This is a genomic window from Devosia nitrariae, from assembly GCF_030160115.1.
Lineage (GTDB): Bacteria > Pseudomonadota > Alphaproteobacteria > Rhizobiales > Devosiaceae > Devosia > Devosia nitrariae.
Map to the genome: position 1 here is coordinate 1 of NZ_BSNS01000015.1, position 54,265 is coordinate 54,265.

At 63.8% G+C, this 54,265-nt stretch carries 60 protein-coding genes and 1 tRNA gene (1 of these 61 cut by a window edge); 17 read left to right on the forward strand and 44 right to left on the reverse strand.

The features are described 5' to 3' along the window. Nucleotides 1-206, reverse strand: a 206-nt coding sequence (locus tag QQK18_RS15820; RefSeq protein WP_284341329.1) for an IclR family transcriptional regulator domain-containing protein, incomplete at its 3' end; no start/stop codon positions are given. Nucleotides 207-407: 201 nt separating this feature from the next. Here QQK18_RS15820 and QQK18_RS15825 point away from each other — a divergent pair. Beyond that, nucleotides 408-836 (forward strand): GlcG/HbpS family heme-binding protein, encoded by a 429-nt coding sequence (locus QQK18_RS15825; protein WP_284341330.1) that lies wholly within the window; start codon nucleotides 408-410, stop codon nucleotides 834-836. Between the two features lie 85 nt (nucleotides 837-921). Here QQK18_RS15825 and QQK18_RS15830 read toward each other — a convergent pair whose 3' ends face one another. From QQK18_RS15830 to QQK18_RS15850, 5 genes are all read right to left on the reverse strand, one after another. Beyond that, the gene (locus QQK18_RS15830; protein ID WP_284341331.1) at nucleotides 922-1,137 is read right to left on the reverse strand and encodes a hypothetical protein; all 216 of its coding nucleotides are present in this window, start codon (nucleotides 1,135-1,137) and stop codon (nucleotides 922-924) included. 379 nt (nucleotides 1,138-1,516) lie between these two features. Further along, nucleotides 1,517-1,960, reverse strand: a complete 444-nt coding sequence (locus tag QQK18_RS15835; protein WP_284341332.1) for a hypothetical protein — start codon at nucleotides 1,958-1,960, stop codon at nucleotides 1,517-1,519. Continuing rightward, the gene (locus tag QQK18_RS15840; RefSeq protein WP_284341333.1) at nucleotides 1,957-2,451 is read right to left on the reverse strand and encodes a GyrI-like domain-containing protein; all 495 of its coding nucleotides are present in this window, start codon (nucleotides 2,449-2,451) and stop codon (nucleotides 1,957-1,959) included. The genes QQK18_RS15835 and QQK18_RS15840 overlap by 4 nt, the downstream gene beginning before the upstream one ends. A gap of 628 nt (nucleotides 2,452-3,079) precedes the next feature. After that, nucleotides 3,080-3,538 carry a hypothetical protein gene (locus tag QQK18_RS15845; RefSeq protein WP_284341334.1) on the reverse strand — a complete coding sequence of 153 codons (459 nt, stop codon included), beginning with the start codon at nucleotides 3,536-3,538 and terminating at the stop codon, nucleotides 3,080-3,082. A gap of 94 nt (nucleotides 3,539-3,632) precedes the next feature. Further along, nucleotides 3,633-4,127, reverse strand: a complete 495-nt coding sequence (locus QQK18_RS15850) for a hypothetical protein (protein WP_284341335.1) — start codon at nucleotides 4,125-4,127, stop codon at nucleotides 3,633-3,635. Nucleotides 4,128-4,195: 68 nt separating this feature from the next. Between QQK18_RS15850 and QQK18_RS15855 the strand changes: the two genes are divergently transcribed. Continuing rightward, nucleotides 4,196-4,780, forward strand: a complete 585-nt coding sequence (locus QQK18_RS15855) for an IclR family transcriptional regulator (RefSeq protein ID WP_284341336.1) — start codon at nucleotides 4,196-4,198, stop codon at nucleotides 4,778-4,780. A gap of 3 nt (nucleotides 4,781-4,783) precedes the next feature. On the opposite strand, the gene QQK18_RS15860 is transcribed toward QQK18_RS15855, so the two are convergent. Both QQK18_RS15860 and QQK18_RS15865 read right to left on the reverse strand, forming a co-directional pair. Beyond that, nucleotides 4,784-6,403 carry a DUF6538 domain-containing protein gene (locus tag QQK18_RS15860; RefSeq protein ID WP_284341337.1) on the reverse strand — a complete coding sequence of 540 codons (1,620 nt, stop codon included), beginning with the start codon at nucleotides 6,401-6,403 and terminating at the stop codon, nucleotides 4,784-4,786. A 98-nt stretch (nucleotides 6,404-6,501) separates the two neighbouring features. Then, nucleotides 6,502-6,591 (reverse strand) — tRNA-Ser (locus tag QQK18_RS15865). A 233-nt stretch (nucleotides 6,592-6,824) separates the two neighbouring features. Here QQK18_RS15865 and QQK18_RS15870 point away from each other — a divergent pair. The 3 genes from QQK18_RS15870 to QQK18_RS15880 all read left to right on the forward strand — a co-directional run bounded on the left by QQK18_RS15870 (nucleotide 6,825) and on the right by QQK18_RS15880 (nucleotide 8,316). Next, nucleotides 6,825-7,148, forward strand: coding sequence for a hypothetical protein (locus QQK18_RS15870; RefSeq protein ID WP_284341338.1), 324 nt, complete (start codon nucleotides 6,825-6,827; stop codon nucleotides 7,146-7,148). Between the two features lie 134 nt (nucleotides 7,149-7,282). After that, entirely contained in the window at nucleotides 7,283-7,942 is a 660-nt protein-coding gene (gene msrA, locus QQK18_RS15875) for a peptide-methionine (S)-S-oxide reductase MsrA (protein ID WP_284341339.1), read from the forward strand. Next, nucleotides 7,939-8,316, forward strand: coding sequence for an MmcQ/YjbR family DNA-binding protein (locus QQK18_RS15880; RefSeq protein ID WP_284341340.1), 378 nt, complete (start codon nucleotides 7,939-7,941; stop codon nucleotides 8,314-8,316). The genes msrA and QQK18_RS15880 overlap by 4 nt, the downstream gene beginning before the upstream one ends. Nucleotides 8,317-8,397: 81 nt before the next feature. Here the strand turns inward: QQK18_RS15880 and QQK18_RS15885 are convergent, their stop codons facing one another. The 10 genes from QQK18_RS15885 to QQK18_RS15935 form a co-directional block, all read right to left on the reverse strand. Further along, on the reverse strand, nucleotides 8,398-10,179 hold the full coding sequence (locus tag QQK18_RS15885; protein ID WP_284341341.1) for a hypothetical protein: 1,782 nt from the start codon (nucleotides 10,177-10,179) through the stop codon (nucleotides 8,398-8,400). A gap of 150 nt (nucleotides 10,180-10,329) precedes the next feature. Then, entirely contained in the window at nucleotides 10,330-10,965 is a 636-nt protein-coding gene (locus QQK18_RS15890; RefSeq protein ID WP_284341342.1) for a peroxiredoxin, read from the reverse strand. Nucleotides 10,966-11,123: 158 nt separating this feature from the next. Beyond that, nucleotides 11,124-11,630 carry a CreA family protein gene (locus QQK18_RS15895; RefSeq protein ID WP_284341343.1) on the reverse strand — a complete coding sequence of 169 codons (507 nt, stop codon included), beginning with the start codon at nucleotides 11,628-11,630 and terminating at the stop codon, nucleotides 11,124-11,126. A gap of 61 nt (nucleotides 11,631-11,691) precedes the next feature. Next, nucleotides 11,692-12,504: an amino acid ABC transporter permease gene (locus tag QQK18_RS15900; RefSeq protein ID WP_284341344.1), complete on the reverse strand. Its 813-nt coding sequence runs from the start codon at nucleotides 12,502-12,504 to the stop codon at nucleotides 11,692-11,694. A gap of 38 nt (nucleotides 12,505-12,542) precedes the next feature. Continuing rightward, complete coding sequence (locus QQK18_RS15905) at nucleotides 12,543-13,328, reverse strand: substrate-binding periplasmic protein (RefSeq protein WP_284341345.1); 786 nt, start codon at nucleotides 13,326-13,328, stop codon at nucleotides 12,543-12,545. A 113-nt stretch (nucleotides 13,329-13,441) separates the two neighbouring features. Further along, nucleotides 13,442-13,810 (reverse strand): YegP family protein, encoded by a 369-nt coding sequence (locus tag QQK18_RS27590; RefSeq protein ID WP_379996478.1) that lies wholly within the window; start codon nucleotides 13,808-13,810, stop codon nucleotides 13,442-13,444. A gap of 135 nt (nucleotides 13,811-13,945) precedes the next feature. Then, nucleotides 13,946-14,248, reverse strand: a complete 303-nt coding sequence (locus QQK18_RS15920; RefSeq protein WP_284341346.1) for an Rdx family protein — start codon at nucleotides 14,246-14,248, stop codon at nucleotides 13,946-13,948. Next, complete coding sequence (locus tag QQK18_RS15925) at nucleotides 14,245-14,688, reverse strand: Crp/Fnr family transcriptional regulator (RefSeq protein ID WP_284341347.1); 444 nt, start codon at nucleotides 14,686-14,688, stop codon at nucleotides 14,245-14,247. The genes QQK18_RS15920 and QQK18_RS15925 overlap by 4 nt, the downstream gene beginning before the upstream one ends. 136 nt (nucleotides 14,689-14,824) lie before the next feature. Continuing rightward, nucleotides 14,825-15,433: a DUF1236 domain-containing protein gene (locus QQK18_RS15930; RefSeq protein ID WP_284341348.1), complete on the reverse strand. Its 609-nt coding sequence runs from the start codon at nucleotides 15,431-15,433 to the stop codon at nucleotides 14,825-14,827. A gap of 178 nt (nucleotides 15,434-15,611) precedes the next feature. Further along, a complete protein-coding gene (locus QQK18_RS15935; RefSeq protein WP_284341349.1) occupies nucleotides 15,612-16,688 on the reverse strand; it encodes a LacI family transcriptional regulator in 1,077 nt (358 codons plus the stop codon). 527 nt (nucleotides 16,689-17,215) lie between these two features. Between QQK18_RS15935 and QQK18_RS15940 the strand changes: the two genes are divergently transcribed. Next, on the forward strand, nucleotides 17,216-17,437 hold the full coding sequence (locus tag QQK18_RS15940; RefSeq protein WP_284341350.1) for a hypothetical protein: 222 nt from the start codon (nucleotides 17,216-17,218) through the stop codon (nucleotides 17,435-17,437). Nucleotides 17,438-17,620: 183 nt separating this feature from the next. Here QQK18_RS15940 and QQK18_RS15945 read toward each other — a convergent pair whose 3' ends face one another. From QQK18_RS15945 to QQK18_RS15965, 5 genes are read right to left on the reverse strand one after another with little or no spacing between them, the layout of a single operon-like run. After that, nucleotides 17,621-17,848 carry a hypothetical protein gene (locus tag QQK18_RS15945; RefSeq protein ID WP_284341351.1) on the reverse strand — a complete coding sequence of 76 codons (228 nt, stop codon included), beginning with the start codon at nucleotides 17,846-17,848 and terminating at the stop codon, nucleotides 17,621-17,623. Then, on the reverse strand, nucleotides 17,841-17,987 hold the full coding sequence (locus tag QQK18_RS15950; RefSeq protein ID WP_284341352.1) for a hypothetical protein: 147 nt from the start codon (nucleotides 17,985-17,987) through the stop codon (nucleotides 17,841-17,843). The genes QQK18_RS15945 and QQK18_RS15950 overlap by 8 nt, the downstream gene beginning before the upstream one ends. Nucleotides 17,988-18,043: 56 nt before the next feature. Next, nucleotides 18,044-18,613: a phosphonate metabolism protein/1,5-bisphosphokinase (PRPP-forming) PhnN gene (gene phnN / locus QQK18_RS15955; protein ID WP_284341353.1), complete on the reverse strand. Its 570-nt coding sequence runs from the start codon at nucleotides 18,611-18,613 to the stop codon at nucleotides 18,044-18,046. 2 nt (nucleotides 18,614-18,615) lie between these two features. Next, nucleotides 18,616-19,749, reverse strand: a complete 1,134-nt coding sequence (locus QQK18_RS15960; protein ID WP_284341354.1) for an alpha-D-ribose 1-methylphosphonate 5-triphosphate diphosphatase — start codon at nucleotides 19,747-19,749, stop codon at nucleotides 18,616-18,618. Further along, nucleotides 19,749-20,447 (reverse strand): DUF1045 domain-containing protein, encoded by a 699-nt coding sequence (locus QQK18_RS15965; protein ID WP_284341355.1) that lies wholly within the window; start codon nucleotides 20,445-20,447, stop codon nucleotides 19,749-19,751. The genes QQK18_RS15960 and QQK18_RS15965 overlap by 1 nt, the downstream gene beginning before the upstream one ends. A gap of 165 nt (nucleotides 20,448-20,612) precedes the next feature. Between QQK18_RS15965 and QQK18_RS15970 the strand changes: the two genes are divergently transcribed. Together QQK18_RS15970 and QQK18_RS15975 are read left to right on the forward strand one after the other, a co-directional pair. Continuing rightward, the gene (locus tag QQK18_RS15970) at nucleotides 20,613-21,866 is read left to right on the forward strand and encodes a glycerate kinase type-2 family protein (protein ID WP_284341356.1); all 1,254 of its coding nucleotides are present in this window, start codon (nucleotides 20,613-20,615) and stop codon (nucleotides 21,864-21,866) included. Between the two features lie 88 nt (nucleotides 21,867-21,954). Continuing rightward, nucleotides 21,955-22,893, forward strand: coding sequence for a Gfo/Idh/MocA family protein (locus QQK18_RS15975; RefSeq protein WP_284341357.1), 939 nt, complete (start codon nucleotides 21,955-21,957; stop codon nucleotides 22,891-22,893). Between the two features lie 4 nt (nucleotides 22,894-22,897). Here the strand turns inward: QQK18_RS15975 and QQK18_RS15980 are convergent, their stop codons facing one another. From QQK18_RS15980 to QQK18_RS15995, 4 genes are all read right to left on the reverse strand, one after another. After that, nucleotides 22,898-23,290, reverse strand: a complete 393-nt coding sequence (locus tag QQK18_RS15980) for a YciI family protein (RefSeq protein WP_284341358.1) — start codon at nucleotides 23,288-23,290, stop codon at nucleotides 22,898-22,900. 84 nt (nucleotides 23,291-23,374) lie between these two features. After that, nucleotides 23,375-24,301, reverse strand: a complete 927-nt coding sequence (locus QQK18_RS15985) for an aldo/keto reductase (RefSeq protein WP_284341359.1) — start codon at nucleotides 24,299-24,301, stop codon at nucleotides 23,375-23,377. Nucleotides 24,302-24,371: 70 nt separating this feature from the next. Further along, on the reverse strand, nucleotides 24,372-24,875 hold the full coding sequence (locus tag QQK18_RS15990; protein WP_284341360.1) for a hypothetical protein: 504 nt from the start codon (nucleotides 24,873-24,875) through the stop codon (nucleotides 24,372-24,374). 5 nt (nucleotides 24,876-24,880) lie between these two features. Beyond that, nucleotides 24,881-25,273 (reverse strand): VOC family protein, encoded by a 393-nt coding sequence (locus QQK18_RS15995; RefSeq protein ID WP_284341361.1) that lies wholly within the window; start codon nucleotides 25,271-25,273, stop codon nucleotides 24,881-24,883. 249 nt (nucleotides 25,274-25,522) lie between these two features. Between QQK18_RS15995 and QQK18_RS16000 the strand changes: the two genes are divergently transcribed. Genes QQK18_RS16000 through QQK18_RS16020 form a run of 5 tightly spaced genes read left to right on the forward strand, consistent with a single transcriptional unit; the run spans nucleotide 25,523 to nucleotide 30,784 of the window. Then, nucleotides 25,523-27,118, forward strand: a complete 1,596-nt coding sequence (locus QQK18_RS16000; protein ID WP_284341362.1) for an ABC transporter substrate-binding protein — start codon at nucleotides 25,523-25,525, stop codon at nucleotides 27,116-27,118. A 53-nt stretch (nucleotides 27,119-27,171) separates the two neighbouring features. After that, nucleotides 27,172-28,179, forward strand: coding sequence for an ABC transporter permease (locus tag QQK18_RS16005; RefSeq protein ID WP_284341363.1), 1,008 nt, complete (start codon nucleotides 27,172-27,174; stop codon nucleotides 28,177-28,179). Nucleotides 28,180-28,187: 8 nt separating this feature from the next. Further along, the gene (locus QQK18_RS16010; RefSeq protein WP_284341364.1) at nucleotides 28,188-29,096 is read left to right on the forward strand and encodes an ABC transporter permease subunit; all 909 of its coding nucleotides are present in this window, start codon (nucleotides 28,188-28,190) and stop codon (nucleotides 29,094-29,096) included. A 3-nt stretch (nucleotides 29,097-29,099) separates the two neighbouring features. Then, on the forward strand, nucleotides 29,100-29,948 hold the full coding sequence (locus tag QQK18_RS16015) for an ABC transporter ATP-binding protein (protein WP_284341365.1): 849 nt from the start codon (nucleotides 29,100-29,102) through the stop codon (nucleotides 29,946-29,948). Then, nucleotides 29,945-30,784, forward strand: coding sequence for an ABC transporter ATP-binding protein (locus QQK18_RS16020; RefSeq protein ID WP_284341366.1), 840 nt, complete (start codon nucleotides 29,945-29,947; stop codon nucleotides 30,782-30,784). Before QQK18_RS16015 ends, QQK18_RS16020 begins: the two co-directional genes overlap by 4 nt. A gap of 3 nt (nucleotides 30,785-30,787) precedes the next feature. Here QQK18_RS16020 and QQK18_RS16025 read toward each other — a convergent pair whose 3' ends face one another. The 11 genes from QQK18_RS16025 to QQK18_RS16075 all read right to left on the reverse strand — a co-directional run bounded on the left by QQK18_RS16025 (nucleotide 30,788) and on the right by QQK18_RS16075 (nucleotide 45,977). After that, entirely contained in the window at nucleotides 30,788-31,840 is a 1,053-nt protein-coding gene (locus QQK18_RS16025; protein WP_284341367.1) for a Gfo/Idh/MocA family protein, read from the reverse strand. Nucleotides 31,841-31,957: 117 nt separating this feature from the next. Beyond that, the gene (locus tag QQK18_RS16030; protein ID WP_284341368.1) at nucleotides 31,958-34,621 is read right to left on the reverse strand and encodes a bifunctional diguanylate cyclase/phosphodiesterase; all 2,664 of its coding nucleotides are present in this window, start codon (nucleotides 34,619-34,621) and stop codon (nucleotides 31,958-31,960) included. Between the two features lie 176 nt (nucleotides 34,622-34,797). After that, nucleotides 34,798-35,850, reverse strand: a complete 1,053-nt coding sequence (locus QQK18_RS16035) for a sn-glycerol-3-phosphate import ATP-binding protein UgpC (RefSeq protein WP_284341369.1) — start codon at nucleotides 35,848-35,850, stop codon at nucleotides 34,798-34,800. 2 nt (nucleotides 35,851-35,852) lie between these two features. Further along, entirely contained in the window at nucleotides 35,853-36,701 is an 849-nt protein-coding gene (gene ugpE, locus QQK18_RS16040; protein WP_284341370.1) for a sn-glycerol-3-phosphate ABC transporter permease UgpE, read from the reverse strand. A 2-nt stretch (nucleotides 36,702-36,703) separates the two neighbouring features. Then, nucleotides 36,704-37,588, reverse strand: coding sequence for a sn-glycerol-3-phosphate ABC transporter permease UgpA (gene ugpA / locus QQK18_RS16045; RefSeq protein ID WP_284341371.1), 885 nt, complete (start codon nucleotides 37,586-37,588; stop codon nucleotides 36,704-36,706). 59 nt (nucleotides 37,589-37,647) lie between these two features. Next, nucleotides 37,648-38,967, reverse strand: a complete 1,320-nt coding sequence (gene ugpB, locus QQK18_RS16050) for a sn-glycerol-3-phosphate ABC transporter substrate-binding protein UgpB (RefSeq protein ID WP_379996501.1) — start codon at nucleotides 38,965-38,967, stop codon at nucleotides 37,648-37,650. A gap of 290 nt (nucleotides 38,968-39,257) precedes the next feature. Continuing rightward, nucleotides 39,258-39,671: a methylmalonyl-CoA epimerase gene (gene mce / locus QQK18_RS16055; RefSeq protein WP_284341373.1), complete on the reverse strand. Its 414-nt coding sequence runs from the start codon at nucleotides 39,669-39,671 to the stop codon at nucleotides 39,258-39,260. Continuing rightward, nucleotides 39,668-41,806 (reverse strand): methylmalonyl-CoA mutase, encoded by a 2,139-nt coding sequence (scpA, locus tag QQK18_RS16060; protein ID WP_284341374.1) that lies wholly within the window; start codon nucleotides 41,804-41,806, stop codon nucleotides 39,668-39,670. The genes mce and scpA overlap by 4 nt, the downstream gene beginning before the upstream one ends. Then, on the reverse strand, nucleotides 41,799-42,275 hold the full coding sequence (locus QQK18_RS16065; RefSeq protein WP_284341375.1) for an endonuclease domain-containing protein: 477 nt from the start codon (nucleotides 42,273-42,275) through the stop codon (nucleotides 41,799-41,801). The genes scpA and QQK18_RS16065 overlap by 8 nt, the downstream gene beginning before the upstream one ends. Nucleotides 42,276-42,416: 141 nt before the next feature. After that, nucleotides 42,417-44,432 carry an acetyl-CoA carboxylase biotin carboxylase subunit gene (locus QQK18_RS16070; protein WP_284341376.1) on the reverse strand — a complete coding sequence of 672 codons (2,016 nt, stop codon included), beginning with the start codon at nucleotides 44,430-44,432 and terminating at the stop codon, nucleotides 42,417-42,419. A 12-nt stretch (nucleotides 44,433-44,444) separates the two neighbouring features. After that, on the reverse strand, nucleotides 44,445-45,977 hold the full coding sequence (locus QQK18_RS16075) for an acyl-CoA carboxylase subunit beta (RefSeq protein WP_284341377.1): 1,533 nt from the start codon (nucleotides 45,975-45,977) through the stop codon (nucleotides 44,445-44,447). 108 nt (nucleotides 45,978-46,085) lie between these two features. Here QQK18_RS16075 and QQK18_RS16080 point away from each other — a divergent pair, with 108 nt between their 5' ends. After that, entirely contained in the window at nucleotides 46,086-46,577 is a 492-nt protein-coding gene (locus tag QQK18_RS16080) for a GNAT family N-acetyltransferase (protein WP_284341378.1), read from the forward strand. Here QQK18_RS16080 and QQK18_RS16085 read toward each other — a convergent pair. Further along, nucleotides 46,550-47,104: a gamma carbonic anhydrase family protein gene (locus QQK18_RS16085; RefSeq protein WP_284341379.1), complete on the reverse strand. Its 555-nt coding sequence runs from the start codon at nucleotides 47,102-47,104 to the stop codon at nucleotides 46,550-46,552. The genes QQK18_RS16080 and QQK18_RS16085 overlap by 28 nt on opposite strands. A 116-nt stretch (nucleotides 47,105-47,220) precedes the next feature. Beyond that, nucleotides 47,221-48,669: a protein adenylyltransferase SelO gene (locus QQK18_RS16090; protein WP_284341380.1), complete on the reverse strand. Its 1,449-nt coding sequence runs from the start codon at nucleotides 48,667-48,669 to the stop codon at nucleotides 47,221-47,223. A gap of 75 nt (nucleotides 48,670-48,744) precedes the next feature. On the opposite strand from QQK18_RS16090, the gene QQK18_RS16095 reads away from it, so the two are divergent. From QQK18_RS16095 to QQK18_RS16105, 3 genes are all read left to right on the forward strand, one after another. Then, nucleotides 48,745-49,314: a TetR/AcrR family transcriptional regulator gene (locus QQK18_RS16095; RefSeq protein WP_284341381.1), complete on the forward strand. Its 570-nt coding sequence runs from the start codon at nucleotides 48,745-48,747 to the stop codon at nucleotides 49,312-49,314. A 158-nt stretch (nucleotides 49,315-49,472) separates the two neighbouring features. Next, entirely contained in the window at nucleotides 49,473-50,897 is a 1,425-nt protein-coding gene (locus tag QQK18_RS16100) for a DHA2 family efflux MFS transporter permease subunit (protein WP_284341382.1), read from the forward strand. Nucleotides 50,898-50,958: 61 nt separating this feature from the next. Then, nucleotides 50,959-51,315 carry a hypothetical protein gene (locus tag QQK18_RS16105; RefSeq protein WP_284341383.1) on the forward strand — a complete coding sequence of 119 codons (357 nt, stop codon included), beginning with the start codon at nucleotides 50,959-50,961 and terminating at the stop codon, nucleotides 51,313-51,315. 64 nt (nucleotides 51,316-51,379) lie between these two features. Here QQK18_RS16105 and QQK18_RS16110 read toward each other — a convergent pair whose 3' ends face one another. The 4 genes in view from QQK18_RS16110 to QQK18_RS16125 are tightly spaced (each overlapping or abutting the next) and all read right to left on the reverse strand, a layout consistent with a single transcriptional unit that may run on beyond the window. After that, nucleotides 51,380-52,222: a metal ABC transporter permease gene (locus tag QQK18_RS16110; protein WP_284341384.1), complete on the reverse strand. Its 843-nt coding sequence runs from the start codon at nucleotides 52,220-52,222 to the stop codon at nucleotides 51,380-51,382. Then, nucleotides 52,219-53,073: a metal ABC transporter permease gene (locus QQK18_RS16115; RefSeq protein WP_284341385.1), complete on the reverse strand. Its 855-nt coding sequence runs from the start codon at nucleotides 53,071-53,073 to the stop codon at nucleotides 52,219-52,221. Before QQK18_RS16115 ends, QQK18_RS16110 begins: the two co-directional genes overlap by 4 nt. Then, nucleotides 53,070-53,981 (reverse strand): manganese/iron ABC transporter ATP-binding protein, encoded by a 912-nt coding sequence (locus tag QQK18_RS16120; RefSeq protein ID WP_284341386.1) that lies wholly within the window; start codon nucleotides 53,979-53,981, stop codon nucleotides 53,070-53,072. Before QQK18_RS16120 ends, QQK18_RS16115 begins: the two co-directional genes overlap by 4 nt. Then, nucleotides 53,978-54,265, reverse strand: the end of a protein-coding gene (locus QQK18_RS16125; RefSeq protein WP_284341387.1) for a metal ABC transporter substrate-binding protein. It continues 603 nt past the right edge of the window; 288 of the gene's 891 nt are visible here — the last part of the coding sequence; the start codon falls outside the window, past its right edge; its stop codon occupies nucleotides 53,978-53,980. Before QQK18_RS16125 ends, QQK18_RS16120 begins: the two co-directional genes overlap by 4 nt.

Sequence of the window (54,265 nt, forward strand, 5' to 3'; positions counted from 1 at the left end):
CTATACCGAACCCGTTCTGCATCGCCGGCGCCGGGAGGCGAAGGCGCGCATGCAGATAGCACCTGCGCCAGATCGTCCCTCAGGTCGCCGGCCCGCGTCAGGGAGTTCGCCGTCAGCTTGTGCATCCCGTACTTGGAAATGATCGCGGAGACATCGGCAGGCGAATAGGTGGCCAGAAGCGCCTTACCCATGCCGGAGTTCACCATGGGGGTGCTTCCTCCTCTCCCGCGGGCGAAAGTGCTCTTTCGTAAGCGGCTTTCCAAGCAAATCGGGAAGTGAATTCCGCGATGCGGAAATGCCTGAAGAGGTGATCGCCAATTGACGGGCGGTTGGGTAGCGAAAATGATGAACGCGCCCCCTCGCGCGCACCCGTTTAGCCGACATGTGATCGATTATAGGATTTGGTGATGAAGACTGTTCGTGAACTCGACCTCAATGACGCCATTCGTCTCATCGAAGGCGCTCAAGCGCATGCAATACGCATCGGTGTGCCGATGTGCATTGCCGTCACCGATTCTGCCGGCAACCTCCTGGCTTTCCGGCGCATGGACGGCGGAAAGATCACCAGCATCACCATCGCGATCGACAAGGCGTTCACCGCCGCCGCTGCGCGAAAGGCGACCCACGACTATGGAGAGGCCAGCCAGCCGGGGAGGCCCGCCTATGGTATCAACACAGCGATTGGCGGCAGGTTGATGGTGGTCGCCGGTGGTTTGCCCGTCAGCGTCGATGGCGAGGTCGTCGGGGCAGTGGGGGTGAGTTCGGGAACCCCTGGCGAGGACCGGGAGGTCGCTCAGGCGGCGCTCGATCACTTCGCGGTCGCGGCTGCAGCGTAGCCGCCGCACCCGCAGGCTCATCCTTTCCTGAATTCACCTCGCCTGCCAACTCGCAGGCGAGGTGAATGCTGGCCACTCGGCCTCCTCAGCCGATCACCACGACCTCGTGATCGAGGATGGTGTCGACGGTAAAGACCAGCGCGGAGCCGTCGCGCCGGGTCGGTATGCTGACGCCGGCGACTCGCAGATCGACCTTGTCGGCGCTGCTCTTGACGTTCAGCCGCACTTCGACCGGACCGACCGGCATGAGGTCGTATTGGCGACCGGGGATGAGGGACAGCAACAGGGCGAATGATGTCAATTACAGCTGGGAGCTGGAGCAGGCGCCATAGCCGAGGAGGACTACTGGGTCGAGGAGCCAAACTGGCCGCGATAACCGTAGTGCCATGACGCGCGTCGCAAAGTTCGCCCAGAAGGCGCCGCCGGGGAGAATGCGGTCAGTACCGCCAATCTCCTCGACATGGTCGTGGACCCCGCTTTCGCCTATGTGCGGCCTAGCGTCGCCAAGATCGGCGGTATCAGCGAGGTGCTGCACCTGCTCGACGCCACGCTCTTCTCTATCTCGACCTTTTCGCTGAGGTGGTGTCGTGAAGGCCGTCATGAGCATGACATTGTTTCAAGCCGACGGTGTGGCCACCGGTCGTCATTCACGGTGCTTTAGACATTGGGGCGCTGGTTGATCACGCCAGCATCACAGGCTCCGCTTCCAACCCCACATACAACTCGTGCCGCCCTTCCTGCAATCCCGGCTGATAGCCGATGTCGAGCTTGAAGTCGGTGTGTAACCCAATGCGCCGTGCTTCGTTCTCCAAAGTGAGAAAAGTTTGCGCAATGTTGGCGAGCGGCCCATCGTGGACGGCGTAAAGATAATGGCGCGGCGGAATCACGACGCGCGTAAAGCCAGGCAGTACTGCAGCGTCTGCGGTGGCCAGATATCCGACAAGCTCACTATAGACGCCGGCCGTGAAGGCAAGGGATACTTCGACAAAACTATCAGCTCCGGTGTCGGTATCGAAGAGGCGCTTCCATGCGGCAGGAACCTCGCGTGGCAACGCTTGCCATGTGCCCTCGACCAAGATCCCGATGGCGATCAGCTCGGGAAGAGCAACTGTTTCAACCCTCATGCCGTGGTCACCTTCACCGGGAGATTGATCCCGATCTCTGTGTCCTCCTCTTCCAACCTCCTTGGATCCTTCCAGTATTCGAAGTCGAAGGGACACGGCCCACTCCGCTGATTCTTCGCAAGCCAAGCATGCATCGCATCATAGCTCGCCCCGATATGCTTCATCGGCCCGACGTGCAGGAACCTGAGATAAGCACCCGCAGGGATTGTATGGGTTGTCATACCCACAGGCAATTTGCCAACCTTGGCGACTTCGCTGCCGATTACCTGCGTGAACGGCGTGTCCGGCGTCCAAGGAACGGGGTCGTAGACTTGAACAAGGTACATTCCACCGTCGACCCGGTTCGCTATTTCGAACTCCCTTCGCGTGAGCTCCTCACGAAGCTTGTTGCCAAGGTTGTTCTCGATGATCTCATTGAGACTCGCTCGAATCGACAGGCCAACAATGTGCCTCGCCGGTTGTTGAATGTCCTGTACGTCGTCAGATAGCATCCTTCACGCTCCTTACAAGCGAACACTTTCCCGGCTCTAACTGACCCCGTTACGCCCATGGGCGCTAACAAAAGGGCCGAGCAGAATGGCGACTCCTCCCCCTGTCTCGCATTGCGGTGGGCGCGATAAGGATACGAGGCGGTGCGCCTCCGGCCGTCTAGGTGTCGGGCAAACCTTCGCCATTCTGTTCGCTAGCGCTAACATTTGACGTTGTCAAACGCGGTAAAGCCCTGCAAAATGCAGGCTACAACCGCACCAGAAGCGGCTCGAACACTGCTGAACCTAACTTCAGCTCCCCCGTCACCATCGCGATTGGCAAGGCGTTGACAGCCGCTGCTCGAGCGGCGACGCATAAGTGTGCAGAGGCCAGCCCGGCAGGCCGATCTATGACATCAATGCCGCGATTAGCAGCAGGCTGATGGTCAAGCGGAGTTGACTCGGGCGCCCGCGCGGGAACGCAAGGTCGCTCAGGTGGCGCTGAATCCTCTTGTGGCCGCTGCCTCGGCGGCGTAGCGGTGGCGCACCGAACGCTCATCCCTTACTGAGCGCACCGCTATGCTTGCAGAGCTCTCGTTCACCTCGCCTGCGCGTCTACAGGCAAGGTGATCTCGCGGCCTTCTCGGTCGACTCAGCCAATCACGGCGACTTCGTGATCGAGGACGGTGTCGATGGTAAAGACCAGCGCGGAGCCGTCGCGCCGGGTCGGTATGCTGACGCCGGCGACTCGCAGATCGACCTTGTCGGCGCTGCTCTCGATGTTCAGCCGTACTTCGACTGGGCCGACCGGCACGAGGTCGTATTGGCGCCCGGGGACACGGGACAGCAACAGGCGGTTGTTGAGGTGGAGCACGTGGCGGTCATCCTGGCGGTAAAGGTCGACGGTGATGACGCCATGGCCGCCCGAAAGGCTGACCTTGCCTGTAGTGCCCAGACCATGTCGGACAGCGTTGGCGATCAGCAGGGCATGTTCCGGGTTTTCGTCGCGTGCAAAACAACGGTCGAGATCGGCCGCGAACCAGATCAAGGTGCCACCCGCTGGATGCCTGCGCACTGTAAGCGCAGCAATGTCGCTGCGAGGCTCGCGCATCCACGAGGTCTCGGGCCGCCTTGCTCGACAAATCTCGTCACATCCGCAATCTGTTCGTCGCTGAGGGCCCCGATATTGGGCAGGACGATCACGCTCAGGCGATCGCGTGCCGTGCCGATGCTGTCGGCGTGCAAGGGGACGTGATGGCGTGCCGATCGAGAGCTTTGATGACGCAGCGATAGGGCGCCATGGTCTTCTCGGCTGCGTCCGCGCGGCCGAAGAAGTCATGATTCTGCTGCGACCAGACAACGCCCACATCCGCACGGATCTCGCGATTGACCAGCACGTCCTGGTTGGCATCGTGCCAGCGGAAAATCGGTTCGGCCGTGCGGTACTGGCGCCGATCCTCATGGCTGGAGCCGATATGGTGCCACCATGGCTGGATACCTCCGGCAAAGCCGGCCGTGGCCCAGACGCGCACTTCCGGCACCGGCATGCTGGAGAGCCGGAAGACGGGTGAGCCCAGCTGGTATTGCGGCGTCGATTCCGGAATGAGCTTGTCCCAGCCGGCGATCTCGTGCAGGCGCTTGCCCGCTTCCATATTTTGTTCGAACCCGTCATAGGCATTGCGCCGCTGGTGGTCGAGCATGACGATGGGCGTCTGGGTGAGGATGCCTTTCAGGTCGACGAACCGCCGGGAATTGTAGAGCAGCTCTGTTGACGACGCTCGAGGCGCGTGAGTTCGTGCACTTCTCTCCCGGCGACAATCACTGGCACGTGGGTCTGGGCGCCTTCGCAGTCGGAACCGCCTTCGAGCGCGATCGCCACTTCGTGTCGACCGCCTTGCCTTCCCTGCGTCGACTGCGCGACGTGACTAAGGGTCGTGAGATCTGCCGCTCGGTCGCACGCGTCGGCGGCCGGGTGCCGATCACCACCTCTGGAATGGGTAAAGCTATACTATCGTCCTACTCTCTGGCCGAGATCAGTGACGTACTGCGCCGACGGGGCTTGCGCCGGTTGACGCCGAACACACTTGCGACACGTGAAGCGCTTGTGCAAAACCTTATACAGATCGAGAGTGTGGGCTATTCAGTAGACGACCAGGAGAACAGCCCAGACGTACGCTGCATTGCCGCTCCGGTATATGACGGTCGGTCCGAGATCCTCTGCGCCATCTCCGTCTCGGGGGTGCCCTCGCGCATTACGCCCGATTGTGTACCCGTCATTGGGCGGACGGTAGCCAGAATCGCTGGCGAACTGTCTGACCTGATGCGGGGACAGGGCGCGCCGCTCCAACTGTAACTACTACGCCTTAGATGTCGCAGTCCTAGGCGGGCGTTGCAGCCTTGCCAGTACCAGCTCGTTGCCGCCGACTTCCATCGCCGGAATGCGTGAGATCTGCTCGAACAGAGCCTGCGCCGGTTGATCGCCGTAGTCCTCGGCGTCGTTGTGTGGCGAATGGCCCTGAATGTAATCTCGTGCTCCGGGATCCAGCTGGTATAGGCGCGCGAGCGTCTTAAAGCGATGCCGCCACCCGTGAGACGGTTGAAGTTCTTGGTCCGCCAAACCAAGTCCACGAACCCAACGCCCAATGTTTTCCGCTGTTTTCTTGTGCATTAGGGGAGAGCCAGCTCGGCTGCGGCGGCGACCGGGGTCAGTGAAGATATAGCCTTCCGGTAGCTTGCGGACGACATCTACAAATCCTTGAGCGATCAGGTGAGGATGCAGTGGCACTCGCCGCGCCTTGTTGTCCTTGAGCCTGCCGGCAGAAGGCTTGACGAGTAGGATCCATACACCCTCCTCCTGCACGAGGTCTTGTTTGCGCAATTGGGCCATCTCTCCGATCCGGGCACCCGAGTAGTAACACAGCCAAGGTAGCCAGCGACGGGCTCGGTGTTGGTCTGGCGGCAGCAACGGGCCAAAATCGCCCAACGTGGCACGCAGAATGATTAGCGCCTCTTCATTGGTGTGTCCGCGTTCAACTCGATCGCGCGTCCGGCGCTTTACCCTGACCGAGATGCCCTGTAGCGGATTGCGTTCGATTTTCTTGTTCTCGATTGCATAGTTGGCCAGATTGCGCAAAGCGGCGAGATAGGCGTACTGCACCGTGCGCGCCGAGAGTCCCCGAGCGATCAACTCGTTCTTCCAACCCACGCACCACTCGGGCGTTATCGTGCGAATGTCGGCGTGCGTGGCAGCCACCTGGGCAATGATGGGGCGATGACGCTTGATGGTCGCGGGAGAGAATTCGCGCTCCCCCGCCATCTCGTCGAACAGCTTTAGCAAATCGGTTCTGGAGGACTCGGAAACGGGGGCCGAGTTGTTCAACGGCCGGGGAGGGACCCAAGGCGGGAATCTCGCGGACACTGGATCGGGTGAATAGTCACCCTCCAGGAATCGTACGACTTGGTTGCTGGCCTCGGAAAGCGCCTGATTGACGTGCGGCATAGCCTTGGCGAGACTGTCCTTGGTAGCAGTAAGACCTTGCTTGGCCAGGAATTTCCGCACCTTTGCGCGATGCGGGTTCTGGAGACGAGCAAGCATTCGGTCGGTGACTTCTTTCCTGCCAGCGACGATGATGCTTGTGCCGCGGTGGCCAGCGGCCAGCGAATTGTTGAGCGCCTGCGCAACGACCCGCCAGCGTTCTCCGGGCTCTTCCCTGAATCGCTCGACATGTTCGGCGTAGAGGGCCCCAGCGAGCGCGACGCAATCCTTGTGCGACAACTCGACCATACCGGCCCTGAGGCTGGCGAAGTTACGCTCCCACAGTAGGTGGAGCTCTGCATTTCTGATGCGGGCAAGCGCCGGATCCTTTCCGAGGCTCACCTTGATCTCGCGCTTTCCAAGAATTGGCCGCAGATCCTTCGGTACGGCTTTCCTGAACCTGATGACGCCCGACTTTCCGTGTCGAACCGGCTGTGCCATGGATAGTCTCACTGTACCACCCTTCTGTACCAGTTGGGCGTTACCAAAGTCCTGACAATCCTGGGCTTTCAGCGCTTACAACACCTTACGAGGTGAAGTGGCGGAGAGAGAGGGATTCGAACCCTCGAGACGGTTACCCGCCTACACACTTTCCAGGCGTGCGCCTTCGACCACTCGGCCATCTCTCCGCAGCGCGCGCCAACCGTGGGTCTGGTCGGATGCCGTATTGAGGCAGCGCAAGCGGGGCGCAATATAGTCAGGAAAGTTCGCTGCGCAAGGGGATCACGCCTGCGCCATCCGTATTGTTTCGCAGCCTGCCCGATCCCATCTTGTTTGCGCTGGCATAAGCATGGCAGAATCGCAGGCAATGGTGACCGGCAGGATGGGCCGGCAGCGGTCAGTGGCCGCGAGAGGAAACGCGATGCGGCTTGTCTTGCGGGTGTTGGGAACCTGGCTTATCGGCCTGGCGGTGGTGTTGATCGTCGTCGATGGCACCAAGTCGCTGGGCGCCAATGCGCTCTTTCTCACGTCCTTGGGCGAGGTCTGGCGCACCGTCAATGCGGCGAGCCTCGAAACCGTCGCGGCATTCTTCGAGACGCGGCTGTTCGCCGATCTCCTGGGCGCCGTCTTTGCCGCGCTGCTCACCTATCCGGCCTTTGCGGTGGTCGGCGTTCCGGGCATTGTCCTGGCGCTGATGGGCCGCAGGCCGCGCCAGCATCAGTTCGTCGAGACCGAGCGGATCTAGAGCGGGATGCAAAAAAGTGGATACCGGTTTTTTGCAAGAATCCCGCGACAAAGAGACAATAGAGTGCGCGATTTGATCCAATCAAATCGCATCGCGCCCTAGCGGTCCGGCACCGACGTGAAAGGATGTTCGAGGTGCTGTTCAAGACCAAGCCGATGACGATTCCGACGCCCGAGGAGGCTCTGCCCGGCCGCTCGCAGCAAATGCCGGTCGCCGAGCATCATGTCGTCAACGGACGCCCGCTGAAGGGTCCGTACCCCGAGGGTAGCGAGATCATCTATTTCGGGCTCGGCTGCTTCTGGGGCGCCGAGCGGCTGTTCTGGCAGCTGCCGGGGGTCTATGTCACTGCCGTCGGCTATCAGGGCGGGGCGACGCCCAACCCGACCTATGAGGAGGTCTGTTCGGGCCGCACCGGCCACACCGAAGCGGTGATGGTGGTCTATGATCCTGCCGAGATCGCACTCGACACCCTGTTGAAGACGTTCTGGGAAGAGCACGACCCGACCCAGGGCATGCGCCAGGGCAACGACGTCGGCACGCAATACCGCTCGGCGACCTATACCACCGCGCCCGCCCAGGCAGCAGTGGTCGAGGAAAGCCGGGCACGCTATGCGGCGGCACTCAAGGCTCGCGGGCTCGGTTCCATCACCACCGAGATCGCGCCGGCCAAGCCCTTCTACTTCGCCGAGACCTACCACCAGCAATACCTGGCCAAGAACCCCGCCGGCTATTGCGGGCTGCAGGGCACGGGCGTCTCCTGCCCCATCGGCACCGGCGTGGCAGCGGCTTCGTGAGTCTTCATAGTAAGGCCGGCTTTGCCGATTTCGTCACAGGACTGCCGGCGGTTACCCTCAGTGAGCAATGGGAGAGCCTTGTCGCCAAGGTCGGCGGCAAGGTGTTCGCGTTGGTCGGCAGCCTCGGCCTCGGCGCGGGACATATCGTCTTCAAGGTGCCCGAGGAGACCTTCGAGATCCTGACCGTGGAGACGGGCATCGTGCAGGCGCCCTATTTTGCCAAACGGCAATGGGTGAGCGTGGCGCCGGGCGCGCTCGAGGATGAGGTGGTCAAGGCCTATATCGCCCGCTCGCACCGGATTATCGCCGGCAAGCTGACCCGCAAGGCGCGGACAGAACTGGGGCTCGAGGCTTATCTCGCCGCGGAAGCCTAAGCGGGCTGCGGAAAAGTGGGAAGGTTTTTCGCAGAAAATCCCGCGCCACCAGATTTGATTGAAATCAAACCGCGTCGCGCTCTAGGGCAGCACTGCATAGACCTTCAGCGGGCCGCCGAGGCTGACGTCGGCAAGCCAGTCCGGAAGCCTCTCCAGCCGAACGAACGAATCAGGCGCCGCATCGGCAAGCCCACGCATTTCGGGCATGGCCGGACAGGTGACGACCAGTCCGATGCCGCGCCGGGCGAGGATTTCGCGCGCCTCGTCCACCGGGCCATTGAAGAAGGCGAAGGTATCGAGGACGCCCGCCTCGTTGCGGTGGTAGGGCGCGGCGACCACCGCATGCGGCGTTTCGAGCAGCAGATGCGATCCGAGATCGATGGGGGCCATGACCCGCTCGGGCGGGATAGCGGCGAGGTCGGCAAAGGACTGCGGCATCAGGCATTGGGCGCGCTCGGTGCGTGTCTCGATCACCTCCCGGGCCGGGTTGGGTGTCAACCGCACCACCGCGCTGACCGCCACGATAACGAGGACCCCGGCAAAGCCGAACCAGCCTGCAATCAGCGCAATGGCGGTCGCCGGCGTGCGGCTGGTCAGACACCTTGCCCGCAGGTCTGCGATGAGGCAGGCGGCGGCCGGAATGGCCGGCATCGTGGAAAGCCGCGCTCCACGCACCTGCAGCAGCATGACGAGCGTTGCAAACCCGAGAAAGAGGGCCAGAACCAGCCACTGCCCGCGATCCTCCTTCATCGTGACGACGCGATGGCCGATCACCACGAGACCGAGCAGGGGCGGTACCCCGACCGCCAGGGTATAGGCCGGCAAGTCGAATAGACTTCCCCACCAGGTCTTGGCCTCGGCGATCGCATTGATCCAGTGCGTCACGAGCCACGGGTCGACGGCCGCATAGGGCCCTTTCAGGCATTCGGGAAAGAGCGCAAAGACGGTTCCCATCGCTGCAAGCCCGGCAGCGATGCCGATGACGAGCCGCAGCGTCCAGCCCCTCGGCCGCCCCCCGAGAGCTGCCAGCCCGACAAACACCGCGCCCGTTGCAACAGCGGCAAAGACGTAATCGACAGAGAGCGCATCGCAGGCCGGCACCAGCCAGCGGTCGGGCGGCAGTGCGATGACAATGTGGGCGAGCGTCCCGCCGGCGAAAGCGAGGCCGAAATAGCGCACCTGCCGGCTCTTTTCCGGTGAGAAGATCCAGATGAGGCCGAAGGCAAGGATCGCGGCCGAGACCGCCGGCAGCGCTTCGGTGCCGATGGCGATCGCGGTGGCGCATAGGAAGCCTGTGGCGAGCGCGAAACGCGACCGGTCGAGGCTTTCGATACTGGTCCAGGCGATGGCGAGTGTAAGGATCACCTGCAGGTTATGATGGTCGATGCGGCCAGCGCTGAACTCGTTGGTGACGGCGGGACTGAGGATCGGCAGCACGAGCGCCGGCAGCAGGCCGGCAGGCCCGACGAGCCGCAGTGCCAGCCGGGCACTCACCCAGAGCAGCGCCAGGAATAAGAGGAGCGGCCAGATATAGGCGGCGATCGTTTCGGCGCCCGCCGCGCCCGCGAATGGGCGGGCGAGAAGGATGATGAGGGCGATCGGCAGGTCGACGAGGCGCGACCAGTGGATGTCGGCACCCCACGGCGCGTTGATCCGGTGCTGGACGATATCGTACCAGCCCTGGCCGGCAAGGAAGTCCCGCACCACGACCATGCGCATGGCATCGTCGGTGTCGGCGAGAAGCGGCGTGGAGCCGGCTCCGATCCGGGCCCTGACGATGAAGATGGCCGCAGCGGCCACGAACACCGTCAGCAGCAGGGGCCAGTCGACGGCGCGGCGATCGGCGGCTGGCGGCAGCGTCATAGCTGGTAGGGGCTCCCCGTCACGGAACATCGAGCCATAGTTCCCCGTCGTTAAGATCGCCTGAAAGCGCAAAGCAAAAAGGGCGGCAGCCGTGCTGCCGCCCAGTTGGGTTATCAGGGAGAAACAAGTCGGGCCGGTCGGCCTTGCCGATCAGCCCTGGGGCTGGGGAACAACCCGCAGATAGGGTTTCAGTTCCTTCCAGCCATCGGGGAATTTCTCGCGGGCCGCCTCGTTGGTGACGGCCGGCAGGATGATCACGTCCTCGCCGCTCTTCCAGTTGACGGGCGTCGCCACCTGGTGCTTGGCAGTCAGCTGCAGGCTGTCAATGACGCGCAGCACTTCGTCGAAGTTGCGGCCGGTCGAAGCCGGGTATTCGATCTTGAGCTTGACCTTCTTGTCCGGGCCGATGACGAAGACCGAGCGCACCGTCAGGTTGTCGCTGGCATTGGGGTGGATCATGTCATAGAGGGTCGCCACCTTCTTGTCGGGGTCGGCGATCAGCGGAAAGTTGAGCGTTGCGCCCTGCGTTTCGGCGATGTCGGCGGACCAGCCGGCATGGTCCTCGAGCTTATCGACCGAAAGGCCGAGCACCTTGACGCCCCGCTTGTCGAATTCCGGCTTCAGCTTGGCGGTATAGCCGAGCTCGGTGGTGCATACCGGTGTGAAGTTCTTGGGGTGCGAGAAGAGCACGGCCCAGGACCCGTCGATATAGTCGTGGAAACGGATCGGCCCTTCGGTCGAGTCCGCGGTGAAGTCGGGGGCGATGTCGCCAATCAGAATTGCCATGATGTCTCCTCGCTCTTTCTGCTGGAGTTTATGTGTCCATCATATCGTTTGAGCGACACCCGATAGAAGCGCCAGGAAGCGGAAAGTTTTTATGGCGTGTCGCCCGCTGGCGCGACGCGATTCCACACCGGCAGGCCAAGTGAGCACTGTAGACTTTGCTATTGCGCCGCCGCGGCGGGTGCGCCCTCGCGCCAGGTGACCTCGGCATTGGCGAGGGGGATGACCGAGAGCGACATCTTGCCCGAGCCAAGCTGGATTTCGCGCGCGTGGGCGAGGTAGACCAGAGCATTGTTCTTCGCATCATAGATGCGGCTGACCCGCAGGCTCTTCCAGATGAGCGAGCGTCGCTCGCGGAAAACCTCTTCCCCGCCCGGCCGGGTCGAGATGTCGCCGATGACGATGGGCCCAACAGCCGAGCAGTCGAGGGCCGAATAGGAAGGGTCCTCGAACCAGTTACCCTGCTGCAGCCGGTCGATCAGCGAGCGCGAGAAATAGGCGACGTGACAGATGACGCCCTCGACTTCGGGGTCGGCAACCGCTTCGACGACCACATCATTGCCCGTCCAGTCGACGGAAACGCTGCCGACCTCGCGTGGATCGGAGCAGGCCGCGAGCAGCGCGACGATCGCTGCGGGCAGGAGAAGTCGAGCGAGGCGTTGGTACATGTGTTGCGTCTCCGTGGATGGGACTAGAGATGCGCATCGCACAACGCTTGCGCAAGTCGCATCAGCGCCGGGCGCGGGCCATGCGGTGCTCCATCAGCCGCACCAGCAGCGAGAGCGAGATCGTCATGGTCAGATAAAGGAACGCCACGACATTATAGGTCTCGAAGAAGCGGAAGGTGCCCGAGGAATAGACCTTGCCCAGCTGCGTGATGTCCTGGACGCCGAGCGCCGAGACCAGCGCGGAATCCTTGATCATCGAGACGAAGTCATTGCCGAGCGGCGGCAGGATCGTCCTCAGCGCCTGCGGAAAGACGATGAAACGGAAGGTGCGCCAGGGCGAGAGGCCGAGCGAGCGAGCCGCCTCGACCTGCCCCTTGTCGACCGCCTCGATGCCGGCCCGGAAGATCTCAGCGATGAACGCCGAATAGCAGACGGTGAGTGCCACGATCGCCCGCCAGACGAAATCGAAGGCGCGCACGGTCAGCGGCTCGATGAGCCCGGGACCGATGAGGGGCGTCATCAGCCAGTTGACGCCGGCAACGATCGCCGGCGCGGCAACGAACGCCACGTAAAAGAGGAAGACGAGGATCGGGATGCCCCGGATGAGTTCGACATAGAAGGTGGCCAACTCGACCAGCACTCTCTTGCCGCTGGTGCGCATCAGCGCGACCAGCAGCCCCAGCACCGTGGCGGCGGTAAAGGCAAGGAGGCTGACCCAGAGCGTAGTGACGATGCCGGCCGAGAGCGTGCGGAAGATCGCCGTGTAACCGGCGTCCGTCACGATGAGCCAGAGGCCCAGGGTGAAGAGCAGCGCCATGGCCAGCAACCAGTAGGGGATGCGGCGGGTGCGGCGGATCGGGGAACGCTCGGGCATGGATGGATGGGCCGCGGCGAGAGTCCCGCAGTCTGGAGCTACTGAGCGGCGTTGTACTGGTAGAACCACTTCTCTTCGAGCGCGGCGAGCGTGCCGTCGGCCTTGATGGCCGCGATCGCCGCATTGACCGGTTCGACGAGATCCGAGCCGGGCGTGAAGATGAAGCCGAACTCCTCGGTGCCGAGCGCTTCGCCCACGACTTTGAAGGCGCCGGGATTGGCCCCGATGTAGCCATTGGCCGAGGTCTGGTCCATGAGCACGGTGTCGACATCGCCGGATGCCAGTGCCTGCACGGAAGCGCCGAATGTGTCGAAAAGCTTGATGCGCGGGTTGGCCTCGTCCCCGTCGAGCATGTCGTAGACGGCGACATAGAAGTTGGTAGTGCCGGCCTGGGCGCCAACGAGCAGCTGGTCGTCAGACGCAAAGCTCTGCGCATCCGAGAACCGCTCCTCGTCGGCCCGCACCAGCATGAGCTGCTGGCTGGTGAGGTAAGGGTCCGAGAAGTCGATCTGCTCCTCGCGCTCGGCATTGATGGTGATGCCGTCCATGCCGACATCGAACTGGCCGTCGCGCACCGCCTGGATCATCACGTCCCAACTGGCAAGCTCCCAGTCGACTTGGGCATTGAGGCGCTTGGCGATCTCGTTGAAGAGGTCGTATTCGAGGCCAATGCCTTCGCCGGTCTTGGGATCTGCGAAATTGAGGGGCACATAGGCGTTCTCGGTGACCGCAACGATGGTGCGTCCGCCAAGATCGGGCAGCTCCTGGCCGGCAGCGGGTGCAGCGAGGGCGAGAAGGGCGGCGATGAGGGGCAGGGCTTTCATGAGGCGCAGGTTCTCCGGAACGAACGAGTGCGGACACCGCGGTGGCGCCCGCACGAATCTAGACCAGACTGGCCTGGCTTGGAATGCGCTTTCGCGTGCCGGTGTAGCTTGGCTCAGGCCTCGTCGGCGACGTCCGCCGCGGGCCCGTTCTTTTGCAGCGATGCGATGCAGTTCTTGGCGCTGGATTTGGAGGTGTAGGTTTCCGAGCGCACCATGGTCTCGCCGTTGGCGGCCACGAACCTGACGAAAAACTGCCCGTCCTTTGAGCCGACGATCTCGAAACGATAGCCCTTGCCGACCTCGTCGTTAGACAGATCGACAGTCGCGGCCGCGGGCGCGTTCTTCTTGATCGAGTCGATGCAGTTCTGAGCGCTGCCCTTGCTCTTATAGTTCTCGGACCAGACGAGCGTCTCGGCGTTGTAGACGAATTTGGCGACGAACTCGCCGTTCTTGGCGGACGCGATCTTGAACTTGTGCGGCATGCGTTTGCCTCCCTCGATGAACCCCTCAGCGCTCCGGACGGAGCAGCCAGCGTTCGTCACACTAGCGCACACGGCGCAGAATGGAAGTCTCTCATCGCGCTATAGGATTTGCTGGTCGTCGGCAGGATCGCTGCATCAGGCGTCGCCGGTTTGGCCATGCCGATCGATGTGGCCGAGGTCGCGGTCCGGGTCGATGCGGTCGCGCACCAGTTGCTTGAGCCTCCTGACGTCAGGAAAGCCACCGTCGCGCTTGCGCTCCCAGACGAGCTCGCCGTCGATGCGGATCTCGAAAATGCCACCGGTTCCGGGGACGAGCGTTACCGCGGAGAGCTCCTGCGAGAAGGTCGAGAGCAGCTCCTGGGCCATCCAGGCCGAGCGCAGGAGCCAGTTGCACTGGGTGCAGTAGGCGATGGAGATGGCGGGCCTGGCCTCGCTCATCGCGGGTCTGCGCGAGTAAGGTTGGCAAGGATCTCGTCGACGAGGTCGAGGTCTTGTCGTCGGCCGGCCGCCTGCTGCTGCAGGTCGACGAGATAGGAGGTGGTATAGTAGAGCCGTCGCGCCAGCATGGTGGCGATATGGAGTGCAAATTCCGGGCGCGATTCGAGGAAGGTCAGCGCGTCGGGGATCTCATAGGCGACGACATCCGAGAGCGCCTTGACGGTTGCCGTGTGCGGCATGTCGAGCAGCACGCTCATGTCCCCGAAGAATGAGCCCGGCTCGTCGACATGCGTCACCTGCGTGCGCTCGCGGATCACCTCCACGTCTCCCGAGACGAGGATGTAGAGGCGCCCGAGCTGCTCGCCCTCTGGAAGGATCGTGTCGCCGGACTTGAAGCGGACGGTCTTTAGTCCCTCGCAATAGTCGAGAATGTCGGCCATACCTGCCTCGCCTGCCATGACGAGGCGACCATAGCGGCAGGGCGGTGAGGCGTGTAGGGGTCTTATGGCAAAAAAGAGCCGTCCGGTGGACAGGACGGCTCGTTTCTTATCGCGGATTTTGGCGAGAAACGTCCTTCTAGTTGACCCACACTATCGTGCGGGTCGCGTTATCGACCAGCACCGGCCGGTCGTTGAGGTAGACGTAGGAATACGTCGGATCATCCGGGATGGTGATCAACTCGACATCCTCGGGTACGACATATCCAACGACCACGTCGCCTTCGACCGTGACCGAACCGACAGGATTGGTTGTCACGAAATCGGCCGAGGTTTGGGTGACGAGGTAGCCGGGCGAATGCACCAGTGTTCGCGTCTGGTTGTCGACGAGCCAGATGCGGTTGTTGACATAGATATAGCTATAGGCCGGATCTCCTTCGATCGGATAGACTGCCACCTCCGGCGGCACGATATAGCCGACATTGACCGGCGCCTGGACGTAGATCGGGGCCACCGGATGGACTGCGGCATATTCGATGGTCGAGGCTTCGATGCCCGCCTCAGCGCCGATCACGGCGCCGGCAAAGCCGCCGATGGCTGCGCCTACCGGCCCGCCGAGAAGGAACCCGACACCGGCGCCGGTTGCGCCACCTGCCGACCCGCCAACGGCTACGCCGGCGTCTTGTGCGAGGCTCGATACGCTGCCGAGCGCGAGAATGGCCACGGAGGCCAAAAGGAGCTTTTTCATTTTCCTGGTCCTTTCGTTTGACGCCTGAAAGCATCAGACCAGGCGCAGCCGGCTAAGCCGCGCCGTTTATTAGCGCCCGCTAAGTGATCAATGGCGAGGAAGACCGGGGGTTCCGCGACGATTGTGCCGCGCACGCAACCGTGTTGCAGACCGGCATCACCGGAATCCCAACGCGCCCCTAGTCCGGCCAGGCAAAGTGCGGCGCGCCGATGGCGTGCAGCGTTTCCGCCGGTGCACCGCCGATCGCCAAGAGCAGCAATTCGCCCATACGCCGGCCCGCGCCGACGAAATCCTCAAAGACCGTCTCGGCACCCGGCCGGAACTGGGCAAACAGCGGTGTCGCCTGCTTGGTGACGACATGAGCCGTCCCGCCGATGATCCGGCCGCTTTCGGCGAGGCCATCGATGACAGCAAGCGCTGAAATCTCCGAGCAGCAGACATAGCCATCCGGCGGGTCGGGACGGCGCTGGCGCTTGATGACATGGGTGCGGATGGCATCCGTCGGGCTGCTGAGCGTCACGTCCGCGGCGATCTCATGATCGAGCTGCAGCGCTTCGGCCGCGCGAACAAAGCCGTCGCGCAGATGCTCGCTATAGGTCAGGGCACTCTCGGGCAGGAGGATCGCAACCTTCCGGCATCCCCTCTTCGCCAGCCGCTCGACCGCGCCGCTCGCATAGGCCTCGTTGTCGAAGTCGACGAATGCATGTGCTTGGGCGAACTGGCTGCGCCCGTGGCTGACAAATGGGAAGCCCGCATCGAACAGGAACTTTACCCGCTCGTCGAACGGTTCGACCTTGGAGAAGATCACCCCGTCCGCCATGCGGTTGCGCACGATATGGCGGATCGGCTCAATGCCGGCGATGTTGCGGAACTGCGGGGTGATGACGAGGTGGTAGGCCGTGCCGCGAAGTGCTTCGGTGATACCCGTCACCAGCGAGGTGCCAAAGCCGTAGATGTGCTCGTCAGGCTCTAGAACGAGGGAGATGACGTTGGTGCGCCCGGTTTTCAGCCGCAAAGCAGCCCTGTCTGGCAGGTAGCCGATCTCGGCGGCGATCCTCTGCACCCGCTCGCGCGTTTCCTGGGCGAGCTCCGGGGCATTGTTGAGCGCTCGCGAGATCGTAGTGACGGCCAGCCCAGTCATCTGCGCGATGGTCTTGAGCGTCGGCTTGTCCGAGGGCGACGCCCCACGCCGCGGGCGCCTGGCGGGCCGGTCGAGATCGTCCTGCAACTTGTCGATCTCCCCCATCCCGGGCATGGTTGCTCCGGCCGCGTCTTCGGCGGCAACATCAATAGATCGCCGCAGGCTTTTCAAGCAAGGTCATGCCGCTATTGCCTCCCCCATCGCCGCGGCGCGTCGTCTGGATAAAACCGGAGACAAAAGATCAAGTTTTCCCGCCAGCCGGGAATCGGAGAGCTTTTTTCCCGTTCGCAGGAAATTCTTGTGCAGCGGGTTCTGGAAATTTCAGCGCCCCTCACTTATCTTGGGCAGCGTGCCGGACGCCCGGCACGTTTTCGTTCAACCCCGCTATGAAAGGAATGCAGATGATGACATCGGCGACGCCTGCAACGCATACCGGGATGCTGAACGTACGTCTCCTCGGCATGCATGGCGCCAAGCGCTGGCAAGGGACCTGTCGATCCAAACGAATGTGACCGCTCGCGTCACCTCGTTGTCTCAAAGAATCGATATCAGGCCCGCGCTGCCGCCATGATCCGGCAATTAAAATACCATATTGCCAAGGATTATGGGTTCCGGCCGACGCGCAAGTGGAGTCTCCACCCATGCATGAACCCAGTGTTGACAGGACCAACGTCCACAAGCCCATCGTGATCGAAGTCGCCGGCGAACCGCTGGGCGTCGTCGTTCGCGAGGCTGGCGGCTACCGTTTCATCGCGGTCAAGCTTCCAGCTTTCGCCATCGACGGCCATACTTTCGAGAGCGTCGAAACCGCCCGGATCGCTGCATCCGAGGTGTTGCGGATCAACGGGAGCGACGCCGCCTGACGGTGTCCTTGTTCCGGCAAGAAGGCAGGCGGGCCAGGGCCCGCCTCTTTTTTTGCCTCAGAGCAACGTGCGAAAGGAGCCTGTCCCGGACTTGATCCGGGATGGGTACCGGCTTTTTGCAGGAAACGTTGCGACAGCACGGAACGAGAGCCGGCGCTCTGATTCGATCAGAGCGCATAACGTCTAGTCGTCGTTGGTTGCGTTGAGCTCTTCCGGCCTTCGGCCGTCGTCGAAATCAGGCAGGGCCGGTTCGCTCGCCTCGAGCGCGGCCTCGATGGCATCGGCCATGGTTGCAACGTCGATGCGTATGGCGCCTTCCAGCGCCTGCCGCTCAAGCTCGGCGGCGATCACTGCCTCGATCAGCGCCCGCCGGTCGAGCCTGCTCTCCTCGGATTCAGGTGTGTCAGCCATTCCCATCGACCGAGAGCCCCTGTTCGTCGAGCCGGATCTCGACCCCGGGCCGCGTCTCCTGCTGATAGATATAGATACCCAGGACAGCAATCACCGCCACCAGCGCGGCGATTATGAGGTAGAATCCATTCCGGGTCATCAGCGCTCCTGGGCGTTCGTCCACGTCCCACTATAACGCCTTGGCAGCGTGCGGGTTCAAGCTCGCGACGGTGAAAGACTGCGCAACGCCGAAACGAATGCGGCGATGCCGCTGGCGAGCGTGCCGGAGTTGTCGACGACGATAGGCTCAACCCCCTGGGGCAGGGGCGCGCCTTCGCGGGCAAGCCGTGCGGCAATCTCCTTGCCCGTCTCGCGCCCGCGCGCCGCCAGCCGTTCGGCTCGCAGAGTCATTTCGGCTGTGATCAGCATGACGCGGCAGCGCGCAAAGCGCGCCATGGCGTCGCCGACGACGTGCCGCGAGCCGTTGGCGACGACGATTCGGCCGCGCGCCACGTCGCTTGCCACGCTCCCGGGAAGCGCGTAGCGCAGGCCGTGCGCCCGCCAGGACAGGGAAAAGTGTCCCGCCGCCTCGGCCTGATCGAAGCTTGCAACATCGAGACTGTCGTGATCCTCGGCTTGCGTATCGGCATGCCGGGTCACGATGCGCTTGACGAAGACGAAGCCGGGATCGCCCCGCAATGCCTCGCGGGCGCCGGAAATCAGCGTGTCCTTGCCGACACCCGAGGGGCCGACGACCAGCACCAGTGAGCCGCCGCCCCCCTCCATCGTCAGGCGACCCGCACGCCGCCGCGCCAGACGGCTCGGACTACCGGCGTGCCGCCGATGAGCGAGACGCGCACGAGGTCGGCCCGTTTGCCGGCCGCGATCACGCCGCGATCGTCAAGCCCGGCCGCTTCCGCCGGGTTGCGGGTCACCGTCGCCAGGGCCTGGGGCAGGGTTATGCTGTCGACCCGTTGCGGAAGAACGAACGCGGCCTGCATCAAGGCGAACGGCACGTAGTCCGAGCTCAACACGTCGAGAAGTCCGGCTCGCACCAGGTCGGTCGCCGAGATATTGCCCGAATGCGACTGCCCGCGCACGACATTGGGGGCGCCCATGAGGATGGCAAGCCCCGCGTCATGGGCGGCCGAGGCCGCTTCCAGCGTCGTCGGGAACTCGGCGATGTCGACACCGTCCTCGACGGCCTCTTCAACGTGGTCAAGCGTTGCATCGTCGTGGCTGGCAAGCGCTATGCCGAGCTCGCGGGCGCGCGCGACGATGGCGCGCCGGTTGGATCCGGCGTAACGGTGATGCTCGTCGAGCCGCGCAGCAATGAACGCCTCGAGCTCTTCTTCGGTCCGGCCGGCCTCGTACCATTTCTTGTATTCGGCGATGGTGCGGAACTGCCGCTGGCCCGGGGTGTGGTCCATCATCGAGGCGAGTTGCGTCGTCTCGTGCTGCGCATAGGTCTCGAAATGGTCGACCACGTCTTCGGTCGGCAATTCGCAGCGCAGGTGCACCAGATGCTCGGCCTTCAGCCTCCCCTCGTCGCGCCCGCTCCGGATCGCGCCAACCAGCCGGTCCACGTGGATGCCCATGTCGGCAACGTCGGGCGAGGAGCCGATGCGCACCGCGTCGAACACCGTCGTGATGCCCGAGCCGATGATCTGCGCATCGTGCGCGTGGAGCGCGGCCACCGGGTCCCAGTAGACGCCGGGACGTGGCCGGTAGTGCCATTCGAGGTGGTCGGTATGCAATTCGACGAGGCCGGGGATGAGATAGTCGCCCCCGATATCCTCGCCGACCTGCGAGGAGCCTTCGTCTATGGCGGCGATGGTTTCGTCCTCGATGGCGAGCGATCCGTCGACCTCGCCGTCGGCAAGGACGATGCGGGCATTCCTCAGGGCAAGACAGCGCGACATCAGGCTTCTCCCCCGAGAGCGAAATCCGCACCGCGCCGGAAGGCGTGGCCGGGCTCGGGCTCGACGAAGATCGAGATTGAATCGAGCACCATCTTCTCCTCCAGCACCGGAGCGAACCAGGTCTCCGCCGCCGTTCGGATCTCGGGAGCCGCCTGCGGATCGAGCCGGTCGGTCAGCGTCATGTGGAAGCGGAACTCTTCAGCCACATACGGATACCCGTAGCGATCGAGAAGTTCATGCTGGCGGGCGCTGAGCTTGCCGTTGGCCGTGCGGCGAGCGCGGTCCCTTTCGGAGAGGGGGGCGCGAAGCTCTTCGAGCGCCTCGACGCATTCCTGGGCAAAGCGGGTAAGCCTCTCCTCCTGCACGGCCGGCACGATGGCCAGGAACCCGTCGATCGAGCGGATCTCCATCGGCCCCATGTCGAGCGGCGACTTGACTTGCGCAAACGTGGCGACCTTCTCGGTCAGGTCCTCCTGGTCAGCCTCCTCCCGCAGGCGCATCGGGGCGCGCAGCGTTGCATGAAAGCCGTAACGGTTGGGCGAGCCGGTGAAGTTGAGCAGGCGATCCCGGTCCATGCCTGCCACCGGGCCGTCGAAGGTCTCGCCGGTCGCCGCGTCCCGGCCGAGCCAGATGGCGGCCCGCTCCCAGAGCGGCCCGGTGGCGGGCGGTGCGTAGTAGACGGCGTAACGTTCGGCCATGGGTCGTCCCGAATCCGCTTGAGTTGGTCTGCGTTGAAACGTGGCCGCATATCCGACCCGGATGTCAACTTCTTGACAGCGACAAACCGCCTGACGCTGGACTTGATCCGTTCGCCTCGCCAATATCGCAGCACCGCGTTGTTTCCCCGAATCGTCGAGAGGCCGATGGACCGCTCCTTGCTTGAAGAGCTCTTTGCGCGTGCGGTTGCCGTGGCTCAGCCCGAGCGCGCCGTGCGCGATCATCTGCCGCCCCCGCCCACAGGCCGCACGGTGGTGATCGGGGCAGGCAAGGCCTCGGCGCAGATGGCCCGCGCCTTCGAAGAGGCGTGGGAAGGACCGCTCACCGGCCTCGTCGTCACCCGTTACGGCTACGCCTGCGACTGCGAGCGCATCGAGATCGTCGAGGCGGCCCACCCTGTCCCCGACGAAGCTGGATACCTGGCTGCGCGCCGAATGATGGAGATGGTATCGGGACTGGGGCCTGACGACCTCGTCGTCGCGCTGATCTCGGGCGGCGGCTCTTCGCTCCTGCCGGCGCCCGCGCCGGGCCTGACGCTTGCCGACGAGCAGGCGGTCAACAGGGCCCTCCTTGCCTCCGGCGCGCCCATCGGCGTGATGAACCTCATCCGCAACCAGTTCTCGACCATCAAAGGTGGCCGCCTTGCCGTGCGCGCCGCACCGTCGCGCGTTGCAACACTGGTTGTCTCGGACGTACCCGGCGACGATCCGGCCGTGGTCGCCTCGGGGCCGACCATCCCGCTCGCGGCGGCGCGCGAGATGGCGCGCAAGTATGCCGGACTCTACAGGCTCGACCTGCCGGAGCCGGCAAGGGTGCTGCTCGCCGGCGAGGATAACCTCGCCCCGCGTCCCGACGATCCGCGCCTTGCCCACAACAGCGTCGCCACCATCGCCTCGGCCGCGATTTCGCTCGCCGCCGCCGCCGATCTCGCGCGTGAGCACGGCATCGAGGCGGCCATTCTCTCGGACGCCATCGAAGGCGAGGCGCGTGAGGTTGCGCGCGTACACGCCGCCATCGCCCGCGAGATCGCCACCCGCAACCGGCCGTTCGGCAAGCCGGTCGTCGTTCTGTCGGGCGGCGAGACGACGGTGACGGTGCGCGGCAACGGCCGTGGCGGGCGTAACGCCGAATTCCTCCTCTCGCTCGCCGTTGCCATCGACGGGCTCGACGGGGTGACCGTGCTTGCCGCCGATACCGACGGCATCGACGGGTCCGAGGACAATGCTGGCGCCTTCGCCGACGGCACCAGCGCCGCCCGCATGCGCCGTGCCGGCATCGATCCCCTGGCCGCGCTTGCCGACAACGACGCCTATTCGGCCTTTGCCGCCATCGGCGATCTTTTCGTCACCGCGCCCACCGGCACCAACGTCAACGATTTCCGGGCGATCATCGTGCGTTAGGTTTGGGAAATCTTCCGGATTTCTAAGCCCCCGCTTGAGCGCTTTTCATCAATCTGCTCTATGGGCGCGCAACGTGCCGGAGGAAACCATGGCCAAGAGAAAGATCGCCGTCATCGGCGTCGGCAAGATCGCGCAGGACCAGCACCTGCCGGTAATCGACAAGAGCGATGATTTCGAACTCGCTGCCACGGTGTCGACCCGTGGCGTCGGCCATGGCGATGTGCCGGTCTTCCGTACGCCGGCCGAGTTCTATACGGCCATGCCCGAAGTGCGGCTCGTTTCCATCTGTACGCCGCCGGGCGTGCGCCATGCCTATGTGCGCGAGGCGCTCGATGCTGGCATGGACGTGATGATGGAAAAGCCGCCGACCCCGACGATCTCCGAACTCGACGATCTCGTCGCCTATGCGGCCGCCAAGGGGCGCGTCCTCTTCCAGACCTGGCACTCACGTTACAACGCTGCCGTCGACCGCGCGCGCGACATCCTGGCCGAGGACGGGGTCAAGTCCGTGCGTATCGACTGGCGTGAGAGCGTCAGGAAATGGCACCCCGGCCAGGATTGGGTGTGGGAACCGGGTGGGTTTGGCGTCTGCGATCCCGGCATCAATGCGCTTTCGATCTTCACCAAGATCATGCCGTTCCCGGTGTTCGTCGAGAGTGCCAGGCTCACCTTTCCGGCCAATCGGCAGACGCCGGTCGATGTCGAGATCGCCTTCAAGTCCGGCCAGGTGCATAAGCCTGCAATGAGCGCCGGCTTCAACTGGCTCGAAGAGTCGGGCGAGATCTGGACGATCGCCATCGAGACGGTCAAAGGCGGAGGCCTCAAGCTCGAAAAGGGCGGCACCGTGCTGCGTGTCGATGGCGAAGTGACGCTGGAAGCCCCTTCCGAGGAGTACGAGCGCATCTATGAGCGCTTCGCAACCCTCCTCGACCAGGGCGAGAGTGAAGTCGACGGCTCGCCGCTGCGGCTGACCGCCGACGCCTTCCTGCTCGGCGCAAGGATCAATACCGATCCCTTCGAATGGTAATGATTTAACCTTCAGCGGCCGGCGGACGTCCTCTGCCGGTGACGCTGTGGAACTGCTCGAGGATGGGGCGGATTTCGACGCTGCAATAGGGCGCTATCGCACTCTCACCGACAAGGGCGATGGCTTCGTCGAGATTCTCCGCCTCGACGACGAGGAAGCCGCCGAGGAACTCCTTGGTCTCCATATAGGGACCGTCGGTACGGGTGAGCTTGCCGTTCTCGAGCCGCAGGACCGTGGCGGTCTCGGGCGGCTGCAGCGGCGTGGCGAGGATCAGTCGGCCGCTGTCGCGCAGTTTCCAGTCCTCCTCGATCGTCGCGTCGGTCAGGCGCTGGCCTTCCTCCGGCGTCAGCGACGACATGGCGCTGCCGTCGATATGGACGAGGCAAACGTATTTCATTTGTGGTCTCCCTTGCTTGGTTGCGCAGGGTTAGTCGACCGGACGAACGCCATTCGACATTTCGACAGGATTTTCTCGGTGGCCCTATTTACCGGCCGCCGTCAACCGCGAGAGTTCCTCGTTGGTCAGCTTCAGGCTGACACCCTTGGCCAGGCTTTCAAGCTGGTCGAGGGACGTGGCCGACGCGATCGGCGCGGTAATCCCCGGCTGGGCGACCAGCCAAGCCAGCGCAACTTCGGCCGGCGTCGCCTCATGGGCGGCTGAGACCTCGTCGAGTGCGGCAAGGATCCGCATGCCCTTCTCGTTCAGGTACTTGTCCATGCGCGCTCCGCGCGGGCTCTTGCCGAAGTCTTCTGCCGAGCGGTACTTGCCGGTGAGGAACCCGGCCGCGAGGCTGAAATAGGGGATGATGCCGATCCCTTCCTCGATGGCGAGCTCCTGCAGCTCGCCATCGAAGGTGTCGCGCTCGTAAAGGTTGTAGAGGGGCTGTTCGCTCTCGTAGCGGGTCAGCGACTTAATGACCGCCGTCTCCAGCGCCTCGCGGATCATCGTCGGCGTGAAGTTGGACGAACCGATGACACGCACCTTGCCGGCCTGAACGAGGTGATCGTAGGCCTCGAGCGTTTCCTCGTGCGGTGTGTCGGGATCGGGGCGGTGGCTCTGGTAGAGGTCGATGTAGTCGGTCTGCAGGCGCTTGAGCGACTCCTCCACCGCCTCGCGGATATAGGCCGCACTGAGCCCTTTCTTGTCCGGCGTCATCTCTCCGCCGACCTTGGTGAAGACATGCACGCGCTCTCGGTTGCCGCGCGCTTTCAGCCAGTTGCCGATCAGCGTCTCCGATTTACCCTTGCCGTAGACATTGGCGGTGTCGATGGCGGTAAAGCCATGGTCGAGATAGGCATCGAGAATGGAAAAGCCAGTCTCCTCGTCGACCGTCCAGCCAAAGACGTTGCCGCCAAGGACCAGCGGTTCGATGACGAGTTCAGAGCGGCCAAGCGGACGACGATCCATGGTGGGAGTCCTTTCACATGCGTTTTGGCGGAACGCCGGCGATACCAAGAAGGTTCGCGGCGTAAAGGATTCAACTTGCCGGCGTTCTCGGCGCGCAATAGGCAAGGGCGCGGTTGATGGTGTAGAGCGAGCCGTCGAGCGGGATGAAGTTCTTGGGCAGGCTAGCGCGTTCGCCTGCATCGAGAAAGGCCGCCGCGCCCTGCTTCAGCCCGTCGAGCAGCCACTCGGTGTCGCCCGTGAGGCGCGCGCCGTATCCGGCAGCCGTCGCCTCCCCGATAAAGCCGCGCTCCTCCTTGTCGACGGTGATGCGCCAGTCGCCGAGATCGGCCGGGCCGAGGCTGGTATGGACATAGAGGCCGACCGAGAAATCATTCTCGCAACGCACGGCAACACAGGCATAGCTCGACGTGTCCGATTCGAGCGCGCAGCCCAACGCGGCCCGATCGCCCTCGCCCGGCAGCGGCGAATAATGCCAGCCCTCCTGCTGGGCGGCCGCTGGTTGCGCCGCGGCAAGACCCATCAGCACCATGAGGAGAGGTAGGCGTGGCGGGGTTTTCTCCCGAAATCGATGCACGCCGCTCATTCCGCCGGTTGGATCAGGTCCCATTTGTTGCCGTAAAGGTCTTCGAACACAGCAACGACACCATAGGGCTCGTGGCGAGGTTCCTCCAGAAAACGAACGCCGTTCCCTCGCATGCGCTCATGGTCGCGCGCAAAGTCGTCGGTCGTAAGGAAAAACGCCACACGTCCGCCCGTCTGCTTGCCGACCGCAGCGGCCTGGCGTGTGCCGTCGGCGCGGGCCAGCAGGAGTTGGGTGCCCGTGCCACTGGCCGGCCCGACCAGAACCCAGCGCTTGCTGGCACCGAGATCGGTGTCGGTGAGAAGGGTGAAGCCGAGTTTTTCACAGTAAAAGGAAATCGCCGCGTCATAGTCCGCGACAACGAGAGTAACAGTGGCGATCGATAAGGCCATACTCTTGATTTCTCGAATGATTTATCCGCAGCGACGGGAACGTCCCGGCCGTGCGCACCGCGGGAAGGCACCCATCCAACCCGATTTCAGCCGGTGGGGAAAGTCGCGGAACCGTCACGCGATGGTCACGGGATTGACCAAATGGTCAAACTCCCCCATTGCCAGCCGAACCAAAACGGGCTTTTCTGTCCACCAAGCCGCCGGACCGGCAAGCCGGCGGCGTAACAATATATTCGGGAGACAATGATCATGAAATTGACGAAAGGCCTTCTGGCCGCATCGGCGGTGCTTGCGCTGACCGCAGGCGCAGCCCAGGCGAAAACGCTGGTCTATTGCTCGGAGGGGTCGCCGGAGGGTTTCGACCCGGCTCCCTATACGGCCGGCACCACGTTCGACGCGTCCTCGCGTCCGATCTACAATCGTCTCGTGCAGTTCAAGAAAGGCTCGTCGGAAACCGAGCCAGCCCTCGCCGAGAGCTATGACGTCTCCGAGGACGGGCTGGAATACACCTTCCACCTGCGCCAGGGCGTCAAGTTCCACACGACCGACGAGTTCACCCCGACCCGCGATTTCAACGCCGACGACGTCCTCTTCTCGTTCGAGCGGCAGTGGAAGGAAGATCACCCCTGGCATGCCTATTCGACCGGCATCACCTGGGAATACTTCAACTCCATGTCGATGAGCGACCTGCTCGCCAACATCGAGAAGGTCGACGACTATACCGTCAAGTTCACCCTCACCCGTCCGGAAGCCCCCTTCATCGCCAACCTGGCGATGGACTTCGCCTCGATCATGTCGGCCGAATATGCCGCCCAGCTCGAGGAAGCCGGCTCGATGGACATGCTCAACCAGCAGCCGGTCGGCACCGGCCCGTTCCAGTTCGTCGCCTACCAGCAGGATGCGGTGATCCGCTATGCATCGTTCGATGACTACTGGGGCGGTGTCCAGCCGATCGACGACCTGGTCTTTGCCATCACCACGGATGCCGCGGTGCGCGCCCAGAAGCTTCAGGCGGGGGAGTGCCACGTGATGCCCTATCCGAACCCGGCGGACCTCGAGATGCTGCAGTCGGATTCGAACCTGACGGTCATGGAGCAGGAAGGCCTCAACGTCGGCTACCTCGCCTACAACACCCAGATGGAGCCGTTCGACAACGCCGAGGTGCGCAAGGCGCTCAATATGGCCATCGACAAACAGGCCATTATCGACGCCGTGTTCGAGGGCAACGCCGCCATTGCCAAGAACCCGATCCCGCCCACCATGTGGTCCTACAACGACGCCATCGAAGACGACCCCTATGATCCCGAGGCTGCGCGGCAGATGCTGGCGGATGCCGGTGTCGAGAACCTCTCGATGAAGGTCTGGGCCATGCCCGTTTCGCGTCCTTACAACCCCGACGCGCGCCGCATGGCCGAGCTCATCCAGGCCGACTTTGCCGAGGTGGGCGTCACCGTAGAGATCGTCTCGATGGAATGGGCCGAATACCTCGAGCAGTCCTCGAACGTCGACCGTGACGGTGCGGTGCTGCTCGGTTGGACCGGCGACAATGGCGATCCGGACAACTTCCTTGCGGTCCTCCTTGGTTGCGATGCCGTCGGCAACGCTAACCGCGCCCAGTGGTGCAATGAGGATTTCGAGGCTCTGATCCAGGAAGCCAAGACCATCACCGACCAGGACGAACGCGCTGCGCTTTATGAGGAGGCCCAGGTGGTCTTCAAGGAGCAGGCGCCCTGGGCAACCATCGCCCATTCCAAGGTGTTCATGCCGATGTCCACCGATGTCACCGGCTATGTGATGGATCCCAAGGGCACACACGCCTTCGACGGCGTCGATATCGCCGAGTAAGCGGGTATTCAGTCCGGGGGCGCTTCGGTGCCCCCGGCAACCCGTAGACAGACATGTTTCGTTTCCTTTTCCACCGCCTTCTCCTCATCGTGCCGACTTTCATCGGCATCACGATCATCGCTTTCGCTTTTGTGCGCGTGCTTCCGGGCGACCCGGTGCTGCTGATCGCGGGAGAGCATGGCGTCACGCCCGAACGCTACCAGAGGCTCATGGAGCAGTTCGGCTACAACCGGCCCATCTGGGAGCAATACTGGGACTATCTCGTCGGCATTGTCCAAGGTGACTTCGGCACCTCGATCTCCACCAAGCGCCCGGTGATCCGGGACTTCCTGACCCTGTTCCCGGCGACGGTCGAACTTGCCTTCTTCGCCACGCTCTTTGCCGTGGTCATCGGCATTCCCGCAGGCGTGCTCGCTGCCGTACGGCGCGGCTCCTGGTTCGATCAGCTCACCATGGGCACAGCGCTCGTCGGCTATTCCATGCCCATCTTCTGGCTGGGGCTGCTGCTCATCATCTTCTTTTCCGGCATTCTGGGCTGGACGCCGGTCTCGGGCAGGATCGACCTTCTCTATTTCTTCCCGGCCGTCACCGGCTTCATGACCATAGATGCGCTGCTCTCGGGCCAGAACGGCGCCTTCACCTCGGCCATCAGGCATCTCATCCTGCCGACGGTGACGCTTGGTACCATTCCGCTCGCTGTGATCGCGCGTCAGACGCGCTCGGCCATGCTCGAGGTGCTGGGTGAGGACTATGTGCGCACGGCGCGCGCCAAGGGCCTCCCGCCCGGCAAGGTCGTCGGGGTGCATGCTTTGCGCAATGCCCTGATACCCGTGGTGACCACCATCGGCCTGCAGGTGGGGGTGATGATGGCTGGCGCCATACTGACCGAGACCATCTATTCCTGGCCCGGCATCGGCAAATGGATGATCGACGCCATCTCGCGGCGCGACTATCCGGTCGTCCAGGCGGGGCTGCTGCTCATCGCCCTGGTGGTGATGGTCGTCAACCTCATCGTCGACGTCGCCTACGGGTTCATCAACCCACGCATACGGCACCGATAGGAGGCGACATGTCCGAACCCGTCACCGTCGCCACCGGCTCGCGCGAACCCGGCCTTGCCGCGCAGCTACGCGAATTCTGGTATTATTTCTCCTTCAATCGCGGCGCCGTCATTGGCCTCGTCGTCTTTATCCTGCTGGTGCTGGTGGCCCTCTTCGCGCCGGTCATCGCCCCGCACTCCCCGACCCAACAGTTCCGCGACGCCCTGCTGACGCCCCCCTCCTGGCAGGTGGGTGGCCGGTCCGAGTTCCTTCTCGGTACCGATGCAGTCGGCCGCGACATCCTCTCGCGGCTCATCCACGGGGCCCGCTTCTCGCTGCTCATCGGCGCGGTGGTCGTCGTTCTGTCGCTCTCGACCGGCATCGTCTTCGGGCTGTTGGCCGGTTATGCGCGTGGCTGGGTCGACATCGTGCTGATGCGCATCATGGACCTGATCCTCGCCTTCCCCTCGTTGTTGCTGGCGTTGGTGATGGTCGCGATCCTCGGACCGGGCCTCATCAACACCATGATCGCCATCGCCCTGGTGCTGCAGCCGCACTTCGTGCGCCTGACACGCTCGGCCGTGCTCGGGGAACTGGGCAAGGAATATGTGGTGTCGGCCAAAGTGGTCGGTGCCGGGCATCTGCGCCTCATGTTCCTGACCATCCTTCCCAACTGCCTTGCCCCCCTGATCGTCCAGGCAACGCTCTCCTTCTCGACCGCCATCCTTGATGCGGCAGCCCTCGGCTTCCTCGGTCTCGGCGCTCAGCCGCCGACGCCTGAATGGGGGACGATGCTCGCCGAAGCACGCCAGTTCATCCTGCGCGCCTGGTGGGTGGTGACCTTCCCGGGCCTGGCCATCCTCGTCACGGTGCTGGCCATCAACCTCGTCGGCGACGGGCTGCGCGATGCGCTCGATCCCAAACTGAAGCGGAGCTGAGCCATGCCCCTGCTCGATATCCGCAACCTCACCGTCGCCTTCGATACCTCCATCGGCCTTTTCAAGGCGGTCGACGGTATCGATATTTCGGTCGACGCTCGCGAGGTGCTGGCGATCGTAGGCGAGTCCGGTTCGGGCAAGTCCGTTGCCATGCTCGCGGTCATGGGCCTGCTGCCGGCCACAGCCACGGTCACGGCCGATGCCATGACATTCGAGGGCCGGGACCTCCTCGCCATGTCGCCCGGCGAAAGGCGCGCGATCATCGGCAAGGACATCGCCATGATCTTCCAGGAGCCCGTCGCCAGCCTCAATCCGTGCTTCACCGTCGGTTTCCAGATCGAGGAGGTGCTGCGCGAGCACCTGGGATTGACCGGTCGCGCGTCGCGGCAGCGGGCGATCGAGCTTTTGACTGATGTCGGCATTCCCGACCCCGCCGAGCGGCTCGGCGCCTACCCGCATCAGATGTCGGGCGGCCAGTGCCAGCGCGTTATGATCGCCATCGCCATCGCCTGCAATCCCAAGCTCCTGATCGCGGACGAGCCGACGACAGCGCTGGACGTCACCATCCAGAAGCAGATCCTCGACCTGCTCGTGCGCCTGCAGGCCGAGCATGGCATGGCGCTGATCATGATCACCCACGACATGGGGGTCGTCGCCGAGACCGCCGACCGCGTCATCGTCCAGTACAAGGGCCACAAGATGGAAGAGGCCGACGTGCTCTCGCTCTTCGAGCGGCCGAAGTCGCGCTACACCAAGGCGTTGCTCGCGGCTCTCCCCGAAAATGCCGTCGGCGACCGGCTTCCGACCGTCGGCGACTTCCGCTTCGAGGACGAATTGGGAGGCGCGCGATGAGCCCGGTCCTCGAAGTCAGCAACCTGACGCGCGACTATCATGTGGGTGGCTCGCTCTTTCGGCGGGCCCACACCGTGCATGCGGTCAAAGGCGTCAGCTTCTCGCTCGAGAAAGGCAGGACCCTCGCGGTCGTGGGCGAGAGCGGTTGCGGCAAGTCCACACTCGCGCGCATGGTCACGCTCATCGATCCGCCGACCTCGGGCGACATTCTGATCGACGGCGAGAAGGTCGACATCACCCATGGCGTCCCCAAGCAGCTGCGCCGCAAGGTGCAGATCGTCTTCCAGAATCCCTATGGCTCGCTCAACCCGCGCCAGAAGATCGGCGATGTGCTGACCGAGCCCCTGCTGCTCAATACCGACATGCCGGCCGCGCAAAGGCGCGAGCGCGCGTACGAGATGCTGGTCAAGGTGGGCCTCGAGCCCGAGCACTTCAACCGATACCCGCACATGTTCTCGGGCGGCCAGCGCCAGCGCATCGCCATTGCCCGCGCTCTGATGCTCAATCCGTCCTTCCTCGTGCTCGACGAGCCGGTCTCGGCGCTCGACCTGTCGGTGCAGGCACAGATCCTCAACCTTCTGGCGGACCTGCAGGATGAGTTCGAGTTGACCTATGTCTTCATCAGCCATGACCTTTCGGTCGTGCGCTACATCGCCGACGAGGTGATGGTGATGTATTTCGGTGAGGTGGTGGAGCATGGCAGCCGCGACGCCGTCTTCGGCGATCCGCAGCACGACTATACCAAGACCCTCTTTACCGCGACGCCAAGAGCCGACGTCGAGAGCATCAGGGCACGGCTTGCCCGAAAGGCACAGCTGGCGGAAGTCTCTGCCTGAAGCCTATCCGGCGCCAGTCTCCTCGACCGCGAGCCGACGCCCCTGGCGCGCCGAGGCCATGAGCGCGTCGATGAGGCGGTGTACGGCAAGGGCGGTGCGCCCGGTCGAAGCCGGCTGCCGGCCGCTGCGCAGGGCATCGGCGAAATCGGCGATCAGCGCCTTGTGCCAGTCGAACGGGAAGGCCATGGGATCCGCCCCGCCGCCGCCCTCGCTCGGCCCGCCTACAGTTTCGCTGCGCCCGTCCATCCAGGAGATGGTCAGCGCTCCGCCTGAAAGCGTCGCGCTCGCCCTATCGAAATTGAAGGTCAGGCTCTCCGGCCCGCCCGGATAATTGGCGGTCGTTGCCATGAGCGCGCCGACAGCGCCATTGGCAAAGGTGAGGCCGGCCGCAACGAAATCCTCGGTCTCCATCTGGTGGAGGCCAGTCGTCGCGGCAAAGGCGGTGACTTCTCGCACAGGTCCCGTCAGCGAAAGCATGAGATCGAGCGAATGAATGGCCTGGGTGATGAGGACGCCGCCGCCGTCCTGCTCCAGCGTGCCCCGGCCGGGCTTGTCGTAATATCCGGCCTGCGGGCGCCACCAGGGCGCCAGTACCTGCACGGCTTGCAGCCGGCCGAAGCGCTCCTCGGCAATAGCTTCCGCGAGCGCCTTCGAGGCCGCACGGAAGCGGTGCTGGAAGACGATGCCGAGCGTTAGGCCTGCCGCCTCGCAGGCCGCAACGGTTCGCTCCGCTGCCGCGGTCGTGCGCTCGACGGGCTTCTCCATGAGGATGTGCTTGCCGGAGCTGGCCGCTGCCTTGACGATCTCCTCGCGCGCGTTGGGCGGGGTAAGGATCAAAAGCGCGTCGATGCGCGGATCGGCCAGCAGGACCTCGAGGCTTTCGGCGGGCGGGAAGCCATACTGGGCACAGAAGGCGTCGCGCTCGGCGGCGTTTCGCCGAAAGACGCCGAGCACCGCGATCTCGTCGGCAAGCGCCTGGAGCGCCAGCGCGTGCGGCTTGGCGGCCATGCCTGCCCCGACGAGTCCCAATCCCAGCCGTCCCTGTTCATCCGCCATTCAGCCGCGCCCTCTCACATTGCCCGTCGTCTTGATACCATCACATGTGCCGTGTTCAACGCGCAACGCCCTGACGACGGTGCGGGTGATGACCATCACCTGAATAGCAAACACACCCTAGGACGCCTTGCGCCAGGGCTGCGCGGCCAGGAACGCCTTCAGCGCCTCACTGTCCATGGGTTTGGCGAAAGCGTACCCCTGCAGCACCTCGCAGCCGAGTTCGGAGAGGATGCGGGCATGCTCCATTGTCTCGACCCCCTCGGCGAGCACCTCGATGCCGAGCGCCTTGCCGATGTCGATGATCGAGGACAGGAGCCGCCACTGCGCCGGGTCCTCGGTGATCGGGCTGACCAGCAGCCGATCGATCTTGAGGCGCTTGGGGCGCAGGTTCTGCAGCGAGACGATCGAGGCATAGCCGGTGCCGAAATCATCGATCTCGATGTCGATGCCCAGCTCCTTGAGCTGGTCGATGTTCCAGGCCACGGTCTCGTCACGCTCGTCGAGATAGATGGATTCGACGAGTTCGAACGACACGGTGCCGGGCGTGAACGCCAATTGCTCGAGGCCGGCAATCAGATCCTCGTCGTGCAGGCGGCGCAGCGACACGTTCACTGAGACGCGTGGCACGCCGAGACCGGCCTGACGCCAGTCGTTGAAGTCTGCAAGCGCCTGCTCCAGGATCATGCGGTCGATGGTCGAGACGGCGTTAAGCTCCTCGGCGATGTCCAGGAACCGGTCGGGCGTCAGCAGCCCGTGAACGGGGTGACGCCAGCGCGCCAGGGCCTCGACCCCGACGACATCGTGCGTATGTGCGTCGAACTGAGGCTGATAGTGGGCGAGGAACTCGCCGCGATCGATGCCGTTGAGGATTTCGTCGGCCACCCGCTTGGTATTGACGACCTCGGCCTGCAGCGCTTCGCTGAAGAACTCATAGCGGCTGCGCCCGCGCGCCTTGGCGCGATAGAGCGCGATGTCGGCATCGACGAGCAGCGACTTGCCATCCGCCGCCGGCGAAGCTGCCATCGCGATGCCAACGCTCACCCCGCAACGGCATTCGTGACCCTGGTAGACGACGGGCACACGCATATCGGCAATGATGCGGTTGGCGAGTTCGCCGAGCGCGGCCTGGCCGGGAGCCGCTACGCAGACAACGACAAATTCGTCGCCGCCGACGCGGGCAACGAAATCCTCCCGCCCTGCATTGCGGCGCAGCACTTTGGCTGCGTGCACCAGCACCGCATCACCCGCGGCATGTCCGAGGGTGTCGTTGATCTGCTTGAAGCGGTCGAGGTCGATGTGGAGGAGCGCGATGCCCGCGCCGTCCCCACTCGCTGCACGGACCTTCAGCGTGTCGTCGAGGTAGCGGCGGTTAGGCAGGCCCGTCAGGCTGTCGTGGAGGGCGTTGTGCTCAATGCGGGCCTTAGCGGCCTCAAGCTGGCGGTTGCGCGCCTCGGTCAGGCGCTTTGCGCGCTCGAGGTCCTCATTACGCGCCACATCGCTCGTCACATCCCAGTTGACCCCGATGATGCGCGGATTCTCGCCCGGGTCAGTATAGACCGCACCGATCGTGCGGATGACGCGAACCCGACCGTTGCCATCGACGACGCGGAACTGCGAGGCATAACGTCCCGTCTCGATCCCCTGCCGGAAATCGCGCTCGGCCCGCTCGATGTCCTCGGGGTGCAGCGCGCCACGCCAGTCGTGATAGCTGCGCTCGCCGCCGTCGGCCTTGAGGCCGTAGAGTTCGTTCATGCGGTCGTCCCAGACCAGATGGTTGGTGACGATGTCCATTTCCCAGACACCGATACGCGAGGTATCGAGCGCCAAGCCCAGTCGTCTCGAAAGCTTGGCCAGAAGCGCTTCGCGTTGGCCGAGCTCGCGGATGTGCCTTTGCCGCTCGTCCATCAGCCGCCCCGCGATCACCATCGGAACGAGGATGACGAGACCGGCCGTCGCGATCACCACACGCAACAGCCAGGCATTAGGCGGCGTCCCGTTCCACCCGACCTTGGGCACCGCCGCGATTTGCCACCAGCCGGTCGGAAGCGTCACGCCCGCTGTCACTGGATCGCGGGTGAGAACGCTCTCGTCGCCGTAGAAGGGCCTGCCCTGCGCGCCGAGCGCATCCTTGCCGACGATGGCGATATCGATGGGCAGGTTCGGATCCGTGAGCCCGCTCTCGCTATAAAGGCGGTCGGCGTCGATGACCGCCGACACGAGCCCCCAAAAAACCGGCTGACCGTCCAGCCGGTTATAGACAGGAAAACGGGCAACGAAACCCCATCCGCCCTGCACGAGATCAACAGGCCCGGCAAGAACCACATTGCCGCTCTCCTTGACGCGCAAAGCTGCCTCGCGCTGCTGCGGGTTCGTAGTATAGTCGAGACCGATGGCGCTCTCGTTACCGGCAAGCGGATAGATGAGTTCGACAACCATGTCGGGCGCCGCCGCGATATTGCGCAACTGGCTGTGTTCCTCGAAAAGGTTCGCGGCGAGCTCGGAAAACCGCTCTTGGTCGATGTCGGGCTCGGTAGCGATGGTGCCGATGAACCCGCGCACCAGCTGAATGTTGCCGTTGATATTGCCCTCGAGCTTGGCGCGGATCAGCCAGACCTGATCGACGACCTTGGCTCTGAGGCTTTGCTCGTAGAGCTGCGTATTCTGCTGGTCGGCATAGAACCCCGCCAGAATGATCACGACTGTGGTGATCACCGCGGGGATCAGTGTCGGCCGCAGCCAACGCCGCCAGCCACTCACATCAGAGCGTTCCTGCTCGTCCACGCATCACTCTGCCCCGGCGGCAGCTCCCCAAATCGGGACACATTAGCCGGCCAAGGGTTTAATTCGCCTTAGCAACTTCTAGACAGCGAGATGCGAAAAAAGCCCGTCCCGGACCTGAACCGGGATGGGAACTGGAGCACGCGATTTGACATGAAATAGCATCGCGCTCCAGCGCATCAGCCGACGCGTCTGCCGCTCTCGCGCTCGAACGGGTGCAGGGCTGCTTCCGGCAGATAAAAGGCGATCTCCTCGGCCTCCGCTAACCTGGTGCGCCCCTGGATGACGAGGATGACGATCTGGTCGGAGCCGGCGAGCCGTGCGTAGACATGGCTCTCGCCGCCCACCGGCTCGATCAGCTCGACGGTTCCCTTGAGCGCGATGGCCTCGCCCTGTGGCTTTTCGAGGAGGATCGCGTCGGGCCGCGCCCCGACGACATCGGCCGACTGCGGGAGAGACGCTGGCAGGGTCACGCCCGGCAGTTCGCGCAGCTTGGAAACGTCGAAGATGTTCATCGGAGGCGAGCCGATGAAGCCGGCGACGAATAGGGACGCCGGCTGTTCGTAGAGCTCGACCGGCTTGCCGACCTGCTCGATGCGGCCGGCATTCATCACCACCAGCCGGTCGGCCAGCGTCATCGCCTCGAGCTGATCGTGGGTGACATAGACGCTGGTGGTTTTGAGGTTGCGCTGGAGGCGCTTGATTTCGATGCGCATCTGTCCGCGCAGCTTGGCGTCGAGGTTGGAGAGCGGCTCGTCGAAGAGGAACGCTTTTGGATGCCGCACGATGGCACGGCCCATGGCGACGCGCTGGCGCTGGCCGCCCGAGAGCTGGCGGGGCTTGCGTTCGAGGAACGGCTCGATCTCGAGGATGCGGGCCGCCTCGGTGACGCGCGCATCGATCTCGGCGCGCGGCGTGCCGCGGTTCTTGAGCCCGTATTCGAGATTTCCGCGCACGCTCATATGCGGGTAGAGGGCGTAGTTCTGGAAGACCATGGCGATGTCGCGCTCGGCCGGTTCCTTGCGGTTCACCACGTCCCCGCCAATGGAGACTGTGCCGTCGGTAATGGTCTCGAGACCCGCAATCATGCGCAGGAGCGTCGATTTTCCGCAGCCGGAGGGGCCGACGAGCACCACGAGCTCGCCGTCGTCGATCGAAAGGTCGAGCCCGTGGATGGCCGTGACGTTGCCGGGATAGACTTTCCTGATCCCCGCGATGTCGATGGTTGCCATTATTATTTCTCCGTTTCCACAAGGCCTTTGACGAACAGGCGTTGCATGAAGATGACGACGAGCACGGGCGGGAGCATGGCCAGCACTGCGCTCGCCATCACCACGTTCCATAGGGGCTCGGTGTCGGCAGTGGCGGCCAGCCGTCTGATGCCCATGACGACCGTATAGTAGCGTTCGTCCGTGGTGATCAGAAGCGGCCACAGATACTGGTTCCAGCCGTAGATGAAGAGGATCACGAACAGCGCTGCGATATTGGTGCGCGACAGCGGCAGCAGGATATCCCGGAAGAACTTCATGGGACCAGCCCCGTCGACGCGTGCGGCTTCCATCAATTCGTCCGGCACGGTCAGGAAGAACTGGCGGAAGAGAAAGGTCGCCGTCGCCGAAGCAATAAGCGGTACGGTCAAGCCGACATAGGAATTCAGGAGGTTCAGGTTTGCCACGACCTCGAATGTAGGCAGGATCCGCACCTCGACCGGGAGCATCAGCGTGATGAAGATGGCCCAGAAGGCCAGTTGCCGGAAGGGGAAACGGAAATAGACGATGGCGAACGCCGACAGCAGCGAGATGGCGATCTTGCCGATGGCGATGACCAGGGCCATGATCAGCGAGTTGGTCATCATCAGTCCCAGCGGCGGCGCCCCTGAGGTCGACACCCCTGACGAGAGCATGCGCGAGTAGTTCTCGACAAGGTGCGGACCCGGCAGCAGCGGGATCAGGCCGGACAAGAATTCATTGGACGCGCGGGTCGAGGCGATGATGGCGATATAGACCGGAAAGGCCACGATCAGCACCCCGATGATCAGCACCAGGTGCGAGAGGAACGTCAGCAAGGGGCGGTTCTCGACCATCGTCAGTACTCCACGCGCCGCTCGATGTAGCGGAACTGAATGACCGTGAGCGAGATCACGATCGCCATCAAAATCACGGACTGGGCGGCCGACGAGCCGAGATTGAGACCGATGAAACCGTCGTTGAAGACCTTGTAGACCAGTATGTTAGTGGCTTGGGCGGGCCCACCGGAAGTGGTGGCGTGGATAATGCCGAAGGTATCGAACATCGCATAAGTGATGTTGACGACCATCAGGAAGAAGGTGGTGGGCGAGAGCAGGGGAAAGACGATGGTGAAGAAGCGCTTGACCGGCCTTGCCCCGTCGATCGCGGCTGCCTCGGAAAGCGAGGCGGGTATGGACTGCAGGCCAGCGAGGAAGAAGAGGAAGTTGTACGAAATCTGTTTCCAGGTCGAGGCAAAGATCACCAACAGCATGGCATCCGTGCGCGACAGCGTGTGGTTCCAGTTGTAGTTCAGCATGTCGAGCACATAGCTGAACACCCCGATCGAAGGATTGAACATGAACCACCACAGGATGCCGGCAACGGCCGGCGCCACGGCGTAAGGCCACACCAGGAAGGTCGTATAGGCGTTGCGCGTGCGGATCATGCGGTCTGCAGCGACGGCGAGCAGCAACGAGACGCTCATGGAGAGCGCTGCGACGCTCGTCGCAAATACTGCCGTCACGCTGAGCGAATTGAGGTATTGGGGGCTCGTGAACAGGTCGAGGAAGTTCGAGAAGCCGACGAAGCTGGTTCTGAACCCGAAAGCGTCCTGACGCAGGAACGACTGCCAGAGCGCCTGACCGGCTGGCCAGAGAAAGAAGATGGCGGTGATCGCCAGTTGCGGAAACAGGAGGGCGTAAGGCAGGCCCTTGTTGCTGAATATCGTTCTCTTGGTCTGCATGATGTTCCCGCATGAAAATCCGCGCCCGTGAGGGGCGCGGATCTAGTGCTCGTTAGACTTTAGCTGTTGGCGGCTTCGAAGTCGCGCAGCAATGCATTACCGCGTGAAACCACTGCATCGAGCGCTTCCTGGGGGGTCTTGCTGCCCGACAGGAGCTCTTGGAACTCCTCATCGATGATGGTGCGGATCTGCACGTAGTTGCCGAAGCGCAGGCCCTTGGAGTTCTCGGTTGGCTCGTTGAGCGTGATCTGCTTGATGGCAACGTCCGAACCGGGGGTCTCCTCGTAAAAGCCCTGCTGCTGCCCAAGTTCGTAGGCGGCCTGAGTGATTGGCAGGTAGCCCGAGAACTGGTGCCAGTCGGCCTGGACTTCCGGCGAGGAGAGGTAGCTGAAGAAGTCGGCAACGCCCTTGAACTCTTCTTCCGACTGGCCCTGGAGGACCCACAGCGTCGCCCCGCCGATGATCGAGTTCTGCGGAGCACCCTCGACGTCATCGTAATAAGGCAGCATCCCAAAGCCGACCTCGAAGTCGCCGGCGTTGGCGAGGACGCCTGCGCGCGAAGCCGAGGAGTTCATGTACATGGCGCATTCGCCGGAATAGAACTTGGGCGGTGCATCGCCGCCGCCGCCGGGACCGCCGTACTGGAAGACACCCTCTTCCTGCCAATTCTTGAGGTTCTCCCAGTGCTTGACCTGCACGGGGCCGTTGAACGTCAGTTCGGCTTCAAGCCCGCCGAAGCCATTTTCGAGGGTGCCGATCGGCTGGTTGTGCCAGGCCGAGAGGTTCTCGAGTTGCACCCAGGAAATCCAGCCGGAGGTGAAGCCGCATTCGGCCGCGCCCGACTCCATGATCGTGCGGGAGAACTCCTCGAGCTGACCCCAGGTCTCGGGGGGCTGCTCGGGATCGAGTCCGGCTTCTTCGAAGATGTCCTTGTTGTAGTAGAGGATCGGAGTCGAGGAATTGAATGGCATCGAGAGCATGTTACCCTCGGTGTCGGTGTAATAGCCGACGACCGCCGGCAGGAACGCGTCCGGATCGAAATCGGCGCCCATATCGGTCATGAGCTGATAGACCGGGTAGATGGCACCCTGAGCGGCCATCATGGTGCCGGTGCCGACTTCATAGACCTGGACGATGTCCGGCTGCTGACCGGCGCGGAACGCGGCAATCGCGGCGGTCATGGTCTCATCATAGGTGCCCTTGTAGACGGGCGTCACTTTATAGTCGGACTGGCTGGCATTGTAGCCGGCAACGATCTCTTCGAGCTTGGTGCCTAGCTCGCCACCCATGGCGTGCCACCAGGTGACTTCGGTCTGGGCGAGGGCGACCGAAGAAGTGAGCGAAACGGCAAGGGCTGAGAGCCCGGCCGTGAAGGTCATACGTACCATTGTTTTCTCCCTTGGTGGACGTATCCCGACATGGGTCGTCGTCAGTTCCGCTATCCGTCTTAGCGCGGGTTGCGCGGTTTCGGATACCTTTGTCAGAGTTGCGAGCTAGGTCAAGGCGAAATATTTCGAAACAAATTATGACAAAGAACGAAACCTAATCCGCGTGAACCCATGCGCCGGGAGGTGGTGCCGCCCAGCGCCGGCGCCGGTCTAAAGGGGAGCGATTACAGTCGGGTGACGATCGGATGACGGAATGATGACGGATGGCGAAGTTCACCGGATCAGCCTTCACCGATCTCTTCCAGCTCGATCAGGACCCCGTCGAAATCCTTGGGGTGGAGGAAGATCACCGGCAGCCCATGCGCGCCGGTCCTGGGCCTGCCGTCACCAAGGACGCGCGCGCCACCCGCGACGAGCCGCTGGGTGGCGGTGGCGATGTCGCGAACTTCGAAGCACATATGGTGCATGCCGCCGGCAGGGTTCTTCTCGAGGAAGCCGGCAATGGGCGAGTCCTCCCCCAGCGGCGCCATCAGCTCCACCTTGGCGTTGCCCGTATCGACGAAGACGACAATGACGCCGTGTTCGGGCAAGGCCTGCGGCTCGCCGACCCGGGCGCCGAGCAGGTCCCGATAGCGGGTACTGGCGGCTGCGAGGTCCGGCACGGCGATGGCGATGTGGTTAATGCGCCCGATCATCGGTTGGAAAGCCGCCCTTCGATCTGGTTGAGGACCGAAAAGGCCGCCTCCAGCACGTTGGTGCCCGGTCCGAAGATTTCGGCAACGCCGCATTGACGCAGGAACGCATGGTCCTGCTCGGGCACCACGCCGCCCACGATAACAGTGACGTCCTTGAGCCCGCTATTCCGCAGGGCGGTGAACAACTCGGGCACCAGCGTGTTGTGGCCCGCCGCCAGCGTCGAAATACCCACCGCGTCGACGCCGAGCTCTTGCGCCTTGACCGCGATCTCGGGCGCAGTCTCAAACAGGGCACTGAGATGCACGGCAAAGCCGAGGTCGGCAAAGGCGGTGGCGATCACCTTGGCGCCGCGATCGTGCCCGTCCTGGCCCATCTTGGCAACGAGGATCGAAGGTGCGCGGCCGTGCCGGCTGGTGAAGTCGTTGATGCGTCCGGCAATAGCCGCGAACTGGGGATCGTCGCTGTAGCTCGCGCCATAGACGCCCGAGATGACGCGCGTAACGGCTGAGTAGCGCCCGAAGACGTCCTCGAGTGCGCGGCTGATTTCGCCGAGCGTGGCGCGCGCGCGGGCCGCCTCGATCGCCGCTTCCAAAAGATTGCCTTCGTCCATCGCCGCGAACTCGCGCAGCGCCGACAGCATCGATTGGCAGCGCGCCTCGTCACGCCCGCGGCGCACTTGGGCGATGCTGTGGGCCTGTTCCTCGCGCACTCGGGCATTGTCGATCGCGCGCGCATCGATCGGTGCCGCGTCTTCGACCCGGTAGCGGTTGACGCCGACGATCACGTCCTCGCCCCTGTCGATCCGGGCCTGCCGGATAGCGGCAGCCGTCTCGATGGCGAGTTTCGGGAAGCCCGCCTGCACCGCCTGCGTCATGCCGCCTTCGGCCTCGACCGCATCGATGAGATTGCGGGCCTTCTCCATCAGCTCGGCAGTCAGCGCCTCGACATAGTAGGAGCCGCCCAGGGGATCGACGACATCGGTGACGCGGCTTTCATGCTGCAGGATCAATTGCGTGTTGCGCGCGATACGGGCGGAAAGGTCCGTCGGGAGCGCGATGGCCTCGTCGAAGGAATTGGTGTGCAGCGACTGCGTGCCGCCGAGCACGGCCGCCAGCGCCTCGAGCGTGGTGCGCACGACATTGTTGTAGGGGTCCTGTTCGGTCAGCGACACGCCCGAGGTCTGGCAATGAGTGCGCAGCATTCTCGAGCGCGGATCCTTGGCGCCGAGCCCCGTCATGATTTCGGACCAGAGCGCGCGCGCCGCCCGCAGCTTGGCAGCCTCGAGGAAGAAGTTCATCCCGATGCCGAAAAAGAACGAGAGCCGCGGGCCGAAAGCGTCGATATCGAGCCCGCGTGCCATCGCCGCGCGCACATATTCGCGCCCGTCGGCCAGCGTATAAGCCAGCTCCTGCACCGCCGTCGCCCCCGCCTCGTGCATATGGTAGCCCGAGATCGAGATCGAATTGAACCTGGGCATGCGACGCGCCGTGTGAGCGATGACGTCACCCACGATCCGCATAGAGGGCTCGGGCGGATAGATGTAGGTGTTGCGGACCATGAACTCCTTGAGGATATCGTTCTGGATGGTCCCTTCGAGCTGCTCCTGCCGGACGCCCTGCTCCTCGGCCGCGACCACGAACATGGCCATCACCGGGATCACCGCGCCGTTCATGGTCATCGAAACGCTCATCCGGTCGAGTGGGATGCCTTCGAAGAGGAGCTTTATGTCTTCGACGGTATCGATGGCGACACCCGCCTTGCCCACATCCCCGGCAACGCGCGGATGGTCGCTGTCATAGCCGCGATGGGTAGCCAGGTCGAAGGCGACCGAGAGGCCCTTCTGCCCATTGGCCAACCCCTGCCGGAAGAAGGCATTGGATTCGCGCGCCGTCGAGAACCCGGCATATTGCCGGATCGTCCACGGTCGGTTGGCGTACATGGTTGCCCTTACCCCACGCGCAAAGGGCTCGGCGCCGGGCATCGCTCCGGCGGTTTGCGGCGGCAGATCCTCAGCGAAATAGGCCGGCTTGATGGAAAGCCCACCATAGTCGCGCTCGAGGTCGGAAAGCGGCACATCCCTAAGCTCGCGTTCGGCGAGCTTTGCCCATTCGGCGAAGGTGGCAGGTTTATTCATCGCGGCCTCCAATATCTCCGGCCAACAGGAGCGTTGGTGGCGGCGTCGTCTCGATCTTGCCGCTCGCTCGATGCGACACCCTCCCCCTTGTGAGGAGGGACGGGGAGGGGGTGCCCACCGAGCTATCGATAAACTCTCGTGCACCCAATCCGTCGCAGATCAGGTAAAAAACCCCGCCGGAATTTCTCATGACCTCAGTGTTCCAAAAGCGCAGGACCTTGTAGCCCTCCGATCTGAGAAACGCGTCCCGTTTTGCATCGTGCCGTATCCCGGCATCCGTGCCATGGGTGTCGCCATCGACCTCGATGATCAGCTTGGCATGATGGCAGGCGAAATCGACCACATACGGTCCTATGGGTGCCTGCTTGCGAAAGTGGTAGCCGCCGGTGCGCAAGGGATGAAGCAAGCGCCATAGCCGGATTTCAGTTCGCGTCGGGCTCTTCCTCAGACGCTGTGCGTGTGTTGGCATCGCGTCACCCCTTCCTGGCCTCCCCCATCAAGGGGGAGGTGGGCGTCCGTGCCTCTGGCCATATCGTACCACAGGCACAGGACTCACCCTCCCCCTTGTGGGGAGGGCCAGGGAGGGGGTTCTCAAAGCCGGCAACCATACTCACACCCCCGTGAATTCCATCATCACCTCGTCGACCGCAAGCACGGCGCCGGCCGCCACATGAACCTTGCTGATCCGGGCGCGCTTTTCGGCGCGCAGCACGTTCTCCATCTTCATCGCCTCGACGATGGCGAGCGGCTGGCCCTCCTCGACCACGTCGCCCTCGGCAACGTCTACGCGCACCACCTGGCCCGGCATCGGACAGAGGAGGAATTTGGAGAGGTCCGGCGGCGCTTTGATCGGCATGTGTCTGAGCAGCGCCGCGATATGCGGGGGCAGGACGGGGACATCGAGGTCCGTGCCGCGATAACGGATGCGGAAGCCCGTGGTCTTGCGGTCGAGCTTGAGCGTTGCCGGGTTCTCGTCGCGCCAGGATAACGTCGCCAGCCGGTCGCCTGGCGCCCACGAGAACGCCGTCGCCTCGTGCAACTCGCCGCGGATGTTGACCTGCCAGTGTCCGCCGGGATCGAGCCGCGCGACCCGCACCTCGCTCACTTCGGCACCGATGACGATGGAGAACCGGGAGAATACCTCTTCGATCCCGCCGACGAGCGAGCGCTCGACCTGGCCCTGGCGCTCGGCCACCACGAGCCCGGCCATGGCCGCCGCCGCGATGATCTCGACATGGCGGCCGGTAGCAAGCGTCGCCCCGGCGAACCCCTCTGGAAATTCCTCGGCGATGTAGCCGGTCGTCAGCAGGCCCTCGCGGAAGCGATCCTGCTCCATGACCGCAGAAAGGAACGGCAGATTGTGCCCGACCCCATCCACCTCGAACCGGTCGAGCGCTTCGGCCATCGCCTCTATGGCTTCCAAGCGCGTCGGCGCCCAGGTCACCAGCTTGGCAATCATCGGATCGTAAAAAGTCGAAATCTCCCCGCCCTCGAAAACGCCGGTGTCGTTGCGCACCACAAGCGTTGGCGTGGTCTCTTCTGCGGGCGGACGGTAGCGCTTCAGGCGCCCGGTCGAGGGCAGGAAGTTGCGGTAGGGGTCTTCGGCATAGAGACGGGATTCGATGGCTGAGCCTACGAGCTTCACATCCTTCTGCCCGAGGGGCAGCCGCTCGCCTGCCGCAACCCGCAGCATCAGCTCGACCAGATCGAGGCCGGTGACGAGCTCGGTCACTGGATGCTCGACCTGGAGCCGCGTGTTCATCTCCAGGAAATAGAAGTTCCTCGCCCCATCGACGATGAACTCGACGGTGCCGGCGCTCTGGTAGCCGACGGCCCTGGCAAGGTCCACGGCCTGCCTTCCCATCGCCTCGCGGGTCGCCGCATCGAGAAAGGGCGAAGGCGCTTCCTCGATCACTTTCTGGTTGCGCCGCTGGATCGAGCATTCGCGCTCTCCGAGGTGGATGACGTTGCCATGCCCGTCGGCGAGCACCTGGATCTCGATATGGCGCGGATCGGTCACGAACTTCTCAATGAAGATGCGGTCGTCCCCGAACGACGAAGCCGCCTCCGATCTTGCCCGCTCGAACCCTTCCCGAGCCTGCATCGCGTCCCACGCGACGCGCATCCCTTTGCCGCCGCCGCCGGCCGAAGCCTTGATCATCACCGGGTAGCCGATACTTTCGGCGATGCTGACCGCCTCGTCCCGATCGGCGATGAGCCCCATATGTCCCGGCACTGTCGAAACGCCGGCCTCGGCGGCGATCTTCTTGGATGTGATCTTGTCGCCCATGGCCGCGATGGCCTTTGCCGGCGGGCCGACGAAAGTAATGCCGCTGTCGGCGAGCGCCTCGGCGAAGTTGGGGTTTTCCGAGAGGAACCCATAGCCCGGATGCACGGCCTCCGCGCCCGTCGCCTTGCAGACGGCAATGATCTTGTCGATGGACAGATAGGAGTCTCGGGCAGCAGACGGGCCGATATGCACCGCCTCGTCGGCCAGTTTCACGTGCAGCGCTTCCTTGTCGGCATCCGAATAGACGGCGATCGTTCTTATGCCGAGGCGCTTTGCGGTCTTGATGATCCGACAAGCGATCTCGCCGCGATTGGCGATGAGGAGGGAGTTAAACAAAGTCTGGTCTCCTCACAGCGGAATGTTCCCGTGCTTCTTGACCGGTCCCTGCGCCCGCTTTCCCCTGAGCGTCTCGAACGCCCGCACGACCCGCCGCCGCGTGCCGTGCGGCATGATCACGTCGTCGATGAAGCCGCGCTCGGCGGCAACGAACGGGTTGGCGAAACGGGCCTCGTATTCGGCGGTGCGGCGGGCGATCTTCTCCTTGTCGGTGAGTTCCGAACGGTAGAGGATTTCGGTCGCGCCCTTGGCGCCCATCACCGCTATCTCGGCCGAGGGCCAGGCATAGTTGACGTCGGCGCGGATGTGCTTGCTCGCCATCACGTCATAGGCGCCGCCATAGGCCTTGCGGGTGATGACGGTGACGAGCGGCACGGTGGTTTCGGCATAGGCAAAGAGGAGCTTCGCGCCATGCTTGATGATGCCGCCATATTCCTGCGCCGTCCCGGGCAGGAACCCAGGCACGTCGACGAAGGTCAGGATCGGGATTTCGAAGGCATCGCAGAAGCGGATGAAGCGGGCGGCCTTTTTCGCGGCGGCGATGTCGAGGCATCCGGCCAGCACCAGGGGCTGGTTGGCGACGACCCCGGTGGTATGCCCGTTGAGCCTGACGAAGCCGATGAGGATGTTGCCGGCATGAGCCGCCTGCAGCTCGAGGAAGTCGCCCTCGTCGGCGACCTTCTCGATGATCTCGCGCATGTCGTAAGGCTTGTTGGGACTGTCGGGTATGATGGTGTCGAGGCTGTCCTCGCGCCGGTCAGGGCTGTCGTTGACGGCAATGCTCGGTGGCCGCTCGCCGGCCTTTAGCGGCAGGAAATCGAAGAGGCGCCGCACTTCGAGGAGCGTTTCGATGTCGTTCTCGAAAGCAGCGTCGGCGACCGAGGAGACCTTGGTATGGGTCGAAGCCCCGCCCAGTTCCTCGTGCGTCACCGTTTCGTTGGTGACGGTTTTGACCACGTCCGGGCCGGTCACGAACATGTAGCTGGTGTCGCGGACCATGTAGATGAAATCGGTCATCGCCGGCGAATAGACAGCGCCCCCTGCACAGGGGCCCATGATCACCGAGATCTGCGGAATGGCGCCGCTCGCCTGGACGTTGCGCCAGAACACCTCGGCATAGCCGCCGAGCGAGGCCACGCCTTCCTGGATGCGTGCACCGCCCGAATCGTTGAGCCCGATGACCGGCGCGCCGTTCTGCAGCGCCAGGTCCATGATCTTGCAGATCTTCTGCGCGTGCGTCTCCGAGAGCGAGCCGCCGAAGACGGTGAAATCCTGGGAGAAGACGTAGACGATGCGCCCGTTGATCCGGCCCCAGCCGGTCACCACTCCGTCGCCGGGTATCAGCATCTCATCGACGCCGAAATCCGTCGCCCGGTGGGTGACGAACATGTCGTATTCTTCGAAGGACCCGGGATCGAGCAGCACGTCGAGCCGTTCGCGGGCCGTCAGCTTGCCCTTGCCATGCTGGGCGGAGATGCGCCGCTCGCCACCGCCGAGCCTGGCCTCGGTCCGCCTCGCCTCGAGCGCCCTGATGATCTCCTGCATTACTTCTCCCGCATGCCGTCCGTTCGTCCGAACGGTCAAGGCAAGATTGGCGGCATGGCGGCGAAAAAGCAATTGCGATAGCGTGCTAACCCACTGAAGGGGGAGTCGTTGAACATCCGTTATCTGCGCCTTTCGGACATCCCGGTCGCCGCCGTGCTGGCGCTGGTCAACGATCCCGCCGTCACCCGCCATATGCCGCTTTCAGGCGCAATGGACGAAGCCATGTGCCGCGCCTGGGTCGCAGGCAAGGACGCGCAATGGGTCGATAACGGCTACGGGCCGTGGGCCTTTGAGATTGATGGGGAATTCGCCGGCTGGGGCGGGTTCCAGAAGGAGGGCGAAGACGCCGATCTTGGTCTCGTGCTGCTGCCGAGATTCTGGGGCGTCGGGGTGAGGCTCGCACGTCTCCTGATCGACAAGGGATTCGCTGAGCTGGGTCTCCCCTCGATCATTGCGCTGCTGCCGCCGAGCCGCCGGCACTTGAGGGCGCTCGAGCGGCTCGGCTTCGTCCCGGACGGCTCGATCGACTATTCCGGCCGCACATTCCTGCGCTTCCGGCTTTACCGACCGGATCAGGCCGGGTCGAAGTCCCGCCCATGATCGGGCAGGGGTGTCAGGCCTCTGGCAAAGCGCCGCGCGTTCTCGATGTAGCCTCGCGCCGAGCGTCTGAGGCCGGCGATCGCCTGTGCGTCGAGCTCGCGCACCAGCTTTCCCGGCGCACCGATGACGAGGCTGTTGTCGGGGATCTCCTTGCCTTCGGTGACGAGCGCACCCGCACCGATCAGGCAGTTGGCCCCGATCCTGGCGCCGTTGAGCACCGTCGCGCCCATGCCGATAAGCGTGTTCGCGCCGATCGTGCAGCCATGCAGTATCGCCTTATGGCCGATGGTGCAGCCGGCTCCGATGGTCAGGGGAAAGCCCATGTCGGTGTGGAGCACGACATTTTCTTGCACGTTGCTGCCGATCCCGATTTCGATCGGCTCGTTGTCCCCGCGCGCCACCACGCCGAACCATATGCCGGCATCGGCAGAAACGATCACACGGCCGACCAGCACCGCCGTCGGTGCAATCCAGGCAACGTCCGGATCGATCGTCGGGCCAGCGCCGTCGAGCGTGTAGATGGGCATGCCGTTTCTCCCTCAGAGCGTTTTCAGCAAAGTGGACACCACTTTTGGGGTTCGAAAACGCGACAATTCAACAATTTGGAGCTTTCCCGTTTTGATTCAATCGGAACGGGAAAGTTCTAGGGCCTGATGGTGTAAGCATCGCGCATCTCACCGATTTCGGCCAGCGTCTGATAAAAGAGCGACCAGTCGTCGGCCTCGACGATCGGCGCCCATATCGCCTCCATCTCGTCGATCAGCATGGTGCGCGGGCGCGGGCGCGCGAAATAGGCATGGTCGAGATTGACAGTGTTGCTCGGCGAGAACGCCTCGAGCGCATCGGCGACCGGGCGGAACGCCTCGCTCGCATAGTGGTCGGCCGACGTGCTTTTGGCGGCGCGTTTGGCCGAGAGGACCCCGCCGCGCCAGTCGAAGAAGAATTGCTCGTAAGGCGCCTGCGAGGCCGAGAGGAACGTAAAGAGCGCCGAGACGAATTCGCTGTCGGCGCTGCCGCCGGCCGGCTCGAGCCCAAGCCGGGCAAGGATTGCCTCCGGCAATGCCTGCTGAAAGGCCGGCCAGATCGTATTGAGCGGCGGTTCCAGCCGTTCGGCGGAAGCCAGCGGCAACAGGCATTCGGCCAGCCGCGTCAGGTTCCAGGCCAGCGTGTCCGGTTGCCGCCCAAAGCTATAGAGCCCGGCTTCGTCGAAATAGGCGGCGGTAAAAGTGGGATCATAGGCCGGCAGGAACCGCCACGGCCCATAGTCGAAGCTCTCGCCGGTGATGTTGATGTTGTCGGTGTTGAGCACGCCATGGACGAACCCGGCGGCCGTCCATTGTGCCCCGAGAATCGCGACCTTCTCGGTCACCGCCTCAAGGAAGGCGGCCGGCTTGTCCTCGGCCTTGGCCAGGTGCGGGTAATAGGTGGCGATGCAATAGTCGAGCAGTTTCTCGAGGTTGTGGGATTCCTCGAGAAAAGCGAGGCGCTGGAACGTGCCGATGCGGATGTGCGAATGGCTGAGGCGCACCAGCACGCTTGAGCGTGTCGGCGACGGCTCGTCGCCGCGCCAGAGCTCCTCGCCGGTCTCGACGAGCGAAAAGGATTTCGAGGTATAGACGCCGAGAGCTTCCAGCATCTCGGTCGCCAGTACCTCGCGCACGCCCCCCTTGAGGGTGAGCCGTCCGTCGCCTCCGCGCGACCACGGCGTCCTGCCCGAGCCCTTGGTGCCGAAGTCAAGAAGCCGCCCATCTTCGAGGTCGTAGCACTGGGCATAGAGAAACCCACGCCCATCGCCGAGGTCCGGATTGTAGGTGCGGAACTGGTGACCGTGATAGCGCAGCGCCAGGGGCGTCTGGAAACTGCCGGGCAATGGCCGGAAGCGGGCGAAATGCGCAATCCAGTCTTCGTCCGAAAGGTGGTCGAGCCCCACGCGCCGCGCCCAGCGCTGGTCGCGGTGGCGCAGGATTGCCTGGGGAAAATCGGCCGGCCGTACGAGATCGTAGAACTCGTCGCCGAGGGCCTCGTGATTCTTTGCGGGCTTGAAGACGCTCATGGTCTTCAACGCATAAGGATCGGCGCACGATCCGTCCATGCCCACGCAGGTGCCGGCTGCGAGAGATGGGCGGTATTGACAAGTCCAACTTCAGTGAGTACCTACTCACTCACCATGAAACAAACACGCACCAATCTGTCCGACGCGGACACCCGCAGAGAGGCCATCGTCGAGGCGGCGCTTGCCGCCTTCGCGCAGAGTGGCTTTGCCGCCACCCCGGTGACTGCCGTTGCGGCTCTCGCCGGCATCAGCCAGGCCTATGTCTTCAAGCTCTTTCCTTCCAAGGAGGGCCTGTTCGTGGCGGCAGTCGAGCGCTGCTACGAACGCATTGAGGAGACGCTGGAGCAGAGTGCGGGGCGTGCTCGTTCCGACGATCCGAATGCGATCCTCTCGGCCATGGGTGACGGCTATGCCGGCCTCATCGCCGATCGCACCATCCTGATGATCCAGGTCCACGCGCAAAGCGCGGCCGACGTGCCGGCCATCCGCGATGCCGTGAGGCGCGGGCTCGCCCGTATCGTGCGCTTTGCCAAGCACCGCTCGGGCGCCAGCGACGAGGCCGTGCAGAGCTTCATCGCCTTCGGTCAGCTCTGCCATCTCATCACCACTGCCGACGTCTTCGACCTCGGCGAGGACTGGGCGAGACTCCTCGCCCGCAACATCCGGCACGTGCCGGCCAACTGAGCCGGCCGGGACTCTCCGGCAGGAAGCACGTCGACCAAAGGGAAAGGTTGAGCCTTTCCGAACCGGCGCCGAGCGAACCACCCTCCGGCGGCAAGCGACGCAACGACCCTAACCGAACTAGTGAGTGATTGATCACTCTGTTTACGAGGAGACAAAAGATGACTGTCCTGTCTGCAACCCTCGAAGGGCTCGCCATCGGGCGCAGTTCCAACCGCTGGCTCGCCCTCACCATCCTGGCGCTTGCCCAGTTCCTCGTGGTGCTCGATGCCTCGATCGTCAACATCGCCCTGCCGAGCCTCGAGGCCGGCCTCGGGCTCGACCACAACCTGCTGACCTGGGTGATCACCGCCTATGTGCTGCCCTTCGGCGGGCTACTGCTGCTCGGTGGGCGGCTTGCCGACCGCTACGGTCACCGCAACGTCTTCCTTGCCGGCGTCTTCGGGTTCATTGCCGCTTCGCTCGCCGCCGGTTTCTCGATCAATGGCGCCATGCTGCTCGCGGCCCGCGCCGTTCAGGGCGCATCCGCGGCCATGCTGGCACCTGCCGCGCTCGCCTTGCTGATGCAGCTCTTTCCGGCCGCTGACGGCCGCGCCAAGGCGCTCGGTCTCTGGGGCGCCGTCGCCGGCATGGGCAGCGCCGCCGGTGTCCTGCTCGGCGGCGTGCTGACGGCAGGCTTCGGCTGGGCCGCGATCTTCTTCATCAACGTGCCCGTAGGCCTTGTGGTTCTCGTCACCATTCCGGCCCTTGTCAGCCGCGACGCAGTCAAAGGCCGGGCTCGCCTCGATCTGCCGGGCGCCGCCACCGTCACCGCCGGCATCGTCGCGCTGGTTGCCGCATTCTCCATGGTCCTCGAGGCCGGCTTCGGTTCGCCCATCACCCTTGGGCTCGCCGCCGTCGGCATTGTACTCCTCGCCCTCTTCGTCCTCATCGAGATGAAGACAAGCGACCCGCTGGTCTTCTTCGCTATCTTCGCCAACCGCTCGGTCACCCTCGGCAACACGATCATGCTGTTGATCGGCGGTGTCACGGTCGGCCTCTTCTTCGTGCTCTCGCTGCACATGCAGAATGTCCTCGGCTATGACGCCATGAAGGCAGGCATCAGCCAGCTGCCGCTCGCCATCGCCTTGATCGTCACCGCTGGCATGCTCTCGCCGGCGATCGCCCGTGCTGGTTCAGCGAAGGTTCTCGCCGCGTCCCTCGTGGTGTTGGCCGCCGGCGTCGGCTGGCTGGCGCTGGCGCCGATCGGGGCCGACTTCCTCGTCCATCTGCTCGGTCCCAGCCTCGTCATCGGCATTGGCCTGGGCGGCGCCTTCATCGCCGGTACCGAGCTTGCCGTCCAGGGTGTCGGCGAGGCCGACAGCGGGCTCGCCAGCGGTCTTGTCAACACCAGCCAGCAGATCGGTGGGGCACTGGGTCTTGCCCTGATCTTCACCCTCGCCACCGCCCGCACGATCGGGCTCGGCGAGGCTGGAGCCGACGACATAGCCGCGCTCGGCGGCGGCTACTCGGCCGCCTATCTCGGCGCCGCCGGCCTGGCGCTGCTCGGCGCCCTCATCGCCGGCCTCGGCGGCCGGCGGGCGTAACCGAAGGGCCGACGGTGCGCGCCGGCTCCCTCCACCCTCAAATCCTGAAAGGACAATGCAAATGACCACCGAAGCCTTCGAACAGACACCCTGGGGCAAATCCCGCAAGATCGCGCCGCGCTACGTGACCTACTCGGCTATCGCCGTGCCGGTGATGGTGCTGACCGGCTGGGCTTTCTTCGCCTCGATCCCGGTTGCGCTCATGACCTGGGGCGCGTGGAGGGACAGCCGGATTAGGGCGTTGCGCTGGTGGGCAGGCCTCACCGCCGGCCTCTACGCCATCCCCTTCGTCCAGTACGTGACCCGCGCCGATATGGACCTCAGCATGTCCGACATGCTGCATCCCCTGATGGGCGCCGCCATCGCCGTCCCGGCTGGCGTCGTCATCCTCAAGATCTTCAGGAGCCACCGCGGCTGACGGCCGCCGCTACTGCAAAAGAAAGAGCGCTCCGCGAGGAGCGCTCTTTCTGCTTTGAACAGAGTCAGACCGTCGCCACGGCCCTGCGGTTGCGGATCGAGGTCGAGATGAAGACCACGATGAAGGTTGCGGTCATCAAGAGAACGATGGTCGGGGCCGGGGCGCTGTCGAGCCAGAAGCTCGCATAGACGCCGGCGATGGTCGCCGAGACGGAAATCGCCACGGCAACGACAAGCATGGTGCCGAGGCGCCTGGCGATGAGGAAGGCGATGGAACCGGGCGCCACCAACAGCGCGATGACGAGGATGATGCCAACGGCCTTCAGCGCCCCGACGATGGTCAGCGACAGGATGGCCAGCAGTCCGTAGTGTAGGACCTTGACCGGCAGGCCGATGGCCGAGGCCTGCTGCTGGTCGAACACGAAGAGCATCAGATCCCGCCAGCGAAAGGCGATGATGCCGGAAACGAGAAGCGCAATGAGGCCGGTCTCGGCAATGTCGGGCCAGCTGGCCCCGAGCATGTTGCCGAAAAGGATGTGGTCGAGATGCACGTCCGTGGTGATCGAGGTGTAGAGCACGATGCCGAGCCCGAACATGCCCGAGAACACCACGCCCATCACGGTGTCTTCCTTGATGCGGCTGTTGTCCTTGAGGTAGCCGGTGCCGATCGCGCAGACCATGCCGGCAACGAAGGCGCCGACGGACAGCGGCAGCCCCACGATATAGGCGAGGACCACCCCCGGCAGGACCGCGTGGCTGACGGCATCGCCCATCAGCGACCAGCCCTTGAGCACCAGAAAGCAGCTCAGGAGTGCTGCCGGAATCGCCACCAGCACGCCGATGATGAAGGCGTTCTGCATGAACGGGAACTGGAAGGGCCAGGTGAGACAAAGCAGGAGTTCGCTCATGACCGCACCCCCTCGGCGATCCGTCGGCGCGCCGCCAGCAGCCCGTGCTTGGGCGCCAGAACGAAGGCCAGGAGGAAGATCAGCGTCTGCAGCACGACGATCACGCCGCCTGTGGCGCCATCGAGGAAGTAGCTGACATAGGCGCCGACGAGACTGGTCAGCGTGCCGATGGCGATAGCGATGATGATGAGCCGGCCAAAGCGGTCGGTGAGGAGATAGGCGGTTGCCCCGGGCGTCACCACCATGGCGATGACGAGGAAGGCGCCGACCGTCTGCATGGCCGCGACTGTCGCCGCGCTTAGCAGAGTGAAGAAGATGACCTTCAGCAGGTCCGGATTGAGCCCGACCGAGCGGGCGTGGCTTTCGTCGAAGAAGACCACCATCAGGTCGCGCCAGATGACGAGCATGACGCAAAGGCAGACAGCGACAATGATGACGAGCTGCAGCGTGTCGGTGGGCGTCACGGCAAGGATGTTGCCAAGGACGATCGTCTGGATGTTGACCGAGACCGGCGACACCGAGACCATGAACAGGCCGAGCCCGAAAAAGCCGGTAAAGATCAGCCCGATGACGGCGTCTTCCCGCAGCTTGGTGCGCTCGGTCAGGAACAGCATCGCCGCTGCCGCCAAGCCTCCGGCAAAAAAGGCGCCGAGCGAGAACGGCAGGCCGAGCATATAGGCGCCGGCCACCCCCGGCACAATCGAGTGGCTGAGGGCGTCCCCGATCAGCGACCAGCCCTTGAGCATGAGGTAGGCCGAAAGAAAGGCGCACACGCCCCCGACAAGTGCCGAGACCCAGATGGCGTTGACCATGTAGCCGTAGGAGAACGGTTCGAGCAGGGTATCGATCATTCGGTGTCCTGCTCGGCTGGACCGGTCTTGCGTTCGCCGGGCCGTCCCGAGGACTGCGTCGTCATGCGGTCCTTTTCACCGTACATGACCAGCGGCCGCTCGTCGTCGGTGATGACCGAAAGAGTCCTCGGATCTGCGTCGGCATGCAGCCCCTTTCCCTCGAGCACGAAATGGCGCAGGACGCCCCCAAAGGTGACCTCGAGATTCTCGCGGGTAAAGATCTCCTCGGTCGGTCCATGCGCCAGGACCGTGCCCTTGACCAGCACCGTGCGGTCGCAGAACTCAGGCACGCTGCCCAAATTATGGGTCGAGACCAGGATCACTCGGCCCTCGTCGCGCAGGTCCCGCAGCAGCGCGACGATGGCGTCCTCGGTCTTGACGTCGACGCCGGTGAACGGCTCGTCGAGGAGGATCACCTGTCCCTCCTGGGCGAGCGCGCGGGCGAGGAACACGCGCTTCCTCTGCCCGCCGGAAAGCTCGCCGATCTGGCGTTTCCTGAAATCGCTCATGCCAACCCGGGCGAGGGCATTTTCAACCATCTCGCGGTCGTGCGGCTTGGGGCGGCGCAACAGTCCCATGTGGCCGTAGCGTCCCATCATCACCACGTCCTCGACGAGAACCGGGAAGTTCCAGTCGACCTCTTCGCTTTGCGGCACATAGGCCACGAGGTTCTTCTTCAACGCTTCTCGCCCGGACTCGCCGAGGATCTCGACCGACCCTCTGGCGAGCGGCACGAAGCCCATGATCGCTTTAAAGAGCGTTGATTTGCCCGAACCGTTGACCCCGACGAGGGCGGCAATGGAACCCCGGGGAACCCGGAAGCTCGCACGGCTTATGGCCGTGGTGCCGTTGCGGTAGGCGACGGTGATGTCGCGTACGTCGAGGCCGATGGCCGGGATCTGCTTCACGGTTCCAGTCCTGCAACGATCGTCTGCGTCGTCACGCGCAACAGGTCGAGATAGGTAGGCACCGGCCCATTGGCGTCGGTCAGCGAATCAACATAGAGCACGCCGCCATATTTGGCACCGGTTTCGCGGGCGACCTGCTCGGCGGGCTCGGGAGAAATGGTGCTCTCCGAAAAGACCGCGGGGATATCGTGCTCGCGCACGAGGTCTATAACGCGGCGCACCTGCTGGGGCGTTCCCTGCTGATCGGCGTTGATCGGCCACAGGAACGCTTCCTTGAGGCCGAA

Coding starts and splice junctions, on each gene's coding strand:
- QQK18_RS15825 (WP_284341330.1), top strand. CDS start 408: ATGAAGACTGTTCGTGAACTCGACCTCAATGACGCCATTCGTCTCATC.
- QQK18_RS15835 (WP_284341332.1), bottom strand. CDS start 1,960: ATGAGGGTTGAAACAGTTGCTCTTCCCGAGCTGATCGCCATCGGGATC.
- QQK18_RS15840 (WP_284341333.1), bottom strand. CDS start 2,451: ATGCTATCTGACGACGTACAGGACATTCAACAACCGGCGAGGCACATT.
- QQK18_RS15845 (WP_284341334.1), bottom strand. CDS start 3,538: ATGCGCGAGCCTCGCAGCGACATTGCTGCGCTTACAGTGCGCAGGCAT.
- QQK18_RS15850 (WP_284341335.1), bottom strand. CDS start 4,127: ATGCTCGACCACCAGCGGCGCAATGCCTATGACGGGTTCGAACAAAAT.
- QQK18_RS15860 (WP_284341337.1), bottom strand. CDS start 6,403: ATGGCACAGCCGGTTCGACACGGAAAGTCGGGCGTCATCAGGTTCAGG.
- QQK18_RS15870 (WP_284341338.1), top strand. CDS start 6,825: ATGCGGCTTGTCTTGCGGGTGTTGGGAACCTGGCTTATCGGCCTGGCG.
- QQK18_RS15885 (WP_284341341.1), bottom strand. CDS start 10,179: ATGACGCTGCCGCCAGCCGCCGATCGCCGCGCCGTCGACTGGCCCCTG.
- QQK18_RS15890 (WP_284341342.1), bottom strand. CDS start 10,965: ATGGCAATTCTGATTGGCGACATCGCCCCCGACTTCACCGCGGACTCG.
- QQK18_RS15895 (WP_284341343.1), bottom strand. CDS start 11,630: ATGTACCAACGCCTCGCTCGACTTCTCCTGCCCGCAGCGATCGTCGCG.
- QQK18_RS15900 (WP_284341344.1), bottom strand. CDS start 12,504: ATGCCCGAGCGTTCCCCGATCCGCCGCACCCGCCGCATCCCCTACTGG.
- QQK18_RS15905 (WP_284341345.1), bottom strand. CDS start 13,328: ATGAAAGCCCTGCCCCTCATCGCCGCCCTTCTCGCCCTCGCTGCACCC.
- QQK18_RS27590 (WP_379996478.1), bottom strand. CDS start 13,810: ATGCCGCACAAGTTCAAGATCGCGTCCGCCAAGAACGGCGAGTTCGTC.
- QQK18_RS15920 (WP_284341346.1), bottom strand. CDS start 14,248: ATGAGCGAGGCCAGGCCCGCCATCTCCATCGCCTACTGCACCCAGTGC.
- QQK18_RS15925 (WP_284341347.1), bottom strand. CDS start 14,688: ATGGCCGACATTCTCGACTATTGCGAGGGACTAAAGACCGTCCGCTTC.
- QQK18_RS15930 (WP_284341348.1), bottom strand. CDS start 15,433: ATGAAAAAGCTCCTTTTGGCCTCCGTGGCCATTCTCGCGCTCGGCAGC.
- QQK18_RS15935 (WP_284341349.1), bottom strand. CDS start 16,688: ATGCCCGGGATGGGGGAGATCGACAAGTTGCAGGACGATCTCGACCGG.
- QQK18_RS15940 (WP_284341350.1), top strand. CDS start 17,216: ATGCATGAACCCAGTGTTGACAGGACCAACGTCCACAAGCCCATCGTG.
- QQK18_RS15945 (WP_284341351.1), bottom strand. CDS start 17,848: ATGGCTGACACACCTGAATCCGAGGAGAGCAGGCTCGACCGGCGGGCG.
- QQK18_RS15950 (WP_284341352.1), bottom strand. CDS start 17,987: ATGACCCGGAATGGATTCTACCTCATAATCGCCGCGCTGGTGGCGGTG.
- phnN (WP_284341353.1), bottom strand. CDS start 18,613: ATGGAGGGGGGCGGCGGCTCACTGGTGCTGGTCGTCGGCCCCTCGGGT.
- QQK18_RS15960 (WP_284341354.1), bottom strand. CDS start 19,749: ATGTCGCGCTGTCTTGCCCTGAGGAATGCCCGCATCGTCCTTGCCGAC.
- QQK18_RS15965 (WP_284341355.1), bottom strand. CDS start 20,447: ATGGCCGAACGTTACGCCGTCTACTACGCACCGCCCGCCACCGGGCCG.
- QQK18_RS15970 (WP_284341356.1), top strand. CDS start 20,613: ATGGACCGCTCCTTGCTTGAAGAGCTCTTTGCGCGTGCGGTTGCCGTG.
- QQK18_RS15975 (WP_284341357.1), top strand. CDS start 21,955: ATGGCCAAGAGAAAGATCGCCGTCATCGGCGTCGGCAAGATCGCGCAG.
- QQK18_RS15980 (WP_284341358.1), bottom strand. CDS start 23,290: ATGAAATACGTTTGCCTCGTCCATATCGACGGCAGCGCCATGTCGTCG.
- QQK18_RS15985 (WP_284341359.1), bottom strand. CDS start 24,301: ATGGATCGTCGTCCGCTTGGCCGCTCTGAACTCGTCATCGAACCGCTG.
- QQK18_RS15995 (WP_284341361.1), bottom strand. CDS start 25,273: ATGGCCTTATCGATCGCCACTGTTACTCTCGTTGTCGCGGACTATGAC.
- QQK18_RS16000 (WP_284341362.1), top strand. CDS start 25,523: ATGAAATTGACGAAAGGCCTTCTGGCCGCATCGGCGGTGCTTGCGCTG.
- QQK18_RS16005 (WP_284341363.1), top strand. CDS start 27,172: ATGTTTCGTTTCCTTTTCCACCGCCTTCTCCTCATCGTGCCGACTTTC.
- QQK18_RS16010 (WP_284341364.1), top strand. CDS start 28,188: ATGTCCGAACCCGTCACCGTCGCCACCGGCTCGCGCGAACCCGGCCTT.
- QQK18_RS16015 (WP_284341365.1), top strand. CDS start 29,100: ATGCCCCTGCTCGATATCCGCAACCTCACCGTCGCCTTCGATACCTCC.
- QQK18_RS16020 (WP_284341366.1), top strand. CDS start 29,945: ATGAGCCCGGTCCTCGAAGTCAGCAACCTGACGCGCGACTATCATGTG.
- QQK18_RS16025 (WP_284341367.1), bottom strand. CDS start 31,840: ATGGCGGATGAACAGGGACGGCTGGGATTGGGACTCGTCGGGGCAGGC.
- QQK18_RS16035 (WP_284341369.1), bottom strand. CDS start 35,850: ATGGCAACCATCGACATCGCGGGGATCAGGAAAGTCTATCCCGGCAAC.
- ugpE (WP_284341370.1), bottom strand. CDS start 36,701: ATGGTCGAGAACCGCCCCTTGCTGACGTTCCTCTCGCACCTGGTGCTG.
- ugpA (WP_284341371.1), bottom strand. CDS start 37,588: ATGCAGACCAAGAGAACGATATTCAGCAACAAGGGCCTGCCTTACGCC.
- ugpB (WP_379996501.1), bottom strand. CDS start 38,967: ATGACCTTCACGGCCGGGCTCTCAGCCCTTGCCGTTTCGCTCACTTCT.
- mce (WP_284341373.1), bottom strand. CDS start 39,671: ATGATCGGGCGCATTAACCACATCGCCATCGCCGTGCCGGACCTCGCA.
- scpA (WP_284341374.1), bottom strand. CDS start 41,806: ATGAATAAACCTGCCACCTTCGCCGAATGGGCAAAGCTCGCCGAACGC.
- QQK18_RS16065 (WP_284341375.1), bottom strand. CDS start 42,275: ATGCCAACACACGCACAGCGTCTGAGGAAGAGCCCGACGCGAACTGAA.
- QQK18_RS16075 (WP_284341377.1), bottom strand. CDS start 45,977: ATGCAGGAGATCATCAGGGCGCTCGAGGCGAGGCGGACCGAGGCCAGG.
- QQK18_RS16085 (WP_284341379.1), bottom strand. CDS start 47,104: ATGCCCATCTACACGCTCGACGGCGCTGGCCCGACGATCGATCCGGAC.
- QQK18_RS16090 (WP_284341380.1), bottom strand. CDS start 48,669: ATGGACGGATCGTGCGCCGATCCTTATGCGTTGAAGACCATGAGCGTC.
- QQK18_RS16095 (WP_284341381.1), top strand. CDS start 48,745: ATGAAACAAACACGCACCAATCTGTCCGACGCGGACACCCGCAGAGAG.
- QQK18_RS16100 (WP_284341382.1), top strand. CDS start 49,473: ATGACTGTCCTGTCTGCAACCCTCGAAGGGCTCGCCATCGGGCGCAGT.
- QQK18_RS16105 (WP_284341383.1), top strand. CDS start 50,959: ATGACCACCGAAGCCTTCGAACAGACACCCTGGGGCAAATCCCGCAAG.
- QQK18_RS16110 (WP_284341384.1), bottom strand. CDS start 52,222: ATGAGCGAACTCCTGCTTTGTCTCACCTGGCCCTTCCAGTTCCCGTTC.
- QQK18_RS16115 (WP_284341385.1), bottom strand. CDS start 53,073: ATGATCGATACCCTGCTCGAACCGTTCTCCTACGGCTACATGGTCAAC.